Below are 57,539 nucleotides of genomic sequence, written 5' to 3'. Positions count from 1 at the left end.
GAAGAGCTTTCCCCCATGTTTTGGCTGACCAAAATGATTGCCACTGTGGTGTCATTTGCCAGTGGCATACCTGGCGGCGTATTCTCACCCACCTTGTCGATCGGTGCAGGATTTGGTCACTTTTTTGCGGGGTTGACCAACAGCGAAACCGCGCCACTGATGTTGCTGGCCATGGTCGGTGTTTTGTCTGCAGTAACCCACTGCCCGATTACTGCTTTTGTAATTGTGCTGGAAATGGTCGACAACCACGATTTGGTCATGCCCCTGATTTTCGTGTCAGCCATTTCAACACAAGTCAGCAAACGAATCTTGCCTGCCTCGATTTACCACCTGCTGGCCAATCAAATCAAGGTCAGCTTTACGCAGCCTGAGCCAGTACCCGAGCCCCCGCACGAGGTTGCTCAGACCGAAGCGACCACTGTTGAACCAAAAAAATGAGCACGCGTTGCGCAGCAAAAGCAGCTCTGCTGGCATGCCTTACAACGGCATTGTTACTCAAACCTGCGCAAGCCTTCGACAACGTTGTTCAACGGCTAAATAACCCGGCTATGCACTGTGGTCACCAACCCACGCTCGATTTGTTCAACGGCCTGGTCAATGCACTTTCTGAATCTCAGAACACCGCGGCTGAATTAACGCTTCGCAGAGAGGATCGACGACTGGAGTTGTTGATTCACTTCGAGCCGGATCAAAGCGGGATTCCCTCAAACTGTTTGGTGAAACTCGAGGCTTTGAATGAAGCCACCAAATCTGGCCGATCGGGTCCCATTTTGATTCGATCCAGCACCCAAACAGAGGGTAGTGCTGAACTTGATCTTGCTGTGGCCAGCCAAAGACTGGATGCGATTCAAAACTACTTCAGGGGCCACCGGCTTGCCCGCAAGGCATTTGTGCTGGAGTTACACCCAGACACCTCAAGCCCGTTGTTTGGGGATGCTGTCAGCTTGCCCAATATGGTGGAAATTTATTCCAGCCCGGCCAATTGATCAAAGCCGAGGCGATCGCTAAGGCGGCTAAGCAGGGTCGCCAACTCGGCGGCTGAACGTACCTTGAGTTTGTCAAACACATTGGCACGATGCACTTCCACAGTGCGCATTGAAATATCAAGCTCGGAGGCAATCACCTTGTTTAATTTGCCTTTGGCCACCAAAAACATGACCTCTCGCTCGCGGGGCGACAATCGGTCAATTCGTTCAGACCATTGCTTCAGCACTTCCAGGTTCACCAAATATTCACCTGACTTTTGCAGTGCCTGTTTAACCCGTTCAATCAAACGCTGATCGGTGGTTGGTTTTTCGTAAAAATCGAATGCACCATTTTTAACTGCTTCTACGGCAGTGGATATGTCGCCATGCCCCGTCAAGAAAATCACTGGCAAACGGTCCAGGCTGTAACCACTGCGCTTTAGCCACTCAAACACTTCAAGACCCGACATATCGGGCATGCGCAAGTCAAGCAATAGGCAAAGCTCGGCCTCGCTGGTGATGTATTCATCCAGTCGGGACTTGAAACTCTCGAAATTGGCAAAACCCTGCATGGGCAGGTCCACGGTTTCGAACATCCATTTCATGCCTTCGCGCAAATCGTCATCATCATCGAGCAGCAACACCTGCACTTTTTTAGTTGGCTCCAACTGACTGCTCCCCTTCCATGGATTCTTTGACTGCCATTGGCAAGTCCATTGTAAAACAGGTACCACCTGTGGGCACGGCATCGGCTTTCAGGCGCCCGCCATGCGACTCAGCGACCGAGCGGCAAAGGCTAAGGCCCAGGCCCAAGCCGTCTGGCTTTGTCGACACCAAAGCCTCAAACATTTTCTCGGTGTTGTTCAAACTCAAACCCGGGCCGTCGTCACGCACTGAAAACTCAAAGGAATATTCCAACTGGCGAGCACGTATCCACACATTGCGAATACGTTGTGACGCAGTGAAAGCTTCTGATGCGTTTTTAACCAGATTGACCAAGGCTTGCTCCACCATGATTCGGTCGATATACAACACGAAATCGGGTGTGACAATGTCAAAATGCAAACGCACCTGGTGCAGCACAGCGGTGGAATTCACCATGAACTGAATGGAATCAATCAGGTCCGACACGCGCACATTTTCACGGGTGGGTTTGCGTTTGCGAACCAGGTTTTGAACCGAACCAACGACTCGGCCCGCACGCTGCGCCTGATCGCGCAACTTCTCAAACAACTGGCCGTACATTTCCAGGCTGGCACCACGTTGGCTTAAATTCATCCCGGCCTGTGCATACGACACCATGGTAGCCAAGGGTTGGTTCAATTCATGCGCAATATTGGAGGCCACCTCGCCCACCAGCGCAAATCGTGAAGCCGCCTGCAATTTCTCGCGTTGCTCGGCAATTAGCGACTCCGAACGCTTGCGATCGGTAATGTCGATCACTGAACTCATCCAGCCGGTGTGCGCACCACGGCCGTCTTTCAAAGGCGCTTCCACAATGAGCACATCAATGAACTTGCCATTTTGATGCTGGTACGTTGTTTCGAACCCCTCTGGAGGGGCATTGCCTGAAATCACATTGGCGACCAAACGCTTGTATTCCTCAGTGCTCTTGCTGGGCCAATACGGCAGGGGCTGCGGAATTCCAATTAACTCTTCGGGCTTGTAACCCACCATATTGCAAAACGCCGGGTTCACGTAACGAATAAAACCTTGCAAGTCCCACACACGCAAACCCACCGCCATGGAGTCTTGCATGGACTGGCGAAACAGTTTTTCCTCTTCAAGACGAGCCTCAATCTCGAGACGACGACGAGAATCGCGCCACAACATGATGAAACTCAACAACAGCAGCAGGAGTAAAAATGCCAACGCGCCGGTAATGCCGTAGTTGAACAATCGGGGGCCTTCTTGAATGCTGTTGACCCTGAGTTGAAACTGCAGCCCTCCGAGTTCCAGTGAGGTCGTGTGCATGTAAACACCAGCGCCCGGACTGGCCTTGACCAGGCGCGACAAAATGGCCCCGCTGGCATCGAGCAGTTCGACCTGATTGTCTTGAGCAAACCACCAGGGCAACTCCTTTTCCAGCATCAAATCCAGATCGATCAAGCCAGCGGTAACGGCCTCGCCGCGTTGGGCCACACTCACATTGGCCACATAGTGGCGCCCCTGAAACAGAAAGGGTCCAACCAACCCGTCCAGGCGGGACTCGTAGCGTTGATTGACCTGCGCTGAGATCAGATTGCGAACCGCTTCAAGATCATATTCATCAAAGTTGTCTTCCAGATTCACAATCGGTGTCAACTCGGGCCCACGAAACACCGCCACCAGCTCGCCAGAGCTGCGGCTAAGCTGATTCAGGCTTGCCGAAAGACGTGCCGATGGATAAATGAGAGAGTCATTGGTCAGCGCTTGCAGGGAGTTGATCAGGCCACCCACCTGAAACTGAATGTTCTGGCGGGCCCAAAGTGCATCGGCAATCAGTTTTGCCTGGTTTTGATCACGCTCGTCCTGTTGGGCGTAGTAAACTGCGGCCACCATCAACGCCATTAAAAGTGAAAAAACAAGCACGGGCATGCCAAACCTCATGGCTTGACGGCGCTTGATCTTCTTTAAATTGGGCTCGTAAGGGGCGAACAGTTGCATGGCTGGATAGTGCCACGAAATGGCAAAAAGATTTCAAGGGATGTGGAAACCCACAATGGTGAGGACTGCCCTACTCTGGAATTTTCAATGAATACCTACACACAAGCCGCAATATGAAATATTTGTCAGCTCTTGGACTTCTACTCGGACTTCACGGTGTTGCCTTGGCACCCGCCAGTGCGGCGCCCCCTATTTTTATCAAGTTCAGCCATGTCGTCGATGAAAACACACCCAAGGGGATTGCGGCACTGGAATTCAAGAGGCTTGCTGAAGAACGCACTCGCGGACGAGTAAAGGTAGAGGTTTACCCAAATTCTTCACTGTACAAGGACCGAGAAGAGCTCGAGGCTCTTCAGTTGGGTGCGGTGCAAATGCTGGCGCCTTCACTGGCCAAATTTGGGCAATTGGGCATGCGTGATTTCGAGGTATTTGACCTGCCATACATTTTCCCGAACCGCCAGGTTCTTAAAACCGTAACCCAAGGCGACATTGGACGACAGCTTCTGGCCCAGCTTGAAGACCGCGGAATTTTGGGGCTCGCGTACTGGGACAACGGTTTTAAGGTGATGAGTGCAAATACACCACTGCGCCTGCCAGAGGATTTGAAAGGCAAACGAATGCGCATTCAACCGTCCCGAGTGCTGGAGGCCCAAATGGAAGCGCTGGGCGCTACACCCATTCCGCTGGCGTTTTCAGATGTGCACACCGCACTGGAAACGGGTTTGGTAGATGGCACTGAAAACCCGCCTTCCAATCTTTATTCGAAGAAAATGCATGAAGTTCAGAAATACGTTGCCGTAACCAACCACGGCTACCTGGGCTATGCCGTGATTGTGAACCGCAAATTCTGGAATAGCTTGCCTGCAGACATACGCACCACACTGGAAAAATGCATGGTCGATGCCACACGCAAAAACGATGACGAGGCGGAAAAACTCAATACCCAGGCTTTGAACAAAGTAAAGGAATCGAAGAACACCAAAGTTACAATTCTGAGCAGCGCTGAAATCGAGTTGTGGCGCAAGGCACTTGAACCTGTTCACCGTCGCATGGAAAGCCGAATCAGCAAAGAGTTGATCAGCAGCATTCGCAAGGCTGCTGCTGAACAAGCTGCCGCGACACCCAGCGGCTCACGTTAAGAATCAGGACTCGGCGCCAACCAGCTTTTGGCGTGCCACTTCCAGAAATTGCTCGGGCTCGGGCCGAACCCGGTAATTTGAAGTTTGGTCTGAATACACAATTCGACCGTGTTTGTTGATGATCAACACCGTGGGCAGTACCGTGTCTTCGCCATGTCCCAGCCAATTCATGCCAAACGGCACACCGTTTTCATGCATCAACTTCAGTTTCTTGCTGGCCTTGAATTCGGTATCAACAAAAAATTTCATGGGTACTTTAAAGCGCTTGGCCAGTTCCTGGGTTTTCGATTCGGGCTGCGGGCTGATCAAGGCGACTTTCACACCCAAGCGATCAAGCTCAATATAGCGCCCGGCCACTTCGCCAATTTGTGTCATGCACAAGGGGCACCAGTTACCTCGGTAGAACATGAGAAGCCAGGCCGAGCCTTTGAATTGCTCACTCGAAAAACTCTCCCCCTCCAATGTTTGAAGCTGAAACACAGGTAATTTTTCACCTTCTTTTAGCTCTGCATTGCTACGCTCGCCCAAATTGGAATACCAGAAAATATAGGCAATGCTGCCAAAGAAAATCAGATTTCCAATCACAAGTGGCCACGGATCGGATTCCATTGCAGGATCGGTAAGCACCAACGCAATGCCCATCAAATTGCTGGCCATAAGGAAATGGAGGTTGCGGGACGTACGCGCCCTGCGTCTCATGAACATCCACACGAACAAATAAAAATTGGGTAAGGCCAATACAAAGACACCGATCCAGCCGGGGCCCAGTGGGCTATGCCAACTCATGGTGGCCACGTGCAGCAAACTGAGGTTGATCAGGATGAGAAACAGGACAATAAAAACTGACTTGGCTTTGTTCATTCTTTGGGATGCAAGGTTAAATCGACCTCTAGTGTAAACAAAAGTGACTGACACCCCGCTTGCAGGCAACTTTTTTTCACCCCTCCCCTTGAAATACCTTCCCCCCGCCCCTATTATTAGCACTCGATGACGTTGAGTGCTAACAACACATCCGTCAGTTTCTCTAAGCAATTCTTTTTAAAAGACAAATTTAGGAGTGGTATCCATGAACATTCGTCCGTTGCATGATCGCGTGATCGTGAAGCGTCTCGAGAGCGAGCGCACTACAGCCTCTGGCATCGTGATTCCAGAAGCAGCCGCCGAGAAGCCAGATCAAGGTGAAGTGATTGCAGTAGGCCCAGGCAAGCGCGACGACAGCGGCAAGCTGATCGCGATGGATGTGCAAGTAGGCCAGCGCGTTCTGTTCGGCAAATACGCCGGTCAAGCCATCAAGGTAGATGGCAAGGAAGTGCTGGTTATGCGCGAAGAAGACATCATGGGCGTGATTGAAGCCTAATTACACTGAATTCAAGAGGAAGATTAATCATGGCAGCTAAAGAAGTATTTTTCGGCGATGACGCACGCAGCCGTATGGTGCGTGGCGTAAACATATTGGCCAACGCAGTGAAAGTAACCCTAGGCCCACGTGGCCGCAACGTGGTACTTGAGCGTTCATTCGGCTCCCCCACCATCACCAAAGACGGTGTTTCCGTGGCCAAAGAAATCGAACTGAAAGACAAGTTCGAAAACATGGGCGCACAAATGGTGAAAGAAGTTGCTTCACGCACTTCCGACAACGCTGGTGACGGTACAACAACCGCCACGGTTCTGGCACAAGCCATTGTTAAAGAAGGCATGAAGTTCGTGACCGCCGGCATGAACCCAATGGACTTGAAGCGCGGTATCGACAAGGCAGTAACTGCCGCAATCGTTGAATTGCGCGCCTTGTCCAAGCCCTGCGCAACGACCAAGGCAATTGCTCAGGTTGGCTCCATTTCTGCCAACAGCGACGAATCCATCGGCAACATCATTGCCGAAGCCATGGAAAAAGTAGGCAAGGAAGGCGTCATTACCGTTGAAGACGGCAAGAGCCTGGACAACGAACTGGACGTGGTTGAAGGCATGCAGTTCGACCGCGGTTACCTGAGCCCCTACTTCATCAACAACCAGGAAAAGCAGGTTGTTGCACTGGACAACCCATTCGTGCTGTTGCACGACAAGAAAATCAGCAACATCCGTGACTTGCTGCCCACATTGGAACAAGTGGCCAAAGCTGGTCGCCCACTGTTGATTATTGCTGAAGACATCGAAGGCGAAGCCTTGGCAACTTTGGTTGTTAACAACATTCGCGGCATTTTGAAAACTTGTGCAGTGAAGGCACCTGGCTTTGGCGACCGCCGCAAAGCCATGCTGGAAGACATCGCCATTTTGACTGGCGGCGTTGTAATTGCTGAAGAAACCGGCATGAGCCTGGAAACTGTAACCCTGGAACACCTGGGCCAGGCCAAGCGCATTGAAGTGGGCAAAGAAAACACCATCATTATCGACGGTGCTGGCGAAGGCGCAAACATCGAAGCGCGCGTGAAGCAGATTCGCGGCCAAATCGAAGAGTCTTCTTCTGACTACGACCGTGAAAAACTGCAAGAACGTGTGGCCAAGTTGGCCGGCGGTGTTGCGGTAATCAAGGTTGGCGCAGCCACTGAAGTTGAAATGAAAGAAAAGAAAGCACGCGTTGAAGACGCCCTGCACGCAACACGCGCAGCGGTGGAAGAAGGCATTGTGCCAGGCGGCGGTGTGGCATTGCTGCGCGCTCGTGCGAAGATTGAAGGCTTGAAGGGTTCAAACCCAGACCAGGACGCAGGCATCAAGATTGTTCTGCGCGCCATGGAAGAGCCACTGCGCATGATCGTGACCAACGCAGGTGAGGAATCATCTGTTGTGGCCAACAACGTGATGGGCGGCGAAGGCAACTACGGTTACAACGCAGCCACTGGCGAGTACGGCGACATGGTTGACATGGGTGTTTTGGATCCAACCAAGGTTACCCGCACTGCATTGCAAAACGCAGCGTCAATTGCTTCGTTGATGTTGACCACCGATTGCATGGTTGCTGATGCAGCGGATGACAAGCCTTCAGCACCTGACATGGGTGGCATGGGCGGAATGGGTGGTATGGGCGGCATGGGCGGCATGGGCATGTAATTGCTACTACCGAGCATTACTTGCTTGCAAACAAAACGCCAGTCCAGAACAAGTCGGACTGGCGTTTTTTTATGCCACCTTGAATTTCTCGCACTGTGCGTTCAACTGTGAAAACGCGCCGGTCAGGTCAAGCAGTGATTTTCGAATTTCGCCAACACAATTGGCATTTTCTTCGGACATGGCTGCGTATTTCTCAATCTGAATTGACAACTGGCTGGAAGCCGAACGCTGTTCGGACAAGGAATTGGTTACCTCAGAGGCCAACACCTTCACATCACCAGCTCGTTGCTTGATAGCGCCCATCAAATCCCGGGTTTGATTCATTCGACTCAAACTTGAACTCACTTTGACTGCCCAACCGGTCATTTCCGTCACCACATTCTGAGTACCCTTCTGAATGGTACCCACCATTTGCTCAATTTCAGAGGTGGACTGCGTGGTGCGCTCTGCCAGCCGCCTGACCTCGTCAGCCACCACGGCAAATCCGCGGCCTTGCTCGCCAGCGCGCGCTGCTTCAATGGCCGCATTCAACGCAAGCAAATTGGTTTGCTCAGCAATTTCCTCAATTACCGAAATAATCTGGCTGATTTGGTCAGATTGAGCACCCAATTCATGCACGGTGTTGCTCAATTTTTCTGCGCCTTGGGCAGTTTGCTCAACATCGCTTGATGTGCTCACCACAAGCGCCAAGCCTGATTCGGACTCTGAGCTAGAGCCTTCTGCGGCCAATTTGGTTTGCTCTGCCACATCAAACAACTGCACAATGTTGGCCGACATTTCTTCAATGCCTGCTGCCATTACTGCACTGGAATTGGATTGCTCAACTGCTGAATCATCCACCACGGAAAGCTGCTGACGAATGGTATTAAGGCTGGTTTCCGCCGCTGCCGTTCGCTCTCGAATATCCCGAACCAGTTCCATCAAACTCAAACGCATTTTCTCAAAGGCCGCGACCACGCTGCTCGATTCGTATTTCAAGTTAGCCATGTCACTGCACTGCAAATCGCCAGAGGCGATTTTGCGGGCTTGCTCGGCCAAAAAATCCGGTTCGACACCCAAACTTCTTTTTACTGAACGGGCATAAAGCATCAAACTGCCACAGAGGAATATCAATGTGGCTAGCATGCCGCCGTACAGGGTATACAGGAGACTGTTTGTTTCGGAATGAATTTGAGTAGTCAATGCTTTAATTGCCGCCGCTTGAGCCTGCAAGCCTTGCTCTTCGATGGTCAAACCGGCCTTCACCACAGGTCGATCAATTCCATTAACCATTTTGTCGAGGTCGCGATACTGAAAAGGCACAGAAGGATCGTAAACCTGCAAGGCCTTTCCATATGCAGTGGCAGCTGATGAAAAATCTGCTTTCCAAGCCTGAATTTGTTTGACACGTTCGGCATTGTTAAGCACCACCGGCACTTCGAGCAACTCCGCAACGGTTTGATCAAACTGCTGAACAAATTTATTGAATTCTTTCTTGTATTTGTCGGCTGCCCCCTCGCCTTCGCCACGCAACAGCACATTTTTAAATGATGACGCCATTTTTGTGGTGTGGTGGTTGGCCTGCGCTATCAAACGGCTTACCTTGTTTTCCTGAACGATATCCGCGGTACCTCGAGTTTCAAGTTCCACCAGGCTATTCATTTGAGTGGTCACCCAAATCAGGCAAACAACGATGATTGCCGACACTACAGCGCAAATGCCCAGGGCTTTCTGAACCAATGTAATTTCTTTTTTCATGATAGTGGAATCTAGATGGAGATTGAGATGCACCATTTTGGAGCGATAACGCACCAAAATTGCCCCCTAAGCAAGTGACGAACTCCAACAGGTGAACAACACCCGACCTGAGTGGTTGTGTCAAATATCTACTTGACCAGCTTGCTACGTAAATCTATAATCATCGGTTACCTAATTAACCAGCAAGTGATTTGGCTTTGTCGATTGGCATTTTGACCAATTAACCGCCAGGTTGGCTGCAACGGAGAAACTCATGAAAGATGGCATTCACCCAAATTATCGCGAAGTGTTGTTCGTGGACATGTCCAACGGCTTCAAATTCATTTGCCGCTCAACAGCGCCTAGCCGCGAGTCAGGCGAGCACGAAGGCAAGGAATATCCTTTGATCAAGCTGGACGTGAGCTCTGAATCTCACCCCTTCTACACTGGCGCACAAAACACAATCGTGGATACCGCTGGTCGCGTTGAGAAATTCCGTCGTCGCTTCGATCGCTTCAAGAAGTAATTTTTCGCGCAAGTGATCATACAAAGGCAGCTCAGGCAAACTGGCTGCCTTTTGTTTTTCCGGACACAATAAGAATATGGTCATCACCGCAGCCAACAACACCCGTTTGTCGCGCAGGCTCCTCTGGGGCTTGATTTTGCTCTATGTCCTGCCAGGGCTTTTTGCGCGCACCCCCTGGAAACCCGACGACGCAGCCGGCTTCGGGCAAAGCTTTACCCTGTCCCAATTGCCTTTCTCGGAATGGGCACTTTCACAAATTGGCGATCGCCTTTATGTCGAAGGGGGGCTGTTGTCCGCATGGCTATCGGGGGTGTTCGGAAAAATCGCATTGTGGATCAACCTTCCATACAACTGGCTCGACGATGCCATGCGACTGGGCAATGTGTTCTGGATGATTCTGGCTGGCTGGGCCATCTGGAATACCACCTACCGTCTCGCCAAGCGTGTTGAATTGCAACCTGAAGACCCCCTTGGCACAGCCCCCACCCGCGTTGATTATGCCCGCGCGGTGGCGGATGCGTCGGTGCTCTGCTTTTTGGGCACACTGGGCCTGCTGGTTCGATCGCATATGCAAGTGCCGGAAATAGCCGAGCTGGCTGGCATTTCAATCATGTTGCTGGGCGCTGTGCGTTCGCTCGACCGCCCAATTGGCGCGGGCTGGATGCTGGGTGCAGGCATCGCCATTGCCTTTTTTGCGCGGGGCTGGGCACACTGCTTGCCATTCTTGCTCCTGCTGCTTGTCAGCTCGACAACTCACAGTTTTCTGCGTTTTGGATTGCTTCGGCGCATGACCAGGGCAGCCGCCGTGTTCGCGGTGCCTTTCGCAATCTGGTTTTTCTGGTTGATGAGTCAGAAAAACGGCGAGTTGTGGTGGAACGCCTGGAATGAATGGAATGTACGCAGGTTCCTGATTCTGGACCCGAGCCAATCGTTTGACTTACCCAAACTGGTGGTCACCCTGAAAACCCTGACCTGGTTTTTATGGCCAATTTTGCCCATGGCGTGCTGGACCATTTGGCGCTACCGAAAGGCGTTGAGCGAACCCTCAATTCGCATTCCTTTGGCCGGCGCAGTGGCTGGTGTCGTGGTTTTGTTGATCACCAATCCTGCAGACGAAGCCAACTATTTCCCATTGCTGGCACCCCTTTCGGTGCTGGCAGCAATCGGGCTTTCAACCATGAAACGGGGCTTGATCAGCCTGATCGACTGGTTTGCAGTGCTGTGGTTCACCTTCGCAGCTGTGTTGGTTTGGCTGGGCTGGACTGCTGCCACGTTCGGATTCCCGGCAAAAATAGCCGCCAACTTCGAAAAGTTATCCCCTGGTTATGTGCCCGATGTCATCGGTCTTGAACTGGCGCTGGCTTTTTTGGCCAGCATTGCCTGGGTTCGGCTAATCATTTGGCGCACCGCCTCAGGAAGCCGTGCCCTATGGCGCCCCATGGTATTGACCACTGGTGGCGTTATTTTGCTGTGGCTGCTCATGATGACGCTCTGGATCCCCAGAATTGACTATGCAAAAAGCTTCAAGGTGCTGGGCGAGGAAATCACCTACGCCGTAGAGAACCACCAGGCAGCCGCTGGCAGGGAGTGTGTGGGTGACTACAATCTGGGCTATGCACAGCGAGCTACACTTCAGTACCATGCCAACGTCGATTTCATTCGCAAGGGGCAATTCAAGGAAGCTGCGGAATGCGAGTACTTGCTTGTACAAGACGACACCCGCCAAAGCCTGAAGATCAAGGTGGATTTTGAGTCCAAGGCATCAGAGCAGTGGGAGTTGATCTGGACCGGCAACCGAAACTCGGACCGTCACGAGTTCTTCTTCCTTTACGCGCGAACCCACCAGGCAACAAGCAACGGTCGTTAAAGGTTTGGCATGGCCAGTCATGTTGTTTTATTCGCCCAAAACCGGCCACGCAGAGCGCTGCTGAACCAGGCCTTGCCCATTTTACTGGGGCAACTGGCCGTGATGGGCAATGGTCTTGTCGACACCCTGATGGCCGGGCAAGCTGGACCCGACGTGCTGGCGGCCATGGCAGTGGGGTCGTCTATTTACATCAGCCTTTATGTGGGTTTGATGGGCGTCATTATTGGCCTGACTCCCATCTGTTCTGCTCACTTCGGCGCCGGAGACTACCGCAAAGTGGGAGAGGACGCTGTGCAAGGTGTGTGGCTTGCACTCACCATGAGCAGCATTGGCATGGCCGTGTTGCTCAATCCTGACCCAATATTCCAGCTCACCAACACGCCCTTAGACATTGCCAAGGACACCCGTGGCTACCTGCTTGGCATTGCCTGGGGCTTGCCCGCAGCCTTGGTGTTTCGCGTGTTTTATGCGCTGAACCAGTCTATTTCACGCCCACAAATTGTGGTGGCACTGCAAGTGCTCATGCTGTTGCTGAAAATCCCTCTGAACATTTGGTTCATGCAGGGTGGGTGGGGCCTACCGGCCATGGGTGCAGCCGGATTTGGCTGGGCCACAGCGGCAACCATGTGGCTGGTGCTTGGTATTTCAGCCTTCATTTGGCTGTTCGACAAGCATTACAGGGAATTCAAATCCATTCGAAGCTTGAAGCCTGACTGGCATCGACTTGGGCAGATTCTTCGGCTTGGCTTGCCAATTGGTGGTTCTTATCTGATTGAGGTCAGCTCATTCACGGTGATTGCACTGCTGGTGTCACGCTTTGATGTTTATCAATTGGGCGGCCATCAAATTGTGTCCAATATGGTGGCAATGGCTTACATGGTGTGTTTGTCCTTGGGCAATGCCACCACGGTTCTGGCCTCGCAGCAAATTGGCGCGGGGCATAACCGGTACGCCGGTGTCATCGTGAAGCGAGGCATTGAGACAGCCATGCTGGTCGCAACCTTTGTGTGCCTGGGTTTGTATGTATTCGATCGGGAATTGATTTCGTTTTACACCAAAGACACAAAAACCATTGAAGTTGCACTGGGCTTGATGCCGTGGGTGATTGCCTACCACTTCATTGATGCTGCTCAAACGCTCTGCTCATTCTCCCTGCGTGCCTACCGGGTATCGGCTCGCCCCATGTTGATTTACCTGATCAGCCTGTGGTTTGTGGGCATTGGCGGAGGAATGTGGCTGGGCGTTTGGCAACAAAACCCCTTAAAGTCGCAGGGTTTCTGGATTGCCAGCGCCGGGGGCTTGTTGCTGGCAAGTGTCTGCTTGGCACTGTTACTGGCCCATGTGATGCGCCAGCGCAATGCCCTTGATATCAGGCCGCAGGCGTTGCCGGAGTTGCCGTGTCCGCCTTCGACTCTGGCGCCACAATAAAATGTTCCCGGTAAAAGCGAAGTTCATCAATTGATTCGTGAATATCGGCTAAGGCAGTGTGTTTGGTCTTCTTCACAAATTTTCGGGCTGTTGTGGGGTTCCAGCGCTTGCACAATTCTTTTAGTGTGCTGACATCCAGATTTCGATAGTGAAAATACGCTTCCAGCTTTGGCATGTACTTGGCCATGAAGCGACGATCCTGGCAAATACTGTTGCCGCACATGGGACTTTTATTTGGGCCAATGTACTTGACCAAAAACTCAATCAACAATTCCTCGGCCTGGGCTTCATCGATAGTGGATTCTTTCACGCGCGCAGTCAGGCCGCTCTTGCCGTGGGTACTTGTGTTCCAGGCATCCATACCCGCCAGGATTTCATCGGCTTGGTGAATGGCCAGCACAGGCCCCTCTTCCAACACATTCAATTCACTGTCGGTCACCACCACCGCGACTTCTATGATTTTGTCGTTAAACGGGTCTAGCCCGGTCATTTCCATATCAACCCACACCAGTCGATTGTCGTCGCGGGGAATCTTGGTTTCAACGGGGGTGGAACTTGGCGTGGCTTGTGACATAATTTGCTTGAGCTTTGAGTTTGAATCTTAAGAGAACGGTATTGTCTCACAGGCATTGAAGCGCAAATTAATCAAGGGTGGTAGCAAGAAATGGTTTTTACTGAAGTCTTTGTTCTGACTGTGGTTTTAAGTGTGGCACTTCGCCTGTACCTGGCCAGTCGCCAGGTGAGGCACATCGCCATGAACCGCGCGCAAGTGCCAGCCGAATTCAGTGAACAGATCAGCTTGCAAGACCACCAAAAGGCTGCGGACTACTCTGTTGCCAAAACCCGCTTGGGCATGGTCAACGTGCTGATTGAGGCCACCATTTTGATGGGCTTCACCCTGTTGGGCGGTCTGGAATGGATTCAAAGTTTCACGAGCACCACCGCAGAGGGTATTTTGGCGGGTTTGTTGCTGATTGCCGTAGTGGGTTTGATTGGCAGCGTACTCGACTTGCCCCTGTCGTATTACAAACAGTTTGTGCTTGAAGAACGTTTTGGCTTTAACCGCATGAAAAAGGGCTTGTTCATTGGCGACTGGCTAAAAGGCCTGTTGGTGGGCGCGCTAATTGGCGGCCCGCTGGTGTTCGCTGTGCTCTACCTGATGCGCGAAGCTGGCCAGCAGTGGTGGGTTTACGCCTGGGCTTTGTGGTTTGGTTTCAGCCTGCTGTTGATGTGGCTGTTCCCCACCGTGATAGCCCCCATTTTCAACAAGTTCACGCCACTTGAGGACGGCGCAACGCGCCAGCGGATCATTGACCTGCTACAGCGTTGCGGATTTGATTCAAACGGCCTGTTTGTGATGGACGGCAGCAAACGCTCCAGCCACGGCAATGCCTACTTCAGCGGCATGGGCAAAGCCAAACGAATCGTGTTTTTCGACACCCTGCTTTCCCGCCTGAACGACGATCAAATTGAAGCCGTGTTGGCGCATGAACTTGGCCACTTCAAGAAAAAACACATCGTGAAGCATTTGGCTTTTTCAGGCATTGGCAGCCTTGTCATGTTCTATGTACTTGGCGTGCTGGCCAATACACCGTGGTTTTATTCTGAATTGGGCGTGAATCCCGATTTGGCCAATGGCGCGCAAGCCATGGCCTTGGTGTTGTTCATGATGGTATTACCCTACTTTACTTTCCCGATTCGCCCAGTGATGTCTTGGCTTAGCCGCAAACATGAATTTGAGGCGGATGCCTATGCAGCCCAACAAAGCGCACCCCAGCACTTGGTGAGTGCCTTGGTAAAGCTGTATCAAGACAATGCGTCTACGCTAACACCGGATCCACTTCATTCGGCGTTTTACGACAGCCACCCGCCGGCGTCCATTCGAATTAGCCGTTTGAACAGTTTGCAGGTTGCCCAATGAGCGCGCCCAAACCGGTTCGCTCACCAGAAGACTGGCTGCATGTGCGCTGCCAACATTTGGGCGAGGGCCACGCGTGGAATGCTGACGAGATTGAGGCACAACTGGATGAGTTTGAATACTGGTCGGTTGAGTTTGATGCGAAGGGTGAGTTGGCCCGCACACTGTGGCGACAATATGCATTTGCCAATTTCGAAGGTGTGAAGCTGGCAGTGCATGCGATTACCCATTTGGCCGACGATGAAGATCACCACCCCGAAGTGACCTTCAGCTACAACCGCGTAAAAGTGCAGTGGAGCACCCACAGTGCCAACGGCATTACTGACAACGATTGGATTTGTGCCGCCAAACTTGATGATGCGCTGAAACACATTGGCTAACTCATCCCTTAACAAAGTGCGCCCCACTTACAAGGGCAAACAAACCGGTAATCACGGAAAAAACTCAGGCAATCCCGATTTGCTGAATGCCTTGGTGGTGGCCAGCTATGGACGGCATTTTCTGGCGCGCGATGAAAGCGGCACCATTTGGCAGGTGTATGGCAAGGGTAAGCGGCGAGAGGTGGCCGTGGGTGATGAAATTATTATTTTGCCCAGTGGCGACATGCAAGCCTGGGTTGAAGACATTCAACCCCGCAAAAACCTGGTTTACCGATCGGACGCCCTGAAGAGCAAAATGTTTGCAGCCAACCTGGACGGTGTGCTGTTGATGCTGGCCATTAGCCCGCCCTACTCGCCCGAGTTATTGGGCCGTACGCTGACGGCCTGCAAACATGCAGACGTGCCACTCACCATTCTGTTCAACAAAGTGGACATTCTGGAAGGCGACACTGAAACGCTGAATGCAGTTGACCAGGAGTTGTTTGAAATCACCTTGGGTGAAGTACCAACCCACTACATCAGCGTCACCGAACGGCCTGCCGAAACTGAGGCGCTATTGCAGCCCTTACTGGAAGGAAAACGCACGCTGATTTTGGGGCAGTCGGGCATGGGTAAATCAACATTGATCAACTTGCTGATACCGAACGCATTGGCTGCAACCAACGAAATTTCAATGGCCTTGAATGCAGGCAAGCACACCACCACCCACACCCAAATGCATTTCGGTGAACAGGCCCTGGAGTTGATTGATTCGCCAGGATTTCAGGCATTTGGATTACACCACCTGAGCGAGTCGGACTTGCTGAATGCGTTCAGCGATATTCGTGAGGAAGGCAACAAATGCCGCTTTGCAAATTGCCAACACAAACGCGAACCCGATTGTGCCGTGAAAAACGGGCTGGAAGATGGCACTTTAAGCCCCGCACGGTATGAGCTATACCAAATGCTGAAAGCGGAACTGGAAGAAGCCAGTCACAATTATTGAAACCTTACAGCACGCTGCTGGGCAACCAGCCAAGAACTGCAAACGCCAAGGTCACCATTAACCACACCACGGCGCACTTGAATATAAGCTGACGAAACTGCTGCAGTGACTGAACCTGGGTTTCCTCACTCAGCACCTGCCCTTCTGACGCTGCTTTTGAAGCGGGGTCGAATGCATGCCCACCCACCAATCCCACCGCCGTAAAAAACACTGCGGTCAGCGGTGCCCTATTTGAAAAACGACTGTGGTTTTTCGCAGCTCGCCAAGCCAGTGCAGCATCGTCAAGCTGAGCCACCAAACCCACGGTTAAGGCCAACAAGCGCGCGGGAAGCCATTCCATGGCAAATAAAACAAACCTGGGACTAATCAAAGCCTTGAATTTATTGCTCTCCCAGGCTTCTTGCATGGTGGGTCGCTCGTGAGCAAAGGCCTGAGCCAACCAAACATCGCGCTCTCGAATCACACTCCAGTGCGCCATTGAATACACCACCAAACCCATTGGGCCAGGCAATACCAAAAACCAGAAAAACAGGCTGAAATACTGACGCAAGGCGCGCTCGGTGCCGTGGTAAATGGCGTGAAACACCAGCTCACCCGGGCGATGAATAACCGGCTCAGTGCCATCGTATTCTTTCATCCAGGTCAACAGCAATTCACGGGCACGGAAAAAATCGCCCTGATTCAAAAACAGTTGTGCATTGGTAAACACAACAGCAAAATGCCGAAAACGCAAACCGTACAGCAACAAAAATACGCTCAGGGTGCCCGCCGCGAGCGGGGAAACTGTCCACAGCACCTGGTACAAAAAGTACACGCCCAGCACCCAAAGAAGCATGGGCACCAACCACTGCAAATGCGCATAGCCTGGAGCACCCAAGGCTTCAAGGTTAATCTCGAGTTCTTGATTGAAACGATCAACCCAGTCGCGTGCACGGGTGAACAAACCATCGGGCAGGAAGGTTTCACACACCACAGCAATGAGCAGGGCCAGATAAGACAAAGTGTTAAGCCTTCGCGTGCAGAAAATGGTACAGGTTGCGCAGCATGGCGGCCGTGGCGCCCCAAATGAAATAGTTTTTTCCATTCACTGGCGAGTTGTACGGCATGGCGTAAAAAGTGCGTTCACCCACCGGTGTTTGCAAGCTGCGTTGCTGGTGGTTCTCAACATTCATTAAAAATGAAAGTGGCACTTCAAAAACCTCTTCCACCTCGAACTCATCGGGTGCCAGGGTAAAGCCAGGTTGAACCAGCGCCACAACGGGAGTCACCATGAAATTGGTGGCTGTTTGATACACAGGCATAATTCCAAGCACTTCAATGAAGCTCCGGGCCAGGCCTGTTTCCTCGACTGTTTCACGCAGCGCTGTTTCAATGGGCGTGCCGTCTTCTGGCTCGCAGCGACCACCCGGAAAACTGATTTGCCCGGCGTGGTCATTCAAATGCGCTGTGCGCATTGTCAGCAACACATACAGATCGTCTTCCCGCTGCACCAGGGGCACCAGTACCGCTGCATCGGCAGGTTCACGATCTTTAAAAAACCGTTCTTCAAGCGGCTCCGGCTGCCAAGGCAAATCGGACATGGCAAAGCGGGCACGCAACAACTCGGCAGACCACATGGGTAAAACGCTCCAGATTAGACAGCCAGGCCGAACAGCATTAATTCAGCAAACTGCTTTCGAAGGGGCGGCGTGAATTCCATCACGTTCAAGGCCATTTGTCGGCCTGCGCCCAGCAAGGGATTGTGATTGGAAAAACCTTTCACCATCCAGTCTGTCATTTTAACCACCACCTGCCGATCAGCCATCCTCGACTTCTCAAATTCGTCGAGCGCCGCACTCAATCGATGTTCTTGTGCAACAGTTGAGGGATCAATGCAGCGGCAAAGTTGCACGGCATCACGCAAACCAAGGTTCAAGCCCTGCCCTGCGACCGGGTGCAAAATTTGAGCGGCATTGCCAATCGCGACGCGTCGGCCTTGGACCAATTTGTCGCGCCAGTTCATACCCAAAGGAAAGCTTTTTCTGGGTCCGATGTGCTCAATAGAGACACGCCTGCCAAACTGTTGTCGAAGCTCAGCAGCAAACTCGGTGTCGCTGCAGGCCAGGCGCTTTTGAACTTGAGCCAAAGGTGCACACCACACCAGCGAATACTTGTGCTGGTCCGTCGAGATCGGCAACAAGGCCAATGGTCCTTCGGAAGTAAAACGCTCAAAGGCCAGCGTATTCAGGCCATCCAGCAAACCGGGCTCTACAGTAAGAGAGACCTCGCTGACCAATGCCCACTGGTCGTAATCCACCACCTGATCGCGCTCGCCTGATTCACCATACAAACCACCTTCAGCATCCACGCGCAAATTAACGGTGTACTCGGTGCCATCTTCAAGCTCAAGCACTTCAAGTGAATCGACTGCGCTGCGGTGCGCGTACTTCACATTGGCAGGCCGGAAAATTTTCACGCCGCGCCGTTCAAGCGATGCAGACAAACAATTCACCAGTTCGCCATAACGCACTGTCCACCCCAGTGCCCGCAGGCCCAGTTCATCGGCCTTCATGCGAACCTGACCAAAGCGAGATTGTTCAGAGACGTGAATGTGATGAATAGGCGTGGCATCGGCCGGAAAACCCAGGCTGGCCAAGCGCAGGCGGGTTGCGTCGGACAAGGCGAGAATTCGGGGATCTTGTGCGGAGGCGTCCAAAGGCTTGGCATCAAAAATTGCGATCCGGTTGGCATGTTCACCCCAGGTGTTGGCCAGCCAACCTGCAAAGGCCAGCCCAACCGGGCCTGCGCCTACAATGGCCACATCAAAATCGGTGTGCGAAGTCATTTTTTTCTCATTGTTTGCTTAGGCCGCCTTGTTGCCGCTTTTCTTGTGCGATTTCATGGTGGCATGAATTTCCGCAACGGTCTTCGGGGCGTCTGCCGTGTAGACATCGCATCCTTTCTGGGTCACCAAGGCATCGTCTTCAATGCGAATGCCGATATTTTCAAACTGTTTGGGCACACCCTTGCCTGGGCGAATGTACAGACCCGGCTCAATGGTGAGCACCATGCCCGCTTCCAGTTTCCGGCTGGTGTGTGGAGCCACGCCATCTTCAGGCTTGGCCGAAGGGTCTCGGTAACTGCCACAGTCATGCACATCCATACCCAGCCAATGGCTGGTGCGGTGCATGTAAAAACGCTTGTAAGCGCCGCTTTCAAGCGCCTCATTGAAACCCATTTTCAGCAGTTTCAAATCGATTAAACCTTGGGCCAACACTTTCACCGCTGCATCGTGCGGATCGTTAAAACGGGCACCGGGCTTGGTGGCTTCAATGGCGGCGTACTGTGCATTCAGAACCACTTCATACACGGCTTGCTGGGCCTTGTTGAACTGCCCGTTCACCGGAAAGGTGCGGGTGATGTCGGATGCATAACAATCAAGCTCGCAACCTGCATCGATCAACAACAAATCGCCATCGCGCATTTTGGCGTCGTTGGCCCGGTAATGCAGTACGCATGCGTTTGCGCCCGAGGCGACAATTGAACCATAGGCTGGTGCTTCAGAACCGTTTTTACGGAATTCGTAAAGCAACTCGGCTTCCACCTCAAATTCAAACTTGCCCGGCTGGCACACCTGCATGGCGGCAATGTGGGCATGCGCGGAAATATGCGCAGCGCGGCGCATGATGTCCATTTCAGTTTTGTCTTTGATCAAACGCATTTCATCGAGCGAATGGCTGAGATCAAGCACAGCATGCGGCGCTGAAATCCCCATGCGTGCTTTGCCTCGCAAGGTTTTCAGCACATCAGCCACCGCGGCTTCCAGGCTTTCGTCTTCACCCAAACGCAAAAACACGGCGGGCTGGTTGGCCAGCGTCTCGATCAGGTGCTCTTCAAGGTCTTCAATGCTGTGGGCTTCGTGCATGCCGAAGGCAGACTGCGCGGCCTTCGGGCCAAAACGAAAACCTTCCCAAATCTCTCGCTCTTCGTTTTTATCACGGCAAAACAGCACTGCACGTGAATTGCCAGTGGGCGTTACCACCAGGGCCAAACAGGCCTCGGGCTCGGGAAAGCCGGTGAGATAGTAAAAATAACTGTCCGAGCGAAACGCATAATCGGCATCGCGGTTGCGCATCACTTCTATACCCGATTGCACCAAGGCCACGCCTCCGCCCATCTTCTTCAATCGGCGAGCCAATTGCTCGCGGCGCTTGGCGTAAATCAGGGGATTGTGGGTGGGGTACCTGCTCATGCTAATGCTTCCTTACTGAATTCAATCGTTGGTTGAGTTCCTCAAGCCTTTCAGGAGTACCAATGTCCATCCAGAAACCGCTGAATAACTCACCTTGTACTTTGCCTGCTGCCATGGCTTGGCGCAACAGGGGAGCAAGCTTTGCAACCTCGCCCTCTTGGACTGGCTTGAACAAGTCCGGGTGATACACACCAATGCCTGAAAAAGTGAATACAGCCTCGCCAGGCTCGGCTTGCTTCACAGCCCTGCCCTGCAAGGCGAAATCACCTGTCAGGTTGTGGGGTGGATTGGGCACCATCACCAGGTGGGCCAACTGTTCTGGCTGCCATTCTTTTGCAATTTGCAAAGCCGTGGCGACAGGCCATTCACAGGCCACGTCGCCATTCATCACCAAAAACGGCTTGTCACCCAGCGCCGGCAAAGCCTTGCGAATACCCCCGGCAGTTTCAAGCGCAGTGCTTTCCGGTGAATACCGCAGCTTTAACCCAAGGCTTGAGCCATCGTTGAAGTGCGCTTCGATCTGTTGGCCCAAATGCGCGTGATTGATCACGATCTCGGTGATCCCCACTGCCGCCAGGGCCTCGAGGTGCCACTGCAGCAGGGGTTTACCACCCGCAGGCAACAGGGGTTTGGGACAGTGGTCGGTCAGGGGGCGCATGCGCTCACCGCGCCCTGCCGCCAAAATCATGGCCTTCATTTAAAACGTGTACCCCACTTTCACAGCCTTGTTCTCCAGGCGGTCCAGCAACAGCAACAGCGGCTTGAAGGCAATGTAACGCCCAGCCACCAAGCGCACGTAGCGCAACACCATGGGCAGGTCATTGAGGTATTGAGCCTTGCCGTCGCGATAATTCAGACGTGCAAAAATGCCCAGAATTTTCAAATGGCGCTGCAAGCCCATGAAATCGAATTGACGGTAAAACTCGCCGGGATCTTCGCAAATGGGCAAGCCTGCCTTGCGTGCTGCCTCCCAGTAACGCACGGTCCAGTCCAGGGTTTGTTCCTCAGGCCATTCAATGTAGGCATCGCGCAAAATACTGACGAGGTCGTAGCTTAGCGGGCCTTTTACTGCGTCCTGAAAATCAAGAATGCCAAACTTGGGTGCCGCGCCAGCTTCACTGGTCAACATCAAGTTGCGACTGTGGTAGTCCCGGTGAACGAACACTTGCGGTTCGGCCAGTGCACTTTGAATCAGCATGCCCTTGATGCTGTCCAGCCAGTTGCGCTCCTGATCGGTCAATTCGGCGCTGTAGTGCTTGCCCACATACCAATCATCAAACAAATTCATTTCCTGCAACAATTTGTCAGCACCGTAGGCTGGCAAGCCAGTGGTGGCCGTGTTCGCCTGCAAATGAACCAAATCGCGAATGGCTTGCATGTAAAAGGTGTCGTGCTGCCCGGCCCGGGCCACCAAGCCTTGCAGCATGGTGGTGTTGCCAAAGTCTTGAAGCAGTAAAAAACCGTCTTCCGGATTTTGCGCCAGTACTTCAGGTGCGTTTGAACCTCCGCTGCGCAACAGCCCGGCCACATGAACAAACGGGCGAACATCCTCTTTGTCGGGAGGGGCGTCCATCACAATCAAGGTTCGCGCGTTATTCGCCTCGCTTACCCGAAAGTAGCGGCGAAAACTGGCGTCGCTGGACGCCGCCTGCAAGGTTTCAAGGTCAAATTCGAAACCATCCAGGCCTGTCAGCCATTTTTTCAACATTTCTTGACGCAAGGCGCTCATCAAACCGTCCAATCTCTTTAATTTGTAGTTAGTTGCCTATAATAGTAGGATCCTATGGCGCTTGATCGATCCGTCACCTATTTGAGTACATACCCAGCTTGAAGAAAAGCAAAAAATTACTGCAAGTGCACTCAGTGCCCACCCGCCCCACAGCCATTGCCATTGCATTGTTCTGTCTGGGTGCACCCGCGCTTGCGCAAACCACCAGTGCGGAGCCACAAAAAGCCGAAGCCCCCACACGCCTAAAAATTGACGGTGGCCTATTGGGGGTGCGTAATCCGATACCCGAGGACGAAGCCACTTACATTTCCGCCGACCGGCTTTACGGCAACAGTGCCGAAGAAACCTTTCTTGAAGGCAACGTTGAAGTTCGACGCAACAAGCTCAAACTGTTCAGCGATTCAATCAATTATTCCCCGATCACTGACCGTGCCACCGCCAAAGGCAACTTGATCATTGAACAGGAAGGAATGATTCTCAAGGCCCCTGAGGGCTCTGTGAAACTGGGCACAGGCGAAAGCCAAATGACACAGCCCACCTTCGAGCTGAAGGAAATCAACGGCAAGGGCCGTGCTGACAAAATGCAGTATGACGGCATTTCCACCCTTACTCTTGAGAATCCCAATTACACCGTGTGCGACGTACCGAACCCGGGTGCGGCTGATCAAGGTGACTGGTACATTACCGCAGACTCGCTTGAAATTGACCAAGCCTCTGAAGTGGGCCGTGCGCGCGGCGCAAAAGTAGTGTTTCAGGGCGTGCCCATTTTAGGTGCCCCATACTTCTCGTTCCCAACGACTGATCGTCGAAAAAGTGGTTTTCTTCCACCCTCGTTTGGCACAGTGTCCAATAGCGGGCTTGAAGTAACAGTGCCGTATTACCTGAATATTGCGCCAGACAAGGACATGACCCTGTACCCGAAAGTCATCTCGGGCCGAGGCTACCAGCTGGGTACGCAAACACGCTACTTGACGCCCAACAACGAGGGCGAGCTGAAATACGATTATTTGCCCGACGACGAGAAAACCGGCACAGACCGCACGGCTTTGTCCTTGCTGCACAGATACGAGAAGGGCCCCTTCTATGCGGGGGTCAATTTCAATGAGGTGTCGGACGACAACTACTTCGTAGACTTCTCCCGCACCCAGGCTGTGGCCTCGCAACGTGTGTTGGTGCAAGAAGGCTACCTCTCGTACCGCCAGAAAAACTGGAATGCCAATGTACGCACAGTGGCACACCAAACACTGCAATTGTTCAACGATGTCATCGCCGAACCCTACGACCGCCTGCCCGAAGCCACGCTTGAGCTAAGCCCAACCCGCATTGGCGAGGCCAATGCATTCGTGTCGATCAGTGGGCAATACACCGACTTTGCGCGCCCATCCTCAGCACCCGCGCGGGTTGAAGGCTCTCGGGGCGTTACCCGAGCCCGGGTGTTCATGCCGATTCAGCGATCTGAGTTCTCGTTTACGCCCGCTGTTTCAGTTCAGACCACCAATTACGATTTACAAGGGCAAACTCCCGGGTCGCCCGCAGCACCGGGCAGTGTCATTCCAACTGTGTCGCTGGACAGCACCGTTTACTTCGACCGCAAAACAAGCTTTTTTGGTCGCAACGTAAACCAAACACTGGAACCCCGAATTTTTTACCTGTACACGCCATTTAAAGACCAGTCTGATCAACCAATTTTCGACACCTCGGTGACCGATCAAAGCCTGACCCGGATTTTTGCCGAGAACAGGTATTCCGGTCTCGATCGCGTTGGGGATGCCAACCAGCTGACGCTGGCTGTAACCAGTCGTTTTTACGACGAAGCCACCAGCGAAGAGTTATTCAGCGTGACAGGCGGGCAGCGATTAAACCTGAGCACGCCACGCGTGATCCTGCAGGGCTTTGAAGCCCCGACCACCAGCGATTCCGACTTTTTTGCCAACGCCCGTGGCCGAATCAGCCAGTCCGTATTTCTGGATGCCACCACACAGCTCAATGCGGAAAGTGGTCGCCATGAACGCGGCAACATCACGGTCAGCTATGCGCCCTCTCTGGGCAAACAGCTCAATTTTGGGTATCGATACACTCGCGCCCAAATTGATCAATTCGACATTTCTGGTCAATGGCCTATCTCTGACCGCTGGAGCGGGGTGGGTCGTTTAAACTATTCCATGTTGGACAACCGCCTGATCGAGGGTGTTGCCGGCCTGGAATACGGTGAAGGTTGCTGGGCGGTGCGCGTTATTGCGCAACGATTTGCCACGGCACCTTTGCTTGAAACGACCTCGCTCTTTGTTCAACTTGAGCTCAATGGATTGGGTCGCCTGGGGTCCAACCCCGCCGACCTGTTGTCTAGAAAGGTACCTGGGTACACGCCTTTCTCTTCCTCACAAATTACCCAATGAGCACCCACCAAGCACCCAATAAGCTATGAATATGAAGCACATTCAACACTGGTTATTCGCGATTTCCGCCTTGGCGGCCCTGACCCATGCGCAAGCGCAAGGCCTGAAAACACCCACAACCAACCTACCCTCAGGAAAGCTCAGCTCGGAATTGGGCGCAAGCAATGGTTCGAGCGCAGCAGCGATCGACGGCATTGTCGCAGTGGTGAACACCGACATCATTACCCGCAGCGAATTGAACCGACAAGTGGCTTTAATTGAAAGGCAGATGAGCCGCCGTGGCGCACCTTTGCCAGACCGCATCGAATTGCGCAAGCAGGTGCTTGATCGCATGGTGATGGACAGGGCCCAGCTACAGAAAGCAGAAGAAGTCGGCATTCGAATTGAAGAAGCCCAAATTGAAGCAGCCATGGCCCGCGTGGCCGAGCAAAATGGTTTGTCGCTTGAGGACTTTCTGGCACGTCTTCAAGAAGAAGGTGTTTCACCAGCCCGCTTCCGCGAAGAGGTGCGCAGCGAGATTACATTGAGCCGCCTGCGCGAACGCGAAGTGGAAGCCAGAATTCAGATCTCCGATGCAGAGATTCAAAACTATCTGGCCGCCCGATCGAAAGGTGGCGTGGTGGGCAATCAACCTGAAGTCAATTGGGTACAACTGCTGGTCAAAGCCCCCAGCGACGCCAGTGGCGCAACGCTAACCCAGGCCCGAGCCAAAGTTGAAGCCGTTGAGAAAGCACTGAAAGACGGAAAAACCGTGGAATCCATTGTGCAAGCCAACCCCGAGCTTGCAATTGACGGCACCGGGCAAATGGGTTGGTCTGGTTTTGATGCCGTACCCACGCTGTTTACTGAATTCCTGTCCAAAGGGCAGCCAAATGCGGTGCAAACCATCCGCAGCCCCAACGGCTTTCATGTTTTAAAAATGCTTGAACGGCGTGAAAGTGGTGCTGCCCTGGACAGCACGCCTGTGACACAAACACGTGCACGACACATTCTGATTCGCCCTGGCCCCGACATTACTGAGGCAGAGGCCAAACGCAGACTGAGCTTTGCGTTGGAGCAATTGCAAGGCGGAGCCGCAACATTTGAAACCTTGGCAAAGCGTTATTCACAAGATGGTTCCGCCGCCAAGGGTGGTGATTTGGGCTGGTTGTACCCAGGCGACACCGTGCCGGAATTTGAGCGGGAAATGAACCAGCTCAGTATTGGTGGTGTTAGCCCCGTGTTCCAGAGTCGTTTTGGCTTCCACATCATTCAGGTGGTGGAGCGACGCCAACAGGCGGCCTCTGAGGAACGCCAGCGACAGGCAGCGCGCCAAGCCATTCGAGCCAGCAAGTCGGAGGAAAGTTATCAGGAATGGCTGCGCCAATTGCGAGACTCGACTTACATCGAAGTTCGCCTTTGATGCAAAAGGCATGAACGAGGCCTTTAATCTCCCGATCCTTGTTACCAGCGGCGAGCCCGCCGGGATCGGGCCTGAACTGTGTGCCTTGCTGGCAGAAACAAGTCAGGCCAAGCGGCTAAACCGGCCACTGGTAATTCTTGGCGATGCTGACCTGCTTACAACAAGAGCCAGCAACGCCGGCATTGAACCCAAATGGCAACGAATAAATACACTGAGGGACATTGCCGCCAGCGATACTGAACCGCACGGCTACTATCTGCTGGACTACCCCCTTTCAGCGCCCTGCACCACCGGTAAGCCCAACCCGGCCAATGCACCCTATGTGCTGGGTCTTCTCAATATGGCCTGTGACGCTTGCCAGAACGGCACCGCTGCGGCCATGGTCACCGCCCCCATTCAAAAATCAGCAATTAGTCCCTTCTGGCCCGGTTTTATGGGTCACACAGAATACCTTGCCGAGCGCTGTGGCCAGGCAGAGGTGGTGATGATGTTGATGGGTGGGCAAATGAAAGTTGCTTTGGCCACCACCCACATTCCGCTGGCCAAAGTACCTGCGGCGATTACCCGTGAATCATTGACCAACACGCTTGAAATCATGCTGAAAGATTTGGGCCTGTACTGGAATTTGGCAAAACCGCGAATTCTGGTGACCGGCCTGAATCCACATGCCGGCGAATCGGGCGACTTGGGCCAAGAGGAAATCGAGACCATTTCACCAGTCATTCAGGCGATGCAGGCAATGGGCCACGATGTTCAAGGACCGTTCCCTGCTGACACCTTGTTTCAACCCAAATACCTTCAAAACAGCGACGCTGTGCTGGCCATGTTCCACGACCAAGGTTTGCCCGTGCTTAAACATGCCAGTTTTGGTCAGGGGGTGAATGTTTCGTTGGGTTTACCCATTATTCGCACCTCGGTTGACCATGGCACTGCACTTGACTTGGCCGGTACCCGCAACATGGACGCCGGCAGCCTGAATGAAGCGATAGAATGCGCGCACCACATGGACCTTTGCCGCGGGAAAGCGCAATGAAACACCAAGCAAAAAAACGATTTGGCCAACACTTTTTAACCGATCAAAGCGTGTTGTCGAACCTGATTGGCGAAATGCGACCACGCCCAGACGATACCCTGGTTGAAATTGGCCCTGGTTTGGGTGCGCTGACATTTTGGCTACTTAAGGCGGTCAATCACCTGCAAGTGATCGAAATAGACCGGGATTTGGCTGAGAAGCTTCGCACAGGGGCCTGGAAAGACAAACTCACGGTTCATGAAGTGGATGTGTTGAAGTTTGATTTCGGACAACTCCCTGCCCCATTTCGCGTGGTGGGCAATCTGCCATACAACATTTCCTCGCCTATCTTGTTTGCCTTGCTCGAGGTCGCAGATCGAGTCATCGATCAGCATTTCATGCTGCAAAAAGAAGTCATTGACCGCATGGTGGCCACACCGAAAACCAGCGACTATGGCAGGCTGTCAGTGATGTTGCAGGCCTACTACGACATGGACCACTTGTTTGACGTTCCGCCCGAGTGCTTCGACCCACCGCCGCGTGTCATGTCAGCAATTGTTCGGATGGTGCCAAAACCAATCCATGTGCGTGCACAAATTCCCGGTGAAATTTTTAGCCGTGTGGTCAGCACAGCGTTTTCGCAGCGTCGAAAAATGTTGCGCAATACCTGGGCCAATGTGGTGCCAGATCACATGGCTGCAACGGCGGGTATTGCACTAACGGCACGCGCCGAAGAAATTGCACCCGCGCAATTTGTGCAGGTGGCGCAAATGCTGGCCAGTCAGGCCAACAATTAAACCAGTAGTTGATGTACCTTGGCCTCGCGCCATTCACTACCCAACAAGTTCACCAGCTTTTTCTTGAATGCGTCAGGCTGACCCGTTGTGTAAAATTTTACACGCTCAATTGCAGGGATACTTTCCTGACGCATATTCAGCAGGTTTTCGGACTCCAGCCTCGCCTTGAGTTGCTTGGCCACGGGTAAGCCTGTCTCTATCACAGCCACGCCCGGCCCAGCCAATTTGGAAATCAAGTGCGCCACGAAGGGATAATGAGTACAGCCCAGCACGATCACGTCAGCCTGCTTTCGAGTTAACTCAGCAAGCACAGGCTTTAACAAGGCCTCAATGGAATTCTCGGGCATGGGCGACTGCTCGATCAGCTCAACCAAACCCGGACATGGGTGCGCAATCACTTTGGCCAAAGGGTCGAACCGTTCAACCAGCGTTTTAAACCGCTCACTGGCCACCGTGTTGGTGGTGGCCAATATTCCAACCACCCCGGTTTTGGTCATCATACTGGCGGGTTTTACAGCCGGTTCAATTCCAACAATTGGCCAGTTGGCGTGGGCAGCTCTGGCTTGGTTGGCACCCGCCGCCGTCGCGGTATTGCACGCCATCACCATGGCTTTGCACCCCTGATTGCGAATCCAGTTAGACAGGGTGAGCACCCGATCGGTAATTTCATGTTGCGGCTTGTCACCGTAGGGCAAGTAACGCTCATCGGCAACAAACTCAAAACATTCGCCTGGCAAATGGCTCAACATGGCCTGTAATACAGACAAACCGCCTACCCCTGAATCAAACACACCCACAGGGGATAGGGGCTCAAGCAACACGCCATTCGCCATTCAGCACCTTTGAAATACAGGGTAAATCAATGCTTGTTTTCATGATTTGATTCAACCAACAAATATTAAAATGTAACTTGCGAATAATTTAACATTTACACATCATGCTTGCTTTGACTGCCAAACCTGCCCGCGCAATATTGCCCTGTATTGTCACATTGTTTACGCTGGCTTTTGGGCTGCCGGCTCACGCGGCAGACAAGAATTCAACACTGCAACTTTTGGTTGTTCCGCAATTCCCGGTCACAGAAATTCATTCCACCTGGAGCCAATTACTGGAAGGTCTGAAAAAAGAGGGACTTCCACCCATCGAGCTTGTTTTCAGCAAAGACATTAACGAGTTCGAAGCGCAGTTCCAAGCTGGGCGGGCCGACCTCATCTACTGCAACCCTTATCACATGGTGATGGCTAAAAAAGCACAAAGCTACACACCACTGATTCGTGACAGTAAGCCCTTGACTGGCATTCTTGTCGCTGAGACGGGTTCATCAACCGATGAAGTTCAATCATTAAATGACCTGAACGGCAAAACACTGCTGTTTCCCTCGCCCAACGCATTTGGTGCGTCGCTGTACATGCGCGCATTGTTGAAACGCGAAAAGGGGTTGGACTTTGTGACCAAATACGTGAAAACCCACCCCAACGTGATCCGTGGTGTGGTTCGCGGAGAAGGCCTGGCCGGTGGCATGGTGAATGCAACGCTGGCATCGAAATCCGCCGAACTACAAAGTAGAGTCAAAGTGATCTACGAAACCCCACCGGTACCACCTCATCCGATTGCCGCACACCCACGCGTGCCAGCTGCAACTCAAGAGGCCATTGCTGCCGGTGTTCTGGCCTACATCAAAGCCAACAAACAGGTGGGTGCCAACATTCAAATGCCCAATCCCGTGCGCGCCGATTATGCGAAAGATTACAAACCACTTGAAAAATTGGGCCTAGAGGCATTTCTTTCCAATTGAAACAGTCTTTTCAATCCATAACCCATCCAAGCCTGGGTACCAAACTTTTGGTGCTTGGCATTGGTTTGGTGTTGATTCTGGCGCTGGCTTTTACCTGGTTCAATACACGGACCCAGCATGACGAACTGCAAGACGTGTTCAAGCAGCAAGCCACTGCCCTGGCATTTAACATCGCAGTGTCCAGCAACAGTCATTTGCTTGAAAAAGACTTTGCAATCATTGAAACACTTTTATTGAAGGCGGACGGATTCCAGGACCTGTATTCCGCCACGGTGGTTGCAGCGAACGGGCAAGTATTGGCGCAGGTTTTGCGAGACAACAGCACGCACAAGCTGACCGCCTTGTACACAAACGAGAAACTTCACATACCCAACAAGGGCCTGCAAACCCAATTATTTAAAAGTGACCGGTATTTAACCGTTATTGAACCCATAGAATCTGGACGGGTGATTGGGTATGTGGTGCTCGAATTTGATTTGTCTCCCCTGCAAATACGAGAATCCGAACTGATCGAGCGCAATGTATTGCTGGCGGTCATACTTATATTTCCTGCAACATTGGCTTTGTGGTTGTTCATACGCAAAACCATTGTTGAACTGCATTCGCTCACCGATTTTGCACAGCGCATGGTTAAAGGACAGGGCATCGAACATGCCACATCCCCAACCTCTCGCGAACTGGCCATGCTGCATGCGACCCTGAACTGGGCCTCTGTCACGCTCGACAAAAAGAACCAGGCTCTGGAGGCAGCAAAACTGAAGGCGGACAAATCGAATGATTTGAAATCCCAGTTTGTGGCCAACATGAGCCACGAAATCAGAACACCGCTGAACGGGATTCTGGGATTGACCGAAATCACGCTGGGCAATAGCGCACTGGCTGAAAAACCACGCCGGAATCTGGAGTTGATTCAACTTAGCGCTGAGCATTTGCTGCGCGTTGTCAACGACATTCTCGATTTCTCGAAAATTGATGCGAACCGGCTGGACATGGATCCGCAACCTTTCGAGTTACGCGCCCATGTGCAAGCCATCGTCAAAATGGTCTCTAGCGCCTATGCAAAACCGGGCGTTGAAATCGTGTTGGATATTGACCCGACCATTCCTGACCTGCTCAATGGTGACTGCCCGCGCATTATGCAAGTGCTGAACAATTTGTTAAGCAATGCACTGAAGTTTACGATGGCAGGCCGGGTCAGCATCACCCTCAGCGCAAAGACTACGCCAAGCAAAACAAAACCCGCCACATGTAAAATCGATTTCGCGATACGCGACACCGGCTTGGGAATCTCGGAATCGGCCCGTAGCGAGATCTTCAAGGCGTTTTCACAAGCGGAGCCCGGCACCGCACGCAAGTATGGTGGTACTGGTCTTGGATTGACCATTACCCAGCGTTTGCTGGAATTGATGGATAGTCGTATTCATCTTTGGTCCAAAGAAGGCATTGGAAGTGAATTCAGCTTTACACTCGAGTTACCTATTGTTGAAAAAAATACAATCACTGGAACTGAAACTCTGGCTGTCAACATGCACAACGACATCCCACACGACACGACAAATGAATTTGGTCATGTATCTACCGGTCTTCGTGTTCTGGTGGCTGAAGACAATATGGTCAACCAGACATTCATTTCGCATGTGCTGACCCAACTCGGAATTTCATACCGGTTTGCTGATGATGGCCTTGCCGCGGTGCAAGCCGTGGACGAAGAACCATTCGACCTGATATTCATGGACATGCACATGCCCAATATGGGCGGGCTGCAAGCATGCCAAGCCATTTTGGCCAAACCCCAACATAAAAACTTACCGATTGTTGGCCTGACAGCGGATGCAATTGCAGACACCCGTGAAGCATGCATGTCCGCCGGCATGCGCGAGTACATTTCAAAGCCATTCAAACGCAGCGACATTGAGGCCGTGCTTGTACGCCTGAAATTTCGTGTGTCGCCAATTCCCATGCAAAACTTTGACCATGACAAAGAACTGCTGAAAACCACCATCAATATGATCGCGGCTGAAATTCCCCAACTTGCCGACGACACTGAAAATGAGATTCTGGCCGGCAATTTGTCCGAGGCCAAGCGCGCGCTGCATACCCTGAAAGGCCATTGCAAGCTTGTTGGAGAACTGAGTTTCGCCGACTTTATTCAGCAAATGGAAAACCAGCTGATGCTACACCAGCGACCTACTGCGGACGCCCTGGAGCACCTGAAGAAAAACCTTCGTGTGCTTCAGCAACGCCTTCGCCTGTTAAGCCAGTAAATCGTTCCTGACTGCGGCCGTAACCACCAGCTCTACCTTCCAGCCGGGTTTGGCAAGGCCTTTCACTTCAACACAAGCGCGTGAAGGCGCAGTCCCTTCGGGCAACCAAGCGTCCCACACTGCATTGAACCCATCATAATCGCGGTCCATATTGGTCAGGAACACTTGCACCAGCAACAGGTGACTTTTGTCGGTTCGCGCGGCAGCCATCGTCCGCTCAAGGCTGTTAAGCAGATCCCGGGTTTGGGCCTGAATGTCGCCCTCCTCGGTAGAAGGCACCTCAACCAAATAAACCACCCCGTTAAAGCTTGTGGAATCGGAGTAACGTTTTGTAGTACCTTGTCGGTGTATCACAGGACCCCCTTCATGAAATTTGAACATTTGGTGCAGATCAACGACCCGAGCTTGCCCGGTATTGACTGGTTAACGCGGCAACAACTCTGGTTCGGTTTGGTTGCACGGGCCTGGAAACCAACCCGCTTTGTCTTGGGTCTTGAAGATGCGCAAGTGATTCAAACCAAACAGGAAGGCAATGTCACCACGCTGGCGCGCGTACTGAATTATGGCCCTTTCCAAATCGAAGACACCATTGATCTGATCGAAGAAGACCGCACCGAAACCCGCATTGTAGCGAATCAATTCTGTGGTGACAGCACGCTTACAATTTCAATTGAAGAACCTGAACTGGGCGAGTTGTGGTTGCGGTTTCAATACCAGGTCAGCGATGCAGCGGCCACGCCGGGTGGTCCCGAGGTGTCAGCACACGATGTGGATGAAATTCGTAAACAGGCTTACCGCGCGGCCGACATCGACACCGTGCGCATGATCCGCGAGCTGGCCATGGCCATGCCCGCGCACACCCCCGACAACCGCAAGGATCACTGAATTACTTCAGTGCACAGGCACCCATATAAATTTGACCAGACCGGTTACCACTGCGGCAATACGCCAGCACCGGCTTTTCTGCTGCATCCAGAATACGCTTGAAATCTTCAAGCAATATTTCCGACGGCGGCTGACCTACTTCCATCGGCAAGTAATGAATTGCCAAACCCAGACTTTTTGCCTTGGCTTCAATCACAGCGTGGGCAAGTTGCGCACCCACTTCGTGATCGGGCCGATTGTTCACAATGGTTTTAAAGCCCAGTTGTGCAATCGCCTCCAAGTCGTCGGGACTAATTTGGCCGCACACTGCGACTTCATTGCTCAGTTGCCTGATGCTCATTTCAACAAATTCCTTCGGTGTGTTGTTACTGATACGACAGTTCTTTGGCCTTGCCCCAGAACACTTTGTAAGAAAACGCAGTGTACCCGAGGATGGTTGGCAAAGTGATCACCACACCCACCAGAATAATCTTCAATGCCTCGGGCGACGAAGCGGCCTCCCACACGGTCAACTGATTCAACACCACATAGGGATACTGGCTATAAGCCAGGCCCATGAAAGCCAATGTCATCACGGCTGCGGTGAGAGCAAACACCATCCAGCCATAACCCGCGTCCATCAGGCGCTGGCTGCTCAACACATGGTGAATGCCCCACAGGCACAACACCGATGCGATTGGAATGGGCGCCAGGGCCATGATATTGGGGAAGCTGAACCACTTGTTAAATATCTCGGGTACCACCAGCGGGGTCATTGCCGAGATAAAGGCAATCGAAATCAACATGGGCCAAAAACTGATTCGCCCCCACCGGCGAGATTTTTCAATCAAATCTCCTTCGGTTTTCATGATCAGCCAGCCGCTGGCCAACAGGGTGTAGGCAAAAGGCAAGGTAATCGCCACGCCCAAATTGAATACCAACTGCGACCAGTGGTTCGAGAAACCAGTGATATAACTGCCCAGCATCCAGCCCTGCGACACCGAAGTGACCAGTGAGCCGATGAAAAAAATACGATTCCACAAAGGCTTGTAGGCAACCTCCACCTTCACGCGGAAGTCAAAGGCCACACCGCGCAACACCAAGCCCAACAGCATGAATGTCACTGGCAAATACAAGGCGGTCAACACCACACCGTGCGCCTTTGGAAACGCCACCAGCAATACGCCTACGCCCAGAACCAGCCAGGTTTCATTGGCATCCCAAAACGGACCAATTGAGTTGATCATGGTGTCTTTTTCAGCGTCGGTGGCATGTGGCAGCAGCAGACCCACCCCCAGGTCGTAGCCATCAAGCACAACGTAAATCAACAGTGACAAACCCATCACGCCCATGAACAGCAGCGGCAAGAACTCATTGAAAGTCATGGCTCAGTTCCTCTTTTTCATTGTTCACGACGAAGTTGATCGGCTGGCTTGGTGGCAGGCGGCACCCCGCCCCAATTCACTTTTTTTGATGAACCAATGCCACCCAGCAACATGTAACGCAACACCCACACATACGAGATGATCAGACCAATGTACATGGCCATGTACAGCAACACTGTGAATGCCAGCAACTGGGGCGGATGTTGGGCTACCACATCGGCCGTGCCCAGCACCCCATACACCACATAAGGTTGGCGACCAATTTCAGTCACCCACCAACCCGCCACGGTGGCCACCCAACCCGAGAACATCATGAACATCAGGGCAGTAAGAATAAGCCGGTGCGTTTTATTCTCGAGAACCGGACCTGTTTTCCGGAAAGCCCACACCGAGGCCCAGGAAACCAGCAGCATCAACATGCCCATGCCCACCATGACCCGGAATGAAAAGAACACAGGACCGACCGGCGGATGGGTATTGAGGAAATCATTCAGCCCTTTGATTTCGCCGTTGAAGTCGTGCGTCAAAATAAAACTGGCCATTTTGGGAATACCAATTTCAAAGTGATTGGTGCGTTTCTCGCTATCGGGAATGGCAAACAACAGCAGCGGTGCACCCTTCTCGGTTTCCCAAACACCTTCCATGGCAGCCACCTTCGCCGGTTGATGCTTCAGGGTATTCAAACCATGCAAATCACCCACAAAAATCTGAATCGGAATCAGTGCGGCAGCACCATAAACACCCAGTTTCAGCATGTGCCGGGTGAATGGCTTTTCACGTTTGCGCAAAATTTGAAGCGCACTGCCACCTGCAATCACAAAGAAAACAGTCAGCCCACTGGCCAACAACATGTGGGTGAATCGGTACGGGAAGGACGGATTCCAGATAATTTCCAGCCAATTGGTCGCATGCATTTGACCATCAATGATCTCGAACCCCTGCGGGGTCTGCATCCAGCTGTTCAGTACGAGAATCCAGAAAGCCGACAGCGTGGTGCCAAAGGCCACCAGAAACGTGGCCAGCAGGTGAACTTTGGGCGACACCCTTTGCTTGCCAAACAGCATCACACCTAAAAATGTGGCTTCCAGAAAAAAGGCGGTGAGCACCTCATAGCCCAGCAAGGGACCCGAAATATTCCCTGTCTTCTCCATGAATCCAGGCCAGTTGGTGCCAAACTGAAAACTCATGGTGATGCCCGACACCACACCCATGGCAAAAGTCAGTGCAAATATCTTGGTCCAGAAGTAATGGGCCTGTTCCCACTCGGTCTTGCCCGTGCGCACGTGCTGCCAACGCAGATAAAACATCACCCAGCCAAGGCCGATGGTGATTGTGGGAAACAAAATATGAAAGGTAATGTTGGCCGCGAACTGGATTCGGGCAAGATCTAGCGACGTAAATTCCATGCTGCACCCCAAGAAAGCAACTGAATTCGAACGGCAAGTGCACTACTACTTATCGCACTCTCATGACCTTAATTAGGTGCGTGCTGTCTGTCAAATTAGTTTGCTCAATGAAGTACCGCACAACGCGTACAATGCCGAATCGCCCAATTTTGGAAGCCCACAGTGATCAACCGCCCCATGTTCTTTTTGCTGGCTGCGCTGGCGGCGTTCGCCCCTTTGGCGATTGACCTGTATTTGCCCAGCCTTGCTGCAATTGGCGAAGAGCTTCAAGCCCCCGCTGGGCGAGTTCAACAAACAGTCACCGTATTTCTGGCTGGGTTTGCCCTGGGCATGCTGTTTTACGGACCACTTTCCGACCGGTTTGGTCGCAGGCGAATGATTTTTGCGGGCACCACGGTGTTTGTGTTGGCCAGCGTGGCCTGCATGTGGGCCCAAAGCATTGAACAGCTGCTGGTGTTCCGCCTGGTTCAAGCCTTTGGTGGCGGCGCCGCAGCGGTCATTTCACGTGCAGTTATTCGTGATTTGTTCGGCGAAACCGATTCCGCGCGTGTCATGGCCATGATCGCCATGGTGACCTCGCTGGCACCCATGGTTGCGCCACTGTTGGGTGCTTACATTCTGGAGCTGGGCTCATGGCGATATGAATTTCTTGCGCTTGCCCTGTTTGGCGCTGCATGTACCCTGGCCGCCTATGCCCTGCTGCCAGAAACATTAAGCAAAGTCCGAACGCAAACCTCGCTAAGCCATGCCTTCCGGGGTTACTGGACAGTCTGGAAATACCCGGATGCAAGATTGCTTATCGTGGCCGGTGGTGCGCACTTCGCGGCCATGTTTGCGTACATCACAGGCACGCCCTTTGTGTACATCGAATTTTTTGGCTTGAACGAGAAAACTTATGCACTCCTGTTTGGCTCCAACATTCTGACATTGGTTGCTTTTGGCTACGCCTCAACCCGAATGGTGAAACGAACCGGCACCACACCCCTGATTAAAACCGGCTCGCTACTGGGTTTATTGGGCGCAACCCTGGTGCTAGCCAGTGCCTGGAATGCAGGCCAGGCCAGTTGGAACCTGGGTCTGATGGTGGCAGGCTTTCTGTTGTGTGTGGGTTCGCTGGGGTTTGTTGCCCCAAACACCACCGCACAGTTGCTTGGCAGGCACCCGAAAAATGCAGGAGCGGCCTCGGCCCTGTATGGTTGTGCGCAATTTGGTTTGGGGGGATTGGCCAGTTGGGCGGTTTCTGTGGTCTATGATGGCACCGCACTGCCCATGGCTGTCACAGTGCTGGCCTTTGCTGCGCTTGCATACTGGGCAAGCCAACAATTGAAACGCTGAACTTTTCATTGTAAGCACAAAATTATTGCCTTTGTGTTTAAACAACTGCGAAATCGGCATGAAAATTGGACTTTTGGGTCCCTTTACGGTATGTTGTGTCACGAATTTATTCAGTCCAACAACCCAAATAATCATTTTTGCACTGCCATATGGCCGACACAAAAGCCCAAAGTGGCGAGAACCAGCCCGACGTGGCTTGGCTCGAGAGCCAATACAACGTCCGCTCTTACCTGCCCGATCACCCCAAAACCTTTGCTCGCTGGGCTGAACAGTCCCGCTACGCGCGTTTTGATCTGGACGGGTTCTGGAATCAGTATTTCGGCGAATCGGAAGCAGAAACCGTGGACGTCATTCCGGGCAAACCCGGCAAGCCTCTGTTGATTTTTATTCACGGCGGCTACTGGCGTTCGCTGGACAAATACGACTTCACTTTTCTGGCCAAACCCTATGTGGCACGTGGCTACTCGGTAGCCTTGCTCAATTACGGTCTTATTCCACGCGTCACCATTGAAGACAGCGTGCGCCAAACGCTGCGTGGTATTGAATGGCTTTACCGCCAGGCAGACCGTTTCGGTTTCGATGCCAATCAAATTGTGGTGTGCGGTCATTCCGCGGGCGGTCATTTGGGCGTGATGAGTGCGTTGGCCTTTTGGCCACTGTGGGCCTCTGACCTGCCACAAGATGTAGTGAAGTCTGTCATTGCCATTTCAGGCATTTACGACCTCAGCCCACTGGTGCACACGCCTTTCATTCAGAAAGACCTGAAACTGAACCAGAAACGTACCCGCATGGTAAGCCCGGCACTGATGCCAAAGCCCACCATTCCGGTGCACCTGGCATTTGGCACCAAGGAATCCGATGCGTTCAAAGAGCAAAGTGCTTATTTGGCATCACACTGGGGCCTGAATCCACCCTTGCAGGTGAATGCAGACCATTTCAGTATTTGCGACAGCATTGCCGACCCCAACAGCGAGCTGTTCATGCTGATTCAAAACCAGTTGTTGCTGCCATCACACTAAATAAAAACTGAACGGGTTATCCCCCCATGTTCGGTAAACTGCTTTTCAGGCTGGTGCCGTATAAATAGACTGTACACACCAGCCTGGAGGCAAACATGCCCCTCACGATCGCCTACTCCAACGCCGCCAATTCACTCGGCCCGCGTTACCCCGATGGTCAAACCCTGATGCGCAAGCGCACGCTTCGCCAAACAGCAAAGTTGTTCAAGGTAGGGGCTGAAGTGTTGTTGAACATGGCACCGGCCACAGTCATTGCCTACAACATTGCCGAGTTCGGCCGCTGGATCTCGACAAGCCACCCTGTGCTGGTTCAACTGCAAACGGGCGAGCTTCAATACTGTCGCTTAAGTGACCTGCACATTGCTGAAAACCCGAGCATTCAGACCCACTGAAGCTGACTATAATCCGGTGATGAATTCATCATCACCGACACAAAACACCATCGGCTTTATTGGCCTTGGCAACATGGGTTCCGCCATGGCGGGCCACCTTTGCAACGCAGGTTACAACGTGCTTGCGTGGGCGCGAAATGCATCCACTTTTCAGGCGCTTGCCGACCTTCCTGTCAAACCGCAACCCAGCATTGACGCATTGTGCGCGAACACCCGCTTGATCGCATTGAACGTGACCAACACCGCCGACGTTCAATCGCTGCTGTTTCGCGAGGGCGGCATTGCCCAATGCGCTCAACCGGGCACCATTGTTGTGGATTTCAGCACGATTGACGCTGCCGCTGTTGCGGAAATTGCGCGCATGCTCAAGGCAAAGCAAATCGACTACATCGACTGCCCAGTGTCTGGCGGAGCCGCTGGCGCACGCGCTGCAACACTGAGCATGATGGCAGGTGGTGATTGGGCTGTGTTCCAACAGATCGAGCCCATGCTGAAGCACTTGGGCAAAACCATTCGCCATGTGGGGCCCTCGGGCGCTGGGCAAGCGATTAAAGCCGCCAATCAAATGGTGCTGTGTATTCAGTTGGTGGGCATTGCTGAAGCCATGAATTACGCACTGGAACAAGGCGCTGAATTAAGCGTGGTGCTTGAATTGCTGCAAGCGGGCTTGCCCGCAAGCCGGGTATTGGACTGGGCTGGGCCGCACATGGTAAATGGCTTCACTGACCCGGTTTCAATTGAAGCGCACCTGCATGCGAAAGACGTGCGCATGGTGGCGGATGCTGCGAAGCGGCAAGGTTTGCATTTGCCGCTGTTGTTTAAAACCGCGGAGCTGCTGGATGAACTGGTGGCCGAGGGACCGAAGAGCCAGGACACATCGAGGGTTTTCGAGGTAGTACGCAAACACATGCGGGGCTGATGGCCAAGCTGCACAGGCGCACTGTTCGGGTCTTGGCACTGACGCAAGCTGCACAGCCGCACTGTTCGGGCTTGGCGCAGCCCGAGTTCTCCCAACTAACCCTCTGGCTTGGGTCATGCAAAGCGCAATAGCGCCTTTGCATCGATTCCTTGCGGAATCGCCCCGCGCTGCGAGGCCGTTGGGCGGGCTGGCCTGAATTCGCCCCGAACAGCGCTGCATGTTCAGCTTGTAAAATGCAGCGGCGAGTTGCGTGCGATGTGCGGTTTCAAGCAAGGCGAGGTTCAGCTTGGGGTCAACAGATTTTCCGTCGCAACAGGCACTGCGCTCCGAGCAAATCAACCATACCGCATAGCCGAACCACGCCGCATCAAATGTCGTATGCCTGCCCACCGCCCAACACGCGATCAATCAGCTTCGGGGTCAACATGGGCGCAAACACCGCAATGAATTCGTACATCAACGTGCGCATGAAAACGCCCTGCCGCAAAGCAATGCGCGTGGTGTTGCGGCCGAACAGGTGGTCAACCGGCACGGCCATCAAACCTTTGTCTTTCAACGCATCAAAAGCCACCTCGGCAATAATGCCCACGCCCAAGCCCAAACCCACATAGGTTTTAATCACATCGGCATCAATGGCTTCCAACACCAAATCGATGCTAACGCCCGCCTTTTGAAAGGCCGCATCAATTTTCTTGCGGCCAGCAAAGTGCGTTTCGTAGGTAATCACCGGCATTTGATCGAAATCGGCCAAAGCAATTTGTCGCCCGCCTTTAACAAACGGCGTTAACAAAGGCGAATCAGTGGGCGCAACCGCAATGTGACCCCAGTCATAACAGGGAAAAGTCACCAAGTCGGGTTCGTCGGCCAAGGCCTCGGTGGCCACTGCCAAATCCGCTTGATCATTGCGCACCCATTGGGCCAATTGCTCGGGCGTTCCCTGTAGCAAAATCAGCCTCACCTTCGGAAATTTTTTGCGAAAAACCGCCACCGCCTGCGGCAACACATATCTGGCTTGTGTGTGGGTGACCGCCACGGTTAGCTGCCCGCTTTCACGCGCTGCAAATTCTTCGCCCACGCGTTTGATGTTCTCCAACTCGGCCAACACCCGCTCGCAAGCTTGATAAACCAATTCACCCGGCGGGGTTAAGCCTTTGATGCGCTTGCCATGGCGCTTGAAAATCTGAAAGCCCAACTCATCCTCGAACTCGATAATTGCCTTCGAAACACCAGGCTGAGAGGTAAACAAAGCCTTGGCCGCCTCAGTCAGGCTGAAGTCGTGGCGAACCGCTTCCCGAACAAACCGGAGTTGGTGCAAGTTCATAAAAATCCTTTATTCCACAAGGGAATATATAAATGGAAATATTGTCGTTTGAATTATAAGGCGAAGCGCCTACACTGCAAGTCCCAAAAAACCATTTTCATCGAGCTTTCACGTGCCTTTTGACATCGATTTAGTCTACGTCGCTTCTGGCCTTGCGGTCGGCCTTTTGGTCGGCCTCACTGGCGTGGGTGGTGGGTCGCTCATGACCCCCCTGCTCACGGTGATGTTTGGTGTGCCCGCCACGACCGCAGTGGGCACTGACCTGGCATTTGCAGCCATTACCAAGGGCGCAGGTACGTTGGTTCACCGCATGCGCAACACCGTGAACTGGAAAATTGTTGGCTTGGCGTGTTTGGGTAGCGTGCCCGCTTCGTTGATTACGATTGCCGTACTCCATGGCCTCGATATTCAGAATGCTGGCAAAGGCAGCCCCATTGATGTATTCATCCGCTGGTCCATTTCCATTTGCGTCATGTTGACTGTGGGCGTTCTTATTTTCAAAACCAAGATTGTTCATTGGCTACAAAACCACCCGCAAGCGCAATTGGAAGACAAAACGCGTACCATCGCTACCGTGGTCGCATTTGCAATCATCGGTATGTTGGTCACTGTGTCGTCTATTGGCGCAGGTGCGATCGGCGCCATGGTGTTAATCATGTTGTATCCACACCTGAAAGCCTCTGAAATCGCAGGCACCGACATTGCCTATGCAGTGCCGCTCACCACTGTTGCAGCGTTTGGTCACTTTAGCCTGGGCACAGTTGATTTTGGTTTGTTGGGCGCACTGCTGCTGGGTTCGATCCCTGGCATTACAGTGGGTAGTTATTTAAGTCGCGCAGTGCCTGAAAGGTTCTTGCGCGGGGTATTGGCCACGACCCTCACCGCCGTGGCCGCAAAACTGGTGATGTAAATGTACAAATACGACGACTATGACCACGCCCTTGTACGCGAACGCGTGGCTCAGTTTCGCAATCAAACCGAGCGCTTTCTCAAGGGCGAATTGACGGACGAAGAGTTCCGACCATTGCGCCTGCAAAATGGCCTGTACATTCAGCGCCATGCGCCCATGCTGCGCGTGGCCATTCCCTACGGCTTGCTGGGTGCAAAACAATTGCACCGGCTTGCAGACATTTCGGCCAAGTACGACCGCAACTATGCGCACTTCACCACGCGCCAGAACATTCAGTACAACTGGCCCGCACTGGAGAGCATTCCTGACATTCTGGCTGAATTGGCCGAAGTTGAAATGCACGCTATTCAGACCAGCGGCAACTGTATTCGCAACACCACCAGCGACCCGTTCGCTGGCATTGCGAAAGACGAATTTGTGGACCCACGCCCATTCTGCGAACTGATTCGCCAGTGGAGCACCTTCCACCCGGAATTTGCGCACCTGCCGCGCAAGTTCAAAATTGCGGTGAATGGCGCGGCCGTGGATCGCGCAGCCGTACAAGTGCATGACATCGGTGTCAACCTGACCCGCAATGCTGCCGGTGAAGTGCTTGCACAGGTGCTGGCTGGTGGCGGTTTGGGCCGCACACCCGTCATTGGTTCCGTGATTAAAAATGATCTGCCCTGGCAAGAACTGCTGACCTACATTGAAGCAGTAATGCGCGTGTACAACCGCTATGGTCGCCGCGACAACCTGTACAAAGCCCGCATCAAAATTCTGGTGCGTGCCATTGGTCCGGAAGAATTTGCCAAGCAGGTTGAAGAAGAGTGGCAACACATCAAAGGCGGTGTGTCCGTTATTCCCCAGAAAGAATTCGACCGTGTTTCCTCTTTCTTCACTGCACCTGCTTACGAGCAGTTCAGTGCCGAACAAGTGGCAACCATTGCCGAGCAAAATCGTGGCTTGCGCGCCAAGCATGTGGGCTTTGATCGCTGGCTAATCCGCAATGCACGCGAACATCGCCAGCCTGGTTACGTGGCCATCAGCATTTCGCTGAAGCGCCCCGGTATTGCCCCAGGCGATGCCAACACCGATGAAATGCACCTGATCGCCGATTTGGCTGAGCAATATTCTTTCGGTGAACTGCGTGTGACTCACGAGCAAAACTTTGTATTGTCCGACGTGGCCGAGCAAGACCTGTTCGAACTGTGGAGCACCTTGAAGGAACGCAACCTGGCCATGCCCAACATTGGTTTGGTGAGCGACATCATCGCCTGCCCCGGCGGCGATTTCTGTTCACTGGCCAATGCCAAATCCATTCCAATTGCTTTGGGCATTCAGGAAGCTGTGGACAATCTGGATTACCAGTTTGACCTGGGCGACCTTAGCCTGAACATTTCGGGTTGTATCAATTCATGTGGTCACCACCACATTGGCAACATTGGCATTTTGGGTGTCGATAAAAACGGCGAAGAGTGGTACCAGGTTACCTTGGGTGGCCGCCAGGGCAACAATGCATCCATCGGCAAGGTGATTGGAAAGTCCTTCTATGAGAAAGACGTACCTGGCGTGGTGGTGAAGTTGCTGGAAGTGTATGTGCGTGAGCGTCATGAAGACGAACTGTTCATCGACACGCTCGACCGCATTGGCGCAGACCCATTCAAAGAGCACGTGTATGCCAACAAGGAGGCTGCATAAAATGGCAAACATTATTGTTAAACCACTGAACGGCGAAGCTGAAATTGTTGCCGATGAATTTGTGGTGATTGAACAAGGTACTGATGAAGCACCCGTGGCTGTTCCTTCTGACGGCAAAGTGCTGGTACACCTGTCTGTTTGGGAAGCCAACAAAGCCGAACTTTCTGCACGCGCACAAGCCGGTGATTTGGGTGTGTACCTGAACCCGGACGACAACCCCGAGCAGTTGCAAGGCGATGTGAACGTACTCAAGTTGATTGCGTTCAATTTCCCGGTGTTCAAGTACGGCCAAGGCTATTCAGGCGCGGTGTTGCTGCGCACGCGCTACGGCTTCACAGGCGAAATTCGTGCATTCGGTGACGTGTGGCGCGATCAATTCTTCTACCTGGCACGTTGCGGTTTCACGCAATTCGACATCAAGGAAGGCAAGTCGCTTGAAGACGCATTGAATGCATTTGCTGATTTCACCATTCCTTACCAAACCAGTGCCGATGGCTCGTTGCCCGTGTTCAACCGCAGGGCTGCCGCCGCAGGAGCATAAGCATGAATGCAGTGAATACTTCGGCACAGTCGCGCTTCCACAGTGTTGAAGCAGCAACGGAAAACAACGCTGTGCAAGAGCAGGCGATCGCCGTGTTTCGTGGCCCGCACCAACCCGCCACTGACATTGCTGCGAAAGTTCAAGCGCTGGAAACATTGTTGACCCAAGCCGCAAGCGAATTCGATTCAATCGCGCTGGCCAGCAGTTTGGCTGCTGAAGACAATGTGTTGTTCGATGTAATTGCCCGCCTGAAACTGAACATTCGTGTGTTCAGCCTGAATACTGGCCGTTTGCACCAACAAACGCTGGACGTGGCCCCTGCCCTGCAAGCCAAATACGGGCAAACCGTAGCGTGGTTTGAACCACAGGCCGCCGCGGTCGAAACCTATGTGAACACCAAAGGCCGCGATGCATTTTATGAAAGCACCGCGCTGCGCAAAGAATGCTGCGGAATTCGCAAGGTAGAACCCCTGGCTCGTGCGCTGAAAGGCGCCAAGGCATGGATCACCGGGCAACGTCAGGCCCAGGCAGCCACACGTGCTGAATTGCCCACACGCGAATTCGATGTTGACCGTGGCATTGAGAAATTCAACCCCCTGGCCGACTGGAGCGAGGCGGATGTGTGGACCTATGTTCGTCAGTACGATGTGCCCGTGAACAAACTGCACTTTGAAGGTTTTCCTTCAATTGGCTGCGAGCCATGTACCCGCGCAATCACGATTGGTGAAGACATTCGCGCAGGCCGCTGGTGGTGGGAAGACCCCACCAGCAAAGAATGCGGTTTGCACAATGCCAATTTGAAAAAATAAGCTGAATTAATACAACGAGAGAAATCATGAGCACGCAAGTACACACCATGTCCCACCTGGATTGGCTCGAAGCAGAAGCCATCTACATCATGCGCGAAGTGGCCGCCGAATGCGCACGCCCAGCCATGCTGTTCTCGGGTGGCAAAGATTCCATCGTGATGCTGCGCCTTGCGGAAAAAGCATTTCGCCCAGGCAAGTTTCCATTTCCCTTGGTGCACATTGACACTGAGCACAACTTCCCGGAAGTGATTGAATTTCGCGACTGGAAAGCCAAGCAATTGGGCGAAGAACTGATTGTGCGTTCCCTGGAAGGATCAATCAAAAAGGGCACCATTCGCCTGCCCCACCCCGAGGCTTCACGCAACTCGTTTCAAAGTGTCACCTTGCTTGAAACCCAGGAAGAATTCGGTTTCGATGCACTAATGGGTGGCGCCCGTCGGGATGAAGAAAAAGCCCGCGCGAAAGAACGTATTTTTTCCTTCCGCGATGGCTTTGGCCAATGGGATCCGAAAAACCAGCGCCCCGAGCTTTGGGACCTGTACAACACACGTGTGCACCCCGGCGAGCACATGCGCGTGTTCCCGATTTCCAACTGGACTGAACTCGATGTGTGGCAATACATTGAGCGCGAAAAGCTGGAACTGCCCAATATTTACTACGCCCACGAACGTGAGGTGATCGAGCGCAACGGCCTGCTGGTTCCCATTACTGACATGACACAGCCCAAGGCGGGCGAAACAGTCACAACCCGCACGGTGCGCTTCCGCACGGTGGGCGATATTACCTGCACCTGCCCAGTGGCAAGCACCGCGGCAACACCGGCTGAAATCATCACCGAGACTGCGGTCACTGACATCACAGAGCGCGGCGCAACCCGCATGGACGATCAAACTTCCGAGGCCTCCATGGAGCGCCGCAAGAAAGAAGGCTATTTCTAAATCGAGATGAATACCATGAACGCAATTAACGAAGCCCTGAAACTGAGCACCCAAGACCACGGTGTGCTGCGCTTCATCACCGCTGGCTCTGTCGACGACGGAAAATCAACCTTGATTGGTCGCCTGTTGTTTGACAGCAAAGGCATTTTTGCTGACCAGCTGGCCGCCATTTCCAAGGCAAAAAACAAGCGCACCGCAGGTGATGCAATCGACTTTTCCCTGCTGACCGACGGTCTGGAAGCGGAGCGCGAGCAAGGCATTACCATCGACGTGGCTTACCGCTATTTCGCCACACCTGCACGCAAGTTTATTGTGGCCGACACACCAGGTCACGAACAGTACACGCGCAACATGGTCACTGGCGCATCCACTGCCGACGTGGCCATTGTGCTGGTCGACATTACCCGCGTTGCCTTTGAAGAAGGTGCAGAAGGCCTGAAAGCCACACTGCTGGCGCAAACCAAACGCCACAGTGCAATTGCCGGCAAACTGGGCATTCCAGCGATTCTGTTCGCCGTGAACAAAATGGACCTGGTTGATTTCGACCAGGCAAAATTCATTGCCACCGAAAAAGCCGTGCGTGAACTGGCTGTTACCGTGGGCGTTGCCGAAGCACTGGTGCTGCCCATTTCAGCCCTTACAGGCGACAATGTGGTTACCGTCAGTCCAAAAACCCCTTGGTACACTGGCCAGCCCTTGCTGCCCATTCTGGAAAACATTCCAAGCCGTGCCGACCGCGCAGAAGCCGCCCACAAAGTGGGTTTCCGTTTCCCGGTGCAATTGGTGGCACGCCACGATGGTCACAAAGCCGAGGATTTCCGCGGCTACATGGGCCGCGTTGAAGGCGGCAGCGTCAAAGTGGGCGACACCGTGGTGGTACACCCTTCAGGCCAAAGCGCCGTGGTATCGCGCATCGTGCTGTTGAACGATGATTTGCCCGAAGCGCACCTGGGCCAGTGTGTAACACTGGTGCTGGACCGCGATGTGGATGTTTCCCGCGGCGATCAAATTGTCAGCAGTGGCGACACAGTGAACCACACCCCGGTGAAATCATTGACGGCCGACATTTGCTGGTTGGACAATGAACCATTGAACCCTGCGCGCAAGTACTGGATCAAGCAAACCACACGCCAAACCCAAGCCAAGATCAAGGCGGTGAATTTGGTGCTTGATATTCACACCCTGCTGCATGGCGAAAGCACCAAAACGGTGCAAATGAATGACATCGCGCAGATTGAATTGGTGCTGGCGCAGCCCATCGTGGCGGATTTGTACACCGAATGCCGTGCAACAGGCAGTTTTATCTTGATTGACAGCGCCACGAACCAAACTGTGGCTGCTGGCATGATCGTTGCAAAGAACTAAGCAACGACCCTTCACCCGGTTGTTGGTTGCTTGTTCTTAAATAGGGACTTTTAAAGATGGGACGCGTTGTATTGATTGGAGCAGGACCTGGAGCGGAGGATTTAATCACCGTTCGTGGCCTGAAGCTGTTGATGCAGGCAGACTGCGTGTTTTACGATGCGCTGGTCAGTCCCTCTCTTCTTGCCGAGTCCCGTCCCGATGCAAATCTTGTCGCGGTTGGAAAACGCTGCGGCAAGAAATCCACAGCCCAGCACTTCATCAACAAACAACTTGTGGAAGCGGCTGAAAAATACACATTGGTTGTTCGCCTGAAGGGCGGTGACCCCATGGTGTTTGGCCGCGCCGATGAAGAAATTACAGCTTTGAAAGCTGCAGGGCATACAGTGGAAGTGGTGCCAGGAGTCACTGCGGCTTTGGCTGCTGCGAGCAGCTTGCAAGCTTCGCTGACACTGCGTGGCGTTGCTCGCAGCCTGACACTGACCACCCCTTCTGTGGGCGCCAATGAAGTGCCCAGCACGGAATTGTTCACCGGCACTGAAAACGACACGGTGGCCGTGTACATGGGCTTGCGTCAGGCTGGCCCATGGGCTGCAGCCTTGCTCGACAAGGGCCGCAACCCCAACACTCCCGTGATTTTATGCGAAAGTGTTTCGCTTCCTGCTGAAAAATTCACGCCACTGAACTTGGACAAGTTGCCTTCGTTTTCCGCTGAACAGCTCACCGATGGGCCTTGCCTTATCTTGATTGGCCAAGCCTTGGCCAAAGCATGTGCAGCGCTTCAACAGGCCAATAAAAACCCAGCCGATATTGCTCTGGCTGGGTCGATCAAAGCCGCTTGACTGAGCCGTTTTAACCCGCGGCAGCCTCGCACTTCTTCATGAACGAATTTTTGGCAGCGCCGGCCAGCTTTTTGCCGTCTTTGCCCACTGCGCGTTCCGCACAACTGGCTTTGTTGTCAGCCATGCATTTTTTCATGAACGAATTTTTTGCGGCACCATTCAATGGCTTGCCTTCTTTGCTAACCGCTTTGGCCTGACAAGCTGCCTCGGTGGATTGAGCGTAAGCGGGAACTGAAAAACACAGCGCAGCCAACAGCAACCATTTTTTCATGGAAAGTCTCCTGTTTGTTTTATTGATTAAACCTGCTGAACAATTTCATTGGCAATTGCTTGCCACACTGCATCCCACTGACCCACAGCTGTTGTGGCCTCAATGTTCAAACCCGGGTGTTTGGCTTTCATTTCTGCCATGATCACCGGGAAATCGTTTTTCAAGTGCCCGCCCTTTCCAAAGAAAATGGGTACCACCTGAATATGCTCCACACCGCCCTGCGCCATGCAGTCCACCGTGTCGGGCAGGCTGGGTGCCATCAATTCGAGAAATGCCAGTTCAACTTGCACATTGGGCAGTTGGGTAGTCAACATGCTTTGCAAGCGTTTCATGGGCTCGGCCCACTGTGGGTCGCGCGCGCCATGACCAAACAACACAACTGCTTTTCTCCCGGTACTGCTCATCGATTCCTCAATACATTCAAAGTGCGCCAAGGCGCAGGTTGCGACACCCACCACAATGCGCCCATGCCCACCACAAAGCCCAGCAAACTGGGCAAAGCCGCACTGACGAACGGCGGGAAGCTGGCCACCATGCTGAGGTGGGAAAACAGGTTATTCACCAAATGGAAACCTACACCTATCATGATGCCTGCGAACACTTTCACACTCACACTGCCCGACCTGAAATGCAAATAAGCAAACGGCAGCGAGATCATCATCATGATCAAAATGGCAAATGGGTACATGATTTTTTTGGCAAAGGCCAAATCAATGTTGTCGGTGGCCTGCAAGTTGCTGCTTAAAAAATTGGAGTAGTTGTGCAGCTGCCATGCACTCATGCGGTCGGGGCGAACAAACAAACCTGTTAATAATTCAGGCGACAAATTCGAGGTCCAGCGCATTGTTTCAAGAGATTCAAATTCGCTGGCCTGAATGGTCAAGCCCGCTTTGGCGGCATTCGGATTGCTCACCGCCTCATCGAAATACCGCTGAAACAGCACATTGCGCAGCTCCCAATCACCCGACTTGGGATCGAACATGGCACTTTCAGCGCGTACCCAGGCCCGAATTCGGGACTCCGGGTCCAGTTCGTAATATTCCAGTTTAAGCAATTCGCCGTCTTTGTTGAACGAGTCGAAGTTCACAAAACGCACGCGTGCCTCTGCATTGGGCGCGCTGTAGGTGTCGCGCAACCAGTACCCGCTTCGAAAATCGCGATCCACTTCATAACCCAAAGCCTTGGCCCGCATGGGCACCGCCGCCCGCTCGGCCAATGGCGCCACCGCCTCGCCGAACAGCACGGTGATCACCACCACACCGGCTGCAATGCGAACCAACATTTTCAGCATGCTGGTGGTGCTTAAACCTGCAGCGCGCATGGCTGTCAATTCACTGCTGGCGGCCAGCTGCACCAGGGCGTAAATCGAGCCGATCAGCGCGGCAATGGGCGCAATTTCATACACCCGGGCAGGCAAACCCAGCAACACCGCGACGAAATAATAAAACCAACTGGTGCCGGGCAAACTCAAACGATCCACCTCGGCAATCAAATCAAAAAAGGCGAACAAACCAACAAAGGCAACCATCACAAAAGTGATCGCTTTGTAGAGCTCGCTTCGAAAGTAAACCAGCAAGGAATGGGGGACGGTGAAGGGCTTTTTCATCGTTTGATCTCCTGCCCGGCCACCACGTCTTGCAAATCAAGAGAACGAACCGGCCTGCGCCATTGAAACAATGGGGCGCCTGCGGGGCGGTTGCGCTTCATCATCAGAAGATAAAACAGGAGTAAGACAATGGCGTGTGGCAACACCAAAGCCACCCAGAAATCGAGCGTTTCCTTGGAGACCATGCTTTGAGTGACCGACACGATATTGCTGTAGGTGAGGTAAATCAGCAAGGCAAAGAGCTGATTCAGTGAATTGCCACCCCGTGGATTGACAAATGCCAGTGGAATGGCCAGCAAGCCGAGCGCCAGCGCAGACAATGGCAAGCTGACTCGCCACAACAACTCGCCTTGCGCGGCCGGTGAAAAATCGGCAATCAGCAAGTCGACGCGGCGGTGTTGCAATTGAAAACTGGGGGCAGCCCCCAGTGTGTTGTCGATAGCCAAACCATACGTCTCGAACTCAGTGCTGGCAAAACGTTCACCGGTGCTGTCCAGCGTGGCTCGGCGTCCACCACTGAGCACCAGATAAGGCTGACCATTCACGTCCACTTCCACGCTGCCACGGGCTGCCGAAACCACGGTGCGGGTGTCGCCTTTGGAGTCCACCACGAACACGTTTTCAACCTGCTTGGTGACCTCGGATTGACGCTCCACGAAAAACACGCGATTGCCCTCGCCTGACTCCCTGAACTGCCCGGCACTGACTTTGCTCACATCGCTGCGTTTGGCAAAACGGTCTTTGGCCGCATCGAGTTCAGCCTTGGCCCAAGGGGTAAGCCACACCGAACACACCATGGCCAGCACGGTAAGAGGCACTGCAAAGCGCAACACGGGCCGCACCAGCGAAAAAAGAGAGACGCCCGAGGCAAACCAGGCTGTCATTTCCTGTTCCTTGAAGGCGCGAGACACCACACCCATGACGGCAATGAACACGGTGATCACCAAGGCGGCGGGCAGGTATTGAAGCCCGCCCAACAAAATGAGTGTAAAGACTTCGGCGTTGTCGACTTTGCCCCCTGCAGCCTGGCCCAGGGTTCGAACCAGCACCGTGGTCACAATGATGGTAAACAGGGCCACAAAGGTGGCACCCGCTGTTTGTGCGAAGTCTTTTCGAAAAGTGGATCGAAACAGCATGCAATGCAGGTGGGCTGCGCTTTGACTCGCTAACCCAGCTTGTTAATAATGGTAGATTGTCGCATGCATTCGTTTTGAATGGTCGAGCATTAATCGCAAGAAGGAACACCATGACAGCAACACCCGCCACACCCAAAGCCAAGAAGCCCAGCTCCCCCCGCGCAGCCAAAAAAGCAGCACCCACGCCGCCGCCGATGTTCAGCTTCAAGGCCGGCACCGGTGCGGTGGCCAAAGTGACTGCGGGCGGCCCCGTACCTGCAAAAGGCTGCGATGTGGCCGTGGTAGCTGTGTACAAGAATGGCGAATTAAGCGCCGCCGCCAAACGAGCCGACATTGACACCGAAGGCTTGGTGGCCAACGCGTGCAAGGCTGACAAAAACCTGGGCAATTCAGGCAGCTGCCGCGTGGTGTTCAATACCGCCAAGGCAGGCGCCCCTGTGTATGTGCTGGTCGGGCTGGATGAAGCCGACAAATTCAGCATCAAATCATTGCGCAAAGCCACTGGCTTGGCCTGTGATGCGGTCAAAGGCCTGAAACCTGCCAAAGTATTTTTTGCACTGAATCAGGAAGTACCCAAGAAAAGTACCGACAAAGAGACCGCAGCCCTGTGTGCGCGCACCATCACTGAAAGCTTTTACAGTTTTTCAGCCTGCAAAAAGCAGGACGATGATGCCGCTGCCCCGCCCGCGTTTGAGTTGGCCTGCACAAAATCGACTCTGGCAGCAGTAGAAAAAGGTGCTGCCATTGGCCAGGCCATTGGCAACGGCATGCAGTTGACCAAAGACCTGGGTAATTTGCCTGGCAATATTTGCACCCCCAATTACCTGGCCGAAACTGCAAAAGCCTTGGCCAAACAATACAAACTGGGTGTGGAAGTGCTGGACCACAAAAAAATGGAAGCACTGGGCATGTTCAGTTTGTTGTCTGTGGGTAAGGCATCCAGCGAACCCCCCAAGCTGATTGTGCTGAAGTACAACGGTGCAAAAGACGCCAAAGAAGCCCCGGTGGTATTGGTTGGCAAAGGCATTACTTTCGACACGGGTGGTATTTCACTGAAGCCTGGCGCAGGCATGGATGAAATGAAATACGACATGTGTGGCGCGGCCAGCGTGCTGGGCACCATGAAGGCAGCCGCCGAAATGAAGCTGGCCCTGAACCTGATTGTGGTGGTACCCACTGCTGAAAACATGCCAGCTGGCAATGCCAGCAAACCGGGCGACGTGGTGGTGTCCATGAGCGGACAAACCATTGAAATTTTGAACACCGATGCTGAAGGCCGCCTGATTCTGTGCGATGCCCTGACCTATGTAGAGCGCTTCAACCCGGCCGCGGTGGTCGATGTGGCCACACTGACCGGCGCTTGCATTGTTGCACTGGGCCATGTGAACACTGGTTTGTTCAGCCCCGATGATGACCTGGCCAATGAACTGTTCAATGCGGGCCAAAACGCGCTGGACACTGCATGGCGCATGCCACTGGACGAGGAATACCACGAACAGTTGAAAAGCAACTTTGCCGACATGGCCAACATTGGCGGCCCGCCCGCTGGCAGCGTCACAGCCGCCTGCTTCCTGCAAAAGTACACAAAGGCTTACAGCTGGGCCCACCTGGACATTGCAGGTACCGCCTGGCATTCCGGCAAGGCCAAAGGTGCAAGTGGTCGCCCTGTGCCCATGTTGGCCGAGTTTGTCATGAAGCGTGCGAAGGCCTGAGGGTTTTGAATTGACACGAATCGACTTTCACTTGAATGTTTCAGACCACCTGCTGTACACCTGCCGGTTGATCCGGAAGGCGTACGGCAGCGGCCTGAAAATTGTGTGCTATAGCACCCGCCCCGAGGTGCTTGAAAACCTGGACAAACTGCTGTGGACGTTTTCCGAGGAAGACTTTCTGCCCCATGTTGTTTCGGGTCACCCCGGTGTGGCAGACACGCCCATTGTGCTCACTGACAAGGCAGACGACATTGCCCATTACGACCTGCTGATCAATCTTGATGAGCAATGGCCACCCTTTTTTGCCCGGTTTGAACGCCTGGTCGAAATTGTGGGCACCGATGAAGACAACAAAGCCCTGGCACGGCAGCGTTACAAGTTTTACAAAGAACGCGGTTACCCGCTGAACACCTTCGACCGCGCAAACGGTTAAGGACTACAACATGAGCGAACATTTTGATGGTGGCCCACCACTGCTGACCGAGGTGATTGAATCGGGTTTGCGGGAGATTGAACAGTCCACCGGCAGCCGCCTGGGTGGAAATCTAAGTGACCCGCAAATTGAAATTTTGCGGGCACAGCTACCCGAGTTGTTTGAGCGCGCCCTGCTTCGAATCAAACCCCAGTTGATGCAAGAGTTTGAAAAAATCGTGCTGGACGCGCTGAAAAAATAATCAGGTTTTAAACACCTGCACAGATTGGGTCAAGCTGCCAGCCAAATCGGTAATCTGACCGGCCACGTGTTTGTTCTGTGCAATGGCCGCGGTGTTTTCCTCGGTCATTTGCGCCACACGCTCCACGTTGCGGCTAATTTCAACACTCACATTGCTTTGTTCTTTCATTGACACAGTAATGGCTTGAATCGCCTCGTTCACGCTGTCAGCATTGGCCTTGATCTGGTCAATGGTTCCCGACACGGAATCGGCCTGTTCAATACCCTGCTTCACCATGCCCACCGAGTCTTCCATGGATTTGGATGCCTGCTGGGTAATACTCTGGATTTGAAACACCATGGTTGAAATGCGCTCGGAAGAGCCCTTGGTTTGCTCAGCCAGCTTGCGAACTTCATCGGCCACCACTGCAAAACCACGACCACTTTCGCCCGCCCGGGCCGCCTCAATGGCGGCATTCAAGGCCAACAGGTTGGTTCGGTCCGCAATGTCGGTAATGGTTGAAATGATTTCCGAAATTTCATTGGACTGTTGCTCAAGCGAACGCACTGTGGCCGCACTGCCCTGCACTGAACTTGCAATATTTCGAATGCCGTCTACCACCAAGCCAAGCGTTACACTGCCCTGGTCTGCAGACTGCTTGGCTTGCAGGGCGGTGTGAGAGGCGTCGTTGGAGTTCTCGGTGATTTGACTGATCGACACGGTCAATTGCTCCACGGCAGCAGCCATCGACGATGTGGCATCGGCCTGCTCAGAGGCTGCGTTATTCATTTCATCGGATGAAGTACGCACTGCACTTGCACTTTCATTCAGTGATGCAGTGGAACCACGAATACCCTCAATCAAACCGCGCAGGTTGGTTTGCGCCTTGCCCAGTGCAAGCAACAGTCCATCGACCTCGTCTTTGCCCTCTACCTTGATGTTGCTGTTCAGCTTGCCCTCGGCCAAGGCATTGATGTGGATTGTGGCGGTGCCAAGCTTGCGCTTGAACATGCGCGAGATCATGAAGTTCAAAACCAAACCTGTGAGCAAGGCGAACAGGGTGATGGCGACGGTGATCACAATTGACTGCTGGTACACGCCTTGGCTGACCTCCTGGCGCTGCTTCAGCAGTTTGAATTCTTCAGCCTCCACTTTCGCCAACACTTCACGCATTTTGTCCATCAGCGGTTTACCCGGTGTTGCATCCACCATGGCATTGAAATCTTCCGGGGCCATATTGCCCTCGATGACCAAACGCTTGGCGTCAATCAAGGGATCAACCACGGAATTCAGCCAGGTGCGGTAGTGTGCGTTAAACAGGCGCAACTCCTCGGTTACCACTGGATTGTGGGCTGTTAATTCAGAAGCCTTATCCAAATGCTTTCGTACCTGATCTTTGCCTTCGTTGTAGGGAACGAGATAGGATTCATCCCCACGCAGCAGAAAACCACGCTCACCGGTTTCGATATTCACCAGGTTTTCACGCACACCCAACACACTTTCGATCACTTCGTGCGTGAATTCGTTTTTGGCATTCGCGTCCATGATGCGTTTGCTATTCAACACACCCAAACCACCTACCACCACGCCGAGCAAGATCACCGTGACCAAACTGGCACTGAACTTTGCACTGATGGAACTCAACATGAGAAACCCCTCTTTGAACTGTCATTGAATGACAACTTAACCCTGCTTTCTTGAAAATGCCTCACTCGATCAGGGCGGACGCATTGCTGCCACCCAGTCGGATTAGTTTGCATTTTGCAACAATCACTGCATCGTGAATTTGAGGAATAAAGGGTCTTTCCTGCCCCAGTCCAAACAACTCAAAGCCGGGAGTGCACCTGCAAACGCTATAATGTCGCGCTAAGCCATTGTTGACGTTGTCCATTTTCAAGTACCACTGCCATGACCCTTGCCAAAAGTTTCGACCCGAATGCCATTGAATCCCACTGGGGCCCCGAATGGGAGCGCCAAGGCCACGCCAAGGCCAGCACAGTGGAAGGCAAACCCGACTTTTGCATTCAACTGCCGCCACCGAATGTGACGGGCACCCTGCACATGGGCCATGCATTCAACCAAACCATCATGGATGGCCTGACCCGCTACTACCGCATGCGCGGCCACAACACCCTGTGGCAACCCGGTACTGACCACGCAGGCATTGCCACGCAAATTGTGGTTGAGCGCCAATTGGCGGCGAAAAACATCACGCGCCATGATTTGGGCCGCGAAAAGTTTGTTGAAAAAATTTGGGAATGGAAAAACGAAAGCGGCAGCAAAATTACCGAACAAATGCGCCGCATGGGTGCCAGCGTTGATTGGCAGCGCGAGTACTTCACCATGGACCCGGCTTTGTCCAAGTCGGTCACTGAGGTGTTTGTGCGCCTGTTTGAACAAGGTCTGATTTACCGTGGCAAGCGCCTGGTGAATTGGGACCCAGTGCTGAAAACCGCTGTTTCTGACCTTGAAGTGGAAAGCATTGAAACCGAAGGTCACCTGTGGGAACTGAAGTACCCGCTGGTCGAAGCGGACCCAGTGAAAGGGCTGACTCACCTTACAGTTGCCACCACCCGACCGGAAACCATGCTGGGCGATTCGGCCGTGATGGTGCACCCCGAGGATGAACGCTACCAGCACCTGATTGGTAAAAAAGTAAAGCTTCCGCTGTGCGACCGTGAGCTGACCATTATTGCGGATGACTACGTGGACAGCAGCTTTGGCACTGGCGTGGTGAAGGTAACCCCCGCGCACGACTTCAACGACTATGCGGTGGGCCAGCGCCACAAGCTTGAACTGATCAATATTCTTACTCTTGATGCTACCATCAACGACAACGCGCCGGCGAAGTACGTAGGCATGGACCGTTTTGTGGCCCGCAAACAAATTGTGGCCGACCTGGAAGAACAAGGCCTGCTGGGTGAAATCAAACCCCACAAGCTGATGGTGCCCAAGGGCGACCGCACTGGCGTGGTCATTGAGCCCATGCTGACCGACCAGTGGTTTGTGGCCATGACCAAAGCCGCTGAAGGTGATGCCACGGGCAAAAGCATTACCCAGAAAGCCATCGATGTCGTAGAACAGGGTCAGGTGAAATTTGTACCCGAGCAGTGGGTGAACACCTACAACCAGTGGCTGAACAATATTCAAGACTGGTGTATTTCCCGCCAGTTGTGGTGGGGCCACCAAATTCCGGCATGGTATGGCGACAATGGCCAGGTATTCGTTGCACGCACTGAAGAAGATGCCCGCAGCAAGGCCGCAGCAGCAGGCTACACGGGCGCACTGAAGCGCGACGACGACGTGCTGGACACTTGGTTTTCATCCGCACTGGTGCCCTTTTCCACTTTGGGCTGGCCCGACGAAACACCCGAGCTGAAGCACTTCCTGCCTTCATCCGTGTTGGTCACCGGCTTCGACATCATTTTCTTCTGGGTGGCCAGAATGATCATGATGACCACGCACTTCACTGGCCAGGTTCCCTTCCACACCGTGTATGTGCATGGTTTGGTGCGCGATGCCGAAGGCAAGAAGATGAGCAAGTCGGTGGGCAACACGCTTGACCCAGTCGATTTGATTGATGGCTGCGATTTGGACACCCTGTTGGTGAAGCGCACCACGGGCTTGAGCAAGCCACAAGACGCACCGAAGATTGAAAAGAAAACCCGCAAGGAATTCCCCGAGGGTATTCCTGCTTACGGTGCAGATGCATTGCGATTTACCTTCGCCAGCCTGGCCACACTGGGTCGCAACATCAACTTTGACCAGAAGCGCTGCGACGGTTACCGCAACTTCTGCAACAAGTTGTGGAATGCAACGCGCTTTGTACTGATGAACACCGAGGGCCAGGATTGTGGTTTGAGCGATCACGATGCAGACGCCTGTACACCCGGTGGTTACCTTGATTTTTCCCAGGCCGACCGCTGGATCACCAGCACCCTGCAACGCGTGGAAGCCGATGTGGCACAAGGGTTTGAGACCTACCGTTTCGACCTGATTGCGCAAAGCATTTACCAGTTTGTGTGGGACGAGTACTGCGACTGGTACCTGGAAATTGCGAAGGTGCAAATTGCCAACGGCACACCTGCACAGCAGCGGGCCACGCGCCGCACGCTGGTTCGCGTGCTGGAAACCATTTTGCGTTTGGCCCACCCCATTATTCCGTTCATCACCGAAGAATTGTGGCAAACAGTGAGTGTG

The 57,539-nt window shown here is 53.2% G+C and carries 55 protein-coding genes (2 of these 55 running past the window's edge); 33 read left to right on the top strand and 22 right to left on the bottom strand.

The features are described 5' to 3' along the window. Positions 1-438, top strand: the final stretch of a protein-coding gene (locus ACVL1J_RS10805) for a chloride channel protein (protein WP_341236299.1). The gene continues 945 nt to the left of window position 1, outside the view; 438 of the gene's 1,383 nt are visible here — the last part of the coding sequence; its start codon lies beyond the left edge, outside the window; its stop codon occupies positions 436-438. Further along, the gene (locus ACVL1J_RS10800) at positions 435-986 is read left to right on the top strand and encodes a hypothetical protein (RefSeq protein WP_341236300.1); all 552 of its coding nucleotides are present in this window, start codon (positions 435-437) and stop codon (positions 984-986) included. The genes ACVL1J_RS10805 and ACVL1J_RS10800 overlap by 4 nt, the downstream gene beginning before the upstream one ends. On the opposite strand, the gene ACVL1J_RS10795 is transcribed toward ACVL1J_RS10800, so the two are convergent. Then, positions 965-1,633, bottom strand: a complete 669-nt coding sequence (locus ACVL1J_RS10795; protein WP_236550923.1) for a response regulator transcription factor — start codon at positions 1,631-1,633, stop codon at positions 965-967. The genes ACVL1J_RS10800 and ACVL1J_RS10795 overlap by 22 nt on opposite strands. Beyond that, positions 1,620-3,611 carry a two-component system sensor histidine kinase NtrB gene (locus ACVL1J_RS10790; protein WP_159572898.1) on the bottom strand — a complete coding sequence of 664 codons (1,992 nt, stop codon included), beginning with the start codon at positions 3,609-3,611 and terminating at the stop codon, positions 1,620-1,622. The genes ACVL1J_RS10795 and ACVL1J_RS10790 overlap by 14 nt, the downstream gene beginning before the upstream one ends. A gap of 113 nt (positions 3,612-3,724) precedes the next feature. On the opposite strand from ACVL1J_RS10790, the gene ACVL1J_RS10785 reads away from it, so the two are divergent. Continuing rightward, positions 3,725-4,750 (top strand): TRAP transporter substrate-binding protein, encoded by a 1,026-nt coding sequence (locus ACVL1J_RS10785; protein WP_159572896.1) that lies wholly within the window; start codon positions 3,725-3,727, stop codon positions 4,748-4,750. Positions 4,751-4,753: 3 nt separating this feature from the next. Here ACVL1J_RS10785 and ACVL1J_RS10780 read toward each other — a convergent pair whose 3' ends face one another. Beyond that, positions 4,754-5,611 (bottom strand): peroxiredoxin family protein, encoded by an 858-nt coding sequence (locus ACVL1J_RS10780; protein ID WP_159572894.1) that lies wholly within the window; start codon positions 5,609-5,611, stop codon positions 4,754-4,756. 205 nt (positions 5,612-5,816) lie between these two features. Between ACVL1J_RS10780 and ACVL1J_RS10775 the strand changes: the two genes are divergently transcribed. Next, positions 5,817-6,107 carry a co-chaperone GroES gene (locus ACVL1J_RS10775; RefSeq protein WP_159572892.1) on the top strand — a complete coding sequence of 97 codons (291 nt, stop codon included), beginning with the start codon at positions 5,817-5,819 and terminating at the stop codon, positions 6,105-6,107. A 29-nt stretch (positions 6,108-6,136) separates the two neighbouring features. Then, entirely contained in the window at positions 6,137-7,792 is a 1,656-nt protein-coding gene (gene groL, locus ACVL1J_RS10770) for a chaperonin GroEL (RefSeq protein WP_341236301.1), read from the top strand. 69 nt (positions 7,793-7,861) lie between these two features. On the opposite strand, the gene ACVL1J_RS10765 is transcribed toward groL, so the two are convergent. Beyond that, on the bottom strand, positions 7,862-9,529 hold the full coding sequence (locus ACVL1J_RS10765) for a methyl-accepting chemotaxis protein (RefSeq protein ID WP_341236302.1): 1,668 nt from the start codon (positions 9,527-9,529) through the stop codon (positions 7,862-7,864). 253 nt (positions 9,530-9,782) lie between these two features. Here ACVL1J_RS10765 and ACVL1J_RS10760 point away from each other — a divergent pair, with 253 nt between their 5' ends. The 3 genes from ACVL1J_RS10760 (at position 9,783) to ACVL1J_RS10750 (ending at position 13,329) form a co-directional block, all read left to right on the top strand. Further along, on the top strand, positions 9,783-10,034 hold the full coding sequence (locus tag ACVL1J_RS10760; RefSeq protein WP_159572888.1) for a type B 50S ribosomal protein L31: 252 nt from the start codon (positions 9,783-9,785) through the stop codon (positions 10,032-10,034). Positions 10,035-10,110: 76 nt separating this feature from the next. After that, positions 10,111-11,901, top strand: a complete 1,791-nt coding sequence (locus ACVL1J_RS10755) for a hypothetical protein (protein WP_341236303.1) — start codon at positions 10,111-10,113, stop codon at positions 11,899-11,901. A 9-nt stretch (positions 11,902-11,910) separates the two neighbouring features. Beyond that, positions 11,911-13,329 (top strand): MATE family efflux transporter, encoded by a 1,419-nt coding sequence (locus ACVL1J_RS10750; protein ID WP_341236304.1) that lies wholly within the window; start codon positions 11,911-11,913, stop codon positions 13,327-13,329. Here ACVL1J_RS10750 and orn read toward each other — a convergent pair. After that, a complete protein-coding gene (gene orn, locus ACVL1J_RS10745) occupies positions 13,271-13,903 on the bottom strand; it encodes an oligoribonuclease (RefSeq protein ID WP_341236305.1) in 633 nt (210 codons plus the stop codon). The two genes, ACVL1J_RS10750 and orn, sit on opposite strands and share 59 nt — an antisense overlap. A gap of 90 nt (positions 13,904-13,993) precedes the next feature. Between orn and ACVL1J_RS10740 the strand changes: the two genes are divergently transcribed. The 3 genes from ACVL1J_RS10740 to rsgA are packed head-to-tail and all read left to right on the top strand — an operon-like array spanning position 13,994 to position 16,612. Next, positions 13,994-15,250, top strand: coding sequence for a M48 family metallopeptidase (locus ACVL1J_RS10740; protein WP_341236306.1), 1,257 nt, complete (start codon positions 13,994-13,996; stop codon positions 15,248-15,250). Next, complete coding sequence (locus ACVL1J_RS10735) at positions 15,247-15,627, top strand: 4a-hydroxytetrahydrobiopterin dehydratase (protein WP_341236307.1); 381 nt, start codon at positions 15,247-15,249, stop codon at positions 15,625-15,627. Before ACVL1J_RS10740 ends, ACVL1J_RS10735 begins: the two co-directional genes overlap by 4 nt. Beyond that, the gene (gene rsgA / locus ACVL1J_RS10730; protein ID WP_159572876.1) at positions 15,620-16,612 is read left to right on the top strand and encodes a ribosome small subunit-dependent GTPase A; all 993 of its coding nucleotides are present in this window, start codon (positions 15,620-15,622) and stop codon (positions 16,610-16,612) included. The genes ACVL1J_RS10735 and rsgA overlap by 8 nt, the downstream gene beginning before the upstream one ends. Before the next feature lie 4 nt (positions 16,613-16,616). Here the strand turns inward: rsgA and ACVL1J_RS10725 are convergent, their stop codons facing one another. From ACVL1J_RS10725 to ACVL1J_RS10700, 6 genes are read right to left on the bottom strand one after another with little or no spacing between them, the layout of a single operon-like run. Beyond that, positions 16,617-17,612 carry a CobD/CbiB family protein gene (locus ACVL1J_RS10725; RefSeq protein ID WP_341236308.1) on the bottom strand — a complete coding sequence of 332 codons (996 nt, stop codon included), beginning with the start codon at positions 17,610-17,612 and terminating at the stop codon, positions 16,617-16,619. A gap of 4 nt (positions 17,613-17,616) precedes the next feature. Continuing rightward, on the bottom strand, positions 17,617-18,228 hold the full coding sequence (locus ACVL1J_RS10720; protein WP_159572872.1) for an NUDIX hydrolase: 612 nt from the start codon (positions 18,226-18,228) through the stop codon (positions 17,617-17,619). Between the two features lie 17 nt (positions 18,229-18,245). Further along, positions 18,246-19,436, bottom strand: a complete 1,191-nt coding sequence (locus tag ACVL1J_RS10715) for an FAD-dependent monooxygenase (protein ID WP_341236309.1) — start codon at positions 19,434-19,436, stop codon at positions 18,246-18,248. Positions 19,437-19,454: 18 nt separating this feature from the next. Then, positions 19,455-20,843 (bottom strand): aminopeptidase P N-terminal domain-containing protein, encoded by a 1,389-nt coding sequence (locus tag ACVL1J_RS10710; RefSeq protein WP_341236310.1) that lies wholly within the window; start codon positions 20,841-20,843, stop codon positions 19,455-19,457. A 1-nt stretch (position 20,844) separates the two neighbouring features. Continuing rightward, positions 20,845-21,540: an N-acetylmuramate alpha-1-phosphate uridylyltransferase MurU gene (gene murU, locus ACVL1J_RS10705; protein WP_341236311.1), complete on the bottom strand. Its 696-nt coding sequence runs from the start codon at positions 21,538-21,540 to the stop codon at positions 20,845-20,847. Further along, positions 21,541-22,572, bottom strand: coding sequence for an aminoglycoside phosphotransferase family protein (locus ACVL1J_RS10700; protein WP_341236312.1), 1,032 nt, complete (start codon positions 22,570-22,572; stop codon positions 21,541-21,543). A 98-nt stretch (positions 22,573-22,670) separates the two neighbouring features. Between ACVL1J_RS10700 and ACVL1J_RS10695 the strand changes: the two genes are divergently transcribed. The 4 genes from ACVL1J_RS10695 to rsmA are packed head-to-tail and all read left to right on the top strand — an operon-like array spanning position 22,671 to position 28,179. Further along, positions 22,671-24,968 (top strand): LPS-assembly protein LptD, encoded by a 2,298-nt coding sequence (locus ACVL1J_RS10695; protein WP_159572865.1) that lies wholly within the window; start codon positions 22,671-22,673, stop codon positions 24,966-24,968. Positions 24,969-24,999: 31 nt separating this feature from the next. After that, complete coding sequence (locus ACVL1J_RS10690; RefSeq protein ID WP_341236314.1) at positions 25,000-26,370, top strand: peptidylprolyl isomerase; 1,371 nt, start codon at positions 25,000-25,002, stop codon at positions 26,368-26,370. A gap of 10 nt (positions 26,371-26,380) precedes the next feature. Beyond that, complete coding sequence (pdxA, locus tag ACVL1J_RS10685; protein ID WP_159572863.1) at positions 26,381-27,403, top strand: 4-hydroxythreonine-4-phosphate dehydrogenase PdxA; 1,023 nt, start codon at positions 26,381-26,383, stop codon at positions 27,401-27,403. Beyond that, a complete protein-coding gene (gene rsmA, locus ACVL1J_RS10680; RefSeq protein ID WP_341236315.1) occupies positions 27,400-28,179 on the top strand; it encodes a 16S rRNA (adenine(1518)-N(6)/adenine(1519)-N(6))-dimethyltransferase RsmA in 780 nt (259 codons plus the stop codon). Before pdxA ends, rsmA begins: the two co-directional genes overlap by 4 nt. Here rsmA and murI read toward each other — a convergent pair. Beyond that, positions 28,176-29,012 carry a glutamate racemase gene (gene murI, locus ACVL1J_RS10675; protein WP_341236316.1) on the bottom strand — a complete coding sequence of 279 codons (837 nt, stop codon included), beginning with the start codon at positions 29,010-29,012 and terminating at the stop codon, positions 28,176-28,178. The genes rsmA and murI overlap by 4 nt on opposite strands. Positions 29,013-29,116: 104 nt before the next feature. Here murI and ACVL1J_RS10670 point away from each other — a divergent pair, with 104 nt between their 5' ends. Both ACVL1J_RS10670 and ACVL1J_RS10665 read left to right on the top strand, forming a co-directional pair. After that, on the top strand, positions 29,117-29,974 hold the full coding sequence (locus ACVL1J_RS10670) for a phosphate/phosphite/phosphonate ABC transporter substrate-binding protein (protein WP_341236317.1): 858 nt from the start codon (positions 29,117-29,119) through the stop codon (positions 29,972-29,974). After that, positions 29,971-32,238: a hybrid sensor histidine kinase/response regulator gene (locus ACVL1J_RS10665; protein WP_341236318.1), complete on the top strand. Its 2,268-nt coding sequence runs from the start codon at positions 29,971-29,973 to the stop codon at positions 32,236-32,238. The genes ACVL1J_RS10670 and ACVL1J_RS10665 overlap by 4 nt, the downstream gene beginning before the upstream one ends. Here ACVL1J_RS10665 and ACVL1J_RS10660 read toward each other — a convergent pair. Continuing rightward, positions 32,227-32,592: a RidA family protein gene (locus tag ACVL1J_RS10660; protein WP_341236319.1), complete on the bottom strand. Its 366-nt coding sequence runs from the start codon at positions 32,590-32,592 to the stop codon at positions 32,227-32,229. The two genes, ACVL1J_RS10665 and ACVL1J_RS10660, sit on opposite strands and share 12 nt — an antisense overlap. A 12-nt stretch (positions 32,593-32,604) precedes the next feature. On the opposite strand from ACVL1J_RS10660, the gene ACVL1J_RS10655 reads away from it, so the two are divergent. Further along, positions 32,605-33,123, top strand: coding sequence for an SRPBCC family protein (locus ACVL1J_RS10655; RefSeq protein WP_159572851.1), 519 nt, complete (start codon positions 32,605-32,607; stop codon positions 33,121-33,123). Position 33,124: 1 nt separating this feature from the next. Here ACVL1J_RS10655 and ACVL1J_RS10650 read toward each other — a convergent pair whose 3' ends face one another. The 3 genes from ACVL1J_RS10650 to ACVL1J_RS10640 are packed head-to-tail and all read right to left on the bottom strand — an operon-like array spanning position 33,125 to position 35,893. After that, a complete protein-coding gene (locus ACVL1J_RS10650) occupies positions 33,125-33,463 on the bottom strand; it encodes a protein tyrosine phosphatase family protein (protein WP_341236320.1) in 339 nt (112 codons plus the stop codon). A 25-nt stretch (positions 33,464-33,488) separates the two neighbouring features. Next, complete coding sequence (locus ACVL1J_RS10645) at positions 33,489-34,487, bottom strand: cytochrome d ubiquinol oxidase subunit II (protein WP_341236321.1); 999 nt, start codon at positions 34,485-34,487, stop codon at positions 33,489-33,491. A 17-nt stretch (positions 34,488-34,504) separates the two neighbouring features. Next, positions 34,505-35,893 carry a cytochrome ubiquinol oxidase subunit I gene (locus ACVL1J_RS10640; protein ID WP_341236322.1) on the bottom strand — a complete coding sequence of 463 codons (1,389 nt, stop codon included), beginning with the start codon at positions 35,891-35,893 and terminating at the stop codon, positions 34,505-34,507. A 162-nt stretch (positions 35,894-36,055) separates the two neighbouring features. Here ACVL1J_RS10640 and ACVL1J_RS10635 point away from each other — a divergent pair, with 162 nt between their 5' ends. The 4 genes from ACVL1J_RS10635 (at position 36,056) to ACVL1J_RS10620 (ending at position 39,558) form a co-directional block, all read left to right on the top strand. Beyond that, positions 36,056-37,228, top strand: a complete 1,173-nt coding sequence (locus ACVL1J_RS10635) for a multidrug effflux MFS transporter (RefSeq protein WP_159572845.1) — start codon at positions 36,056-36,058, stop codon at positions 37,226-37,228. A 149-nt stretch (positions 37,229-37,377) separates the two neighbouring features. After that, a complete protein-coding gene (locus ACVL1J_RS10630) occupies positions 37,378-38,247 on the top strand; it encodes an alpha/beta hydrolase (protein ID WP_138518778.1) in 870 nt (289 codons plus the stop codon). A gap of 95 nt (positions 38,248-38,342) precedes the next feature. Next, complete coding sequence (locus tag ACVL1J_RS10625) at positions 38,343-38,639, top strand: hypothetical protein (protein WP_341236323.1); 297 nt, start codon at positions 38,343-38,345, stop codon at positions 38,637-38,639. Positions 38,640-38,658: 19 nt separating this feature from the next. After that, a complete protein-coding gene (locus ACVL1J_RS10620) occupies positions 38,659-39,558 on the top strand; it encodes an NAD(P)-dependent oxidoreductase (protein WP_341236324.1) in 900 nt (299 codons plus the stop codon). A gap of 367 nt (positions 39,559-39,925) precedes the next feature. On the opposite strand, the gene ACVL1J_RS10615 is transcribed toward ACVL1J_RS10620, so the two are convergent. Then, positions 39,926-40,879 carry a CysB family HTH-type transcriptional regulator gene (locus tag ACVL1J_RS10615; RefSeq protein ID WP_159572839.1) on the bottom strand — a complete coding sequence of 318 codons (954 nt, stop codon included), beginning with the start codon at positions 40,877-40,879 and terminating at the stop codon, positions 39,926-39,928. Between the two features lie 124 nt (positions 40,880-41,003). Here ACVL1J_RS10615 and ACVL1J_RS10610 point away from each other — a divergent pair, with 124 nt between their 5' ends. From ACVL1J_RS10610 to cobA, 7 genes are read left to right on the top strand one after another with little or no spacing between them, the layout of a single operon-like run. Continuing rightward, entirely contained in the window at positions 41,004-41,789 is a 786-nt protein-coding gene (locus tag ACVL1J_RS10610) for a sulfite exporter TauE/SafE family protein (protein WP_201301519.1), read from the top strand. Next, positions 41,790-43,469, top strand: coding sequence for a nitrite/sulfite reductase (locus ACVL1J_RS10605; RefSeq protein WP_159572835.1), 1,680 nt, complete (start codon positions 41,790-41,792; stop codon positions 43,467-43,469). Position 43,470: 1 nt separating this feature from the next. Continuing rightward, entirely contained in the window at positions 43,471-44,010 is a 540-nt protein-coding gene (locus tag ACVL1J_RS10600) for a DUF934 domain-containing protein (protein WP_341236325.1), read from the top strand. 2 nt (positions 44,011-44,012) lie between these two features. Beyond that, complete coding sequence (locus ACVL1J_RS10595; protein WP_341236326.1) at positions 44,013-44,819, top strand: phosphoadenylyl-sulfate reductase; 807 nt, start codon at positions 44,013-44,015, stop codon at positions 44,817-44,819. Positions 44,820-44,845: 26 nt separating this feature from the next. Then, positions 44,846-45,757: a sulfate adenylyltransferase subunit CysD gene (gene cysD / locus ACVL1J_RS10590; RefSeq protein WP_341236327.1), complete on the top strand. Its 912-nt coding sequence runs from the start codon at positions 44,846-44,848 to the stop codon at positions 45,755-45,757. A gap of 15 nt (positions 45,758-45,772) precedes the next feature. Next, entirely contained in the window at positions 45,773-47,122 is a 1,350-nt protein-coding gene (locus ACVL1J_RS10585; RefSeq protein ID WP_159572829.1) for a sulfate adenylyltransferase subunit 1, read from the top strand. Positions 47,123-47,178: 56 nt separating this feature from the next. Then, positions 47,179-47,961 carry a uroporphyrinogen-III C-methyltransferase gene (cobA, locus tag ACVL1J_RS10580; RefSeq protein WP_341236328.1) on the top strand — a complete coding sequence of 261 codons (783 nt, stop codon included), beginning with the start codon at positions 47,179-47,181 and terminating at the stop codon, positions 47,959-47,961. 10 nt (positions 47,962-47,971) lie between these two features. Here the strand turns inward: cobA and ACVL1J_RS10575 are convergent, their stop codons facing one another. From ACVL1J_RS10575 to lptF, 4 genes are read right to left on the bottom strand one after another with little or no spacing between them, the layout of a single operon-like run. Then, positions 47,972-48,232, bottom strand: a complete 261-nt coding sequence (locus ACVL1J_RS10575) for a hypothetical protein (protein WP_159572825.1) — start codon at positions 48,230-48,232, stop codon at positions 47,972-47,974. A 26-nt stretch (positions 48,233-48,258) separates the two neighbouring features. Then, positions 48,259-48,636, bottom strand: coding sequence for a sirohydrochlorin chelatase (locus tag ACVL1J_RS10570; RefSeq protein WP_341236329.1), 378 nt, complete (start codon positions 48,634-48,636; stop codon positions 48,259-48,261). Continuing rightward, positions 48,633-49,838 carry an LPS export ABC transporter permease LptG gene (gene lptG, locus ACVL1J_RS10565; protein ID WP_341236330.1) on the bottom strand — a complete coding sequence of 402 codons (1,206 nt, stop codon included), beginning with the start codon at positions 49,836-49,838 and terminating at the stop codon, positions 48,633-48,635. Before lptG ends, ACVL1J_RS10570 begins: the two co-directional genes overlap by 4 nt. After that, positions 49,835-50,974, bottom strand: a complete 1,140-nt coding sequence (gene lptF / locus ACVL1J_RS10560; RefSeq protein ID WP_159572819.1) for an LPS export ABC transporter permease LptF — start codon at positions 50,972-50,974, stop codon at positions 49,835-49,837. Before lptF ends, lptG begins: the two co-directional genes overlap by 4 nt. A gap of 110 nt (positions 50,975-51,084) precedes the next feature. Between lptF and ACVL1J_RS10555 the strand changes: the two genes are divergently transcribed. The 3 genes from ACVL1J_RS10555 to ACVL1J_RS10545 are packed head-to-tail and all read left to right on the top strand — an operon-like array spanning position 51,085 to position 53,360. Continuing rightward, complete coding sequence (locus tag ACVL1J_RS10555) at positions 51,085-52,686, top strand: leucyl aminopeptidase (RefSeq protein WP_341236331.1); 1,602 nt, start codon at positions 51,085-51,087, stop codon at positions 52,684-52,686. A 10-nt stretch (positions 52,687-52,696) separates the two neighbouring features. Further along, positions 52,697-53,119: a DNA polymerase III subunit chi gene (locus tag ACVL1J_RS10550; RefSeq protein ID WP_008252027.1), complete on the top strand. Its 423-nt coding sequence runs from the start codon at positions 52,697-52,699 to the stop codon at positions 53,117-53,119. A gap of 10 nt (positions 53,120-53,129) precedes the next feature. Continuing rightward, positions 53,130-53,360, top strand: coding sequence for a hypothetical protein (locus tag ACVL1J_RS10545; RefSeq protein ID WP_159572815.1), 231 nt, complete (start codon positions 53,130-53,132; stop codon positions 53,358-53,360). Here the strand turns inward: ACVL1J_RS10545 and ACVL1J_RS10540 are convergent, their stop codons facing one another. Continuing rightward, on the bottom strand, positions 53,361-54,986 hold the full coding sequence (locus ACVL1J_RS10540) for a methyl-accepting chemotaxis protein (protein ID WP_341236332.1): 1,626 nt from the start codon (positions 54,984-54,986) through the stop codon (positions 53,361-53,363). It abuts the gene before it with no gap. A gap of 261 nt (positions 54,987-55,247) precedes the next feature. Here ACVL1J_RS10540 and ACVL1J_RS10535 point away from each other — a divergent pair, with 261 nt between their 5' ends. After that, on the top strand, positions 55,248-57,539 hold the 5' portion of the coding sequence (locus ACVL1J_RS10535) for a valine--tRNA ligase (RefSeq protein WP_341236333.1). Its footprint extends 558 nt past the window's final position; 2,292 of the gene's 2,850 nt are visible here — the first part of the coding sequence; it begins with the start codon at positions 55,248-55,250; its stop codon lies off the right edge, out of view.

Source organism: Limnobacter sp. G6BE5S (assembly GCF_058448965.1).
The sequence above is the reverse complement of the archived record's forward strand: the minus strand, read 5'-3'. Positions and strand labels throughout refer to the sequence as shown.

Excerpts from the sequence above, each read along its gene's own strand:
- ACVL1J_RS10800 (WP_341236300.1), top strand. The coding sequence starts at position 435 with ATGAGCACGCGTTGCGCAGCAAAAGCAGCTCTGCTGGCATGCCTTACA.
- ACVL1J_RS10790 (WP_159572898.1), bottom strand. The coding sequence starts at position 3,611 with ATGCAACTGTTCGCCCCTTACGAGCCCAATTTAAAGAAGATCAAGCGC.
- ACVL1J_RS10785 (WP_159572896.1), top strand. The coding sequence starts at position 3,725 with ATGAAATATTTGTCAGCTCTTGGACTTCTACTCGGACTTCACGGTGTT.
- ACVL1J_RS10780 (WP_159572894.1), bottom strand. The coding sequence starts at position 5,611 with ATGAACAAAGCCAAGTCAGTTTTTATTGTCCTGTTTCTCATCCTGATC.
- ACVL1J_RS10775 (WP_159572892.1), top strand. The coding sequence starts at position 5,817 with ATGAACATTCGTCCGTTGCATGATCGCGTGATCGTGAAGCGTCTCGAG.
- groL (WP_341236301.1), top strand. The coding sequence starts at position 6,137 with ATGGCAGCTAAAGAAGTATTTTTCGGCGATGACGCACGCAGCCGTATG.
- ACVL1J_RS10765 (WP_341236302.1), bottom strand. The coding sequence starts at position 9,529 with ATGAAAAAAGAAATTACATTGGTTCAGAAAGCCCTGGGCATTTGCGCT.
- ACVL1J_RS10760 (WP_159572888.1), top strand. The coding sequence starts at position 9,783 with ATGAAAGATGGCATTCACCCAAATTATCGCGAAGTGTTGTTCGTGGAC.
- ACVL1J_RS10755 (WP_341236303.1), top strand. The coding sequence starts at position 10,111 with ATGGTCATCACCGCAGCCAACAACACCCGTTTGTCGCGCAGGCTCCTC.
- ACVL1J_RS10750 (WP_341236304.1), top strand. The coding sequence starts at position 11,911 with ATGGCCAGTCATGTTGTTTTATTCGCCCAAAACCGGCCACGCAGAGCG.
- orn (WP_341236305.1), bottom strand. The coding sequence starts at position 13,903 with ATGTCACAAGCCACGCCAAGTTCCACCCCCGTTGAAACCAAGATTCCC.
- ACVL1J_RS10740 (WP_341236306.1), top strand. The coding sequence starts at position 13,994 with ATGGTTTTTACTGAAGTCTTTGTTCTGACTGTGGTTTTAAGTGTGGCA.
- ACVL1J_RS10735 (WP_341236307.1), top strand. The coding sequence starts at position 15,247 with ATGAGCGCGCCCAAACCGGTTCGCTCACCAGAAGACTGGCTGCATGTG.
- ACVL1J_RS10720 (WP_159572872.1), bottom strand. The coding sequence starts at position 18,228 with ATGTGGTCTGCCGAGTTGTTGCGTGCCCGCTTTGCCATGTCCGATTTG.
- ACVL1J_RS10715 (WP_341236309.1), bottom strand. The coding sequence starts at position 19,436 with ATGACTTCGCACACCGATTTTGATGTGGCCATTGTAGGCGCAGGCCCG.
- ACVL1J_RS10710 (WP_341236310.1), bottom strand. The coding sequence starts at position 20,843 with ATGAGCAGGTACCCCACCCACAATCCCCTGATTTACGCCAAGCGCCGC.
- murU (WP_341236311.1), bottom strand. The coding sequence starts at position 21,540 with ATGAAGGCCATGATTTTGGCGGCAGGGCGCGGTGAGCGCATGCGCCCC.
- ACVL1J_RS10700 (WP_341236312.1), bottom strand. The coding sequence starts at position 22,572 with ATGAGCGCCTTGCGTCAAGAAATGTTGAAAAAATGGCTGACAGGCCTG.
- ACVL1J_RS10690 (WP_341236314.1), top strand. The coding sequence starts at position 25,000 with ATGAAGCACATTCAACACTGGTTATTCGCGATTTCCGCCTTGGCGGCC.
- pdxA (WP_159572863.1), top strand. The coding sequence starts at position 26,381 with ATGAACGAGGCCTTTAATCTCCCGATCCTTGTTACCAGCGGCGAGCCC.
- rsmA (WP_341236315.1), top strand. The coding sequence starts at position 27,400 with ATGAAACACCAAGCAAAAAAACGATTTGGCCAACACTTTTTAACCGAT.
- murI (WP_341236316.1), bottom strand. The coding sequence starts at position 29,012 with ATGGCGAATGGCGTGTTGCTTGAGCCCCTATCCCCTGTGGGTGTGTTT.
- ACVL1J_RS10670 (WP_341236317.1), top strand. The coding sequence starts at position 29,117 with ATGCTTGCTTTGACTGCCAAACCTGCCCGCGCAATATTGCCCTGTATT.
- ACVL1J_RS10655 (WP_159572851.1), top strand. The coding sequence starts at position 32,605 with ATGAAATTTGAACATTTGGTGCAGATCAACGACCCGAGCTTGCCCGGT.
- ACVL1J_RS10650 (WP_341236320.1), bottom strand. The coding sequence starts at position 33,463 with ATGAGCATCAGGCAACTGAGCAATGAAGTCGCAGTGTGCGGCCAAATT.
- ACVL1J_RS10645 (WP_341236321.1), bottom strand. The coding sequence starts at position 34,487 with ATGACTTTCAATGAGTTCTTGCCGCTGCTGTTCATGGGCGTGATGGGT.
- ACVL1J_RS10640 (WP_341236322.1), bottom strand. The coding sequence starts at position 35,893 with ATGGAATTTACGTCGCTAGATCTTGCCCGAATCCAGTTCGCGGCCAAC.
- ACVL1J_RS10630 (WP_138518778.1), top strand. The coding sequence starts at position 37,378 with ATGGCCGACACAAAAGCCCAAAGTGGCGAGAACCAGCCCGACGTGGCT.
- ACVL1J_RS10625 (WP_341236323.1), top strand. The coding sequence starts at position 38,343 with ATGCCCCTCACGATCGCCTACTCCAACGCCGCCAATTCACTCGGCCCG.
- ACVL1J_RS10620 (WP_341236324.1), top strand. The coding sequence starts at position 38,659 with ATGAATTCATCATCACCGACACAAAACACCATCGGCTTTATTGGCCTT.
- ACVL1J_RS10615 (WP_159572839.1), bottom strand. The coding sequence starts at position 40,879 with ATGAACTTGCACCAACTCCGGTTTGTTCGGGAAGCGGTTCGCCACGAC.
- ACVL1J_RS10605 (WP_159572835.1), top strand. The coding sequence starts at position 41,790 with ATGTACAAATACGACGACTATGACCACGCCCTTGTACGCGAACGCGTG.
- ACVL1J_RS10600 (WP_341236325.1), top strand. The coding sequence starts at position 43,471 with ATGGCAAACATTATTGTTAAACCACTGAACGGCGAAGCTGAAATTGTT.
- ACVL1J_RS10595 (WP_341236326.1), top strand. The coding sequence starts at position 44,013 with ATGAATGCAGTGAATACTTCGGCACAGTCGCGCTTCCACAGTGTTGAA.
- cysD (WP_341236327.1), top strand. The coding sequence starts at position 44,846 with ATGAGCACGCAAGTACACACCATGTCCCACCTGGATTGGCTCGAAGCA.
- ACVL1J_RS10585 (WP_159572829.1), top strand. The coding sequence starts at position 45,773 with ATGAACGCAATTAACGAAGCCCTGAAACTGAGCACCCAAGACCACGGT.
- cobA (WP_341236328.1), top strand. The coding sequence starts at position 47,179 with ATGGGACGCGTTGTATTGATTGGAGCAGGACCTGGAGCGGAGGATTTA.
- ACVL1J_RS10575 (WP_159572825.1), bottom strand. The coding sequence starts at position 48,232 with ATGAAAAAATGGTTGCTGTTGGCTGCGCTGTGTTTTTCAGTTCCCGCT.
- ACVL1J_RS10570 (WP_341236329.1), bottom strand. The coding sequence starts at position 48,636 with ATGAGCAGTACCGGGAGAAAAGCAGTTGTGTTGTTTGGTCATGGCGCG.
- lptG (WP_341236330.1), bottom strand. The coding sequence starts at position 49,838 with ATGAAAAAGCCCTTCACCGTCCCCCATTCCTTGCTGGTTTACTTTCGA.
- lptF (WP_159572819.1), bottom strand. The coding sequence starts at position 50,974 with ATGCTGTTTCGATCCACTTTTCGAAAAGACTTCGCACAAACAGCGGGT.
- ACVL1J_RS10555 (WP_341236331.1), top strand. The coding sequence starts at position 51,085 with ATGACAGCAACACCCGCCACACCCAAAGCCAAGAAGCCCAGCTCCCCC.
- ACVL1J_RS10545 (WP_159572815.1), top strand. The coding sequence starts at position 53,130 with ATGAGCGAACATTTTGATGGTGGCCCACCACTGCTGACCGAGGTGATT.
- ACVL1J_RS10540 (WP_341236332.1), bottom strand. The coding sequence starts at position 54,986 with ATGTTGAGTTCCATCAGTGCAAAGTTCAGTGCCAGTTTGGTCACGGTG.